Source organism: Neogemmobacter tilapiae, assembly GCF_014652215.1.
Lineage (GTDB): Bacteria > Pseudomonadota > Alphaproteobacteria > Rhodobacterales > Rhodobacteraceae > Neogemmobacter > Neogemmobacter tilapiae.
Genome location: NZ_BMYJ01000011.1, coordinates 1 through 56,087, shown reverse-complemented (window position 1 = coordinate 56,087; position 56,087 = coordinate 1). Strand labels below are relative to the sequence as shown.

Annotated in this window: 53 protein-coding genes; 28 read left to right on the top strand and 25 right to left on the bottom strand. The window is 62.7% G+C overall.

Annotated elements, in window-relative coordinates:
- Positions 1–234 precede the first annotated feature (234 nt).
- The 7 genes from IE095_RS15655 to IE095_RS15625 all read left to right on the top strand — a co-directional run bounded on the left by IE095_RS15655 (position 235) and on the right by IE095_RS15625 (position 10,886).
- Positions 235–1,593 carry a CmpA/NrtA family ABC transporter substrate-binding protein gene (locus IE095_RS15655; protein WP_189412780.1) on the top strand — a complete coding sequence of 453 codons (1,359 nt, stop codon included), beginning with the start codon at positions 235–237 and terminating at the stop codon, positions 1,591–1,593.
- A gap of 84 nt (positions 1,594–1,677) precedes the next feature.
- A complete protein-coding gene (locus tag IE095_RS15650) occupies positions 1,678–2,763 on the top strand; it encodes an ABC transporter permease (protein WP_189412778.1) in 1,086 nt (361 codons plus the stop codon).
- A gap of 4 nt (positions 2,764–2,767) precedes the next feature.
- Entirely contained in the window at positions 2,768–4,426 is a 1,659-nt protein-coding gene (locus IE095_RS15645; RefSeq protein WP_189412776.1) for an ABC transporter ATP-binding protein, read from the top strand.
- On the top strand, positions 4,426–6,858 hold the full coding sequence (nirB, locus tag IE095_RS15640) for a nitrite reductase large subunit NirB (RefSeq protein WP_189412766.1): 2,433 nt from the start codon (positions 4,426–4,428) through the stop codon (positions 6,856–6,858). The genes IE095_RS15645 and nirB overlap by 1 nt, the downstream gene beginning before the upstream one ends.
- Positions 6,855–7,199 carry a nitrite reductase small subunit NirD gene (nirD, locus tag IE095_RS15635; protein WP_373295418.1) on the top strand — a complete coding sequence of 115 codons (345 nt, stop codon included), beginning with the start codon at positions 6,855–6,857 and terminating at the stop codon, positions 7,197–7,199. The genes nirB and nirD overlap by 4 nt, the downstream gene beginning before the upstream one ends.
- A gap of 134 nt (positions 7,200–7,333) precedes the next feature.
- Complete coding sequence (locus IE095_RS15630; protein ID WP_268247729.1) at positions 7,334–9,946, top strand: nitrate reductase; 2,613 nt, start codon at positions 7,334–7,336, stop codon at positions 9,944–9,946.
- A 61-nt stretch (positions 9,947–10,007) separates the two neighbouring features.
- Positions 10,008–10,886 (top strand): 3-hydroxybutyryl-CoA dehydrogenase, encoded by an 879-nt coding sequence (locus tag IE095_RS15625; RefSeq protein ID WP_189412763.1) that lies wholly within the window; start codon positions 10,008–10,010, stop codon positions 10,884–10,886.
- 17 nt (positions 10,887–10,903) lie between these two features.
- Here the strand turns inward: IE095_RS15625 and IE095_RS15620 are convergent, their stop codons facing one another.
- The 5 genes from IE095_RS15620 to mutY form a co-directional block, all read right to left on the bottom strand.
- Entirely contained in the window at positions 10,904–12,883 is a 1,980-nt protein-coding gene (locus IE095_RS15620; protein WP_189412761.1) for a potassium transporter Kup, read from the bottom strand.
- A gap of 185 nt (positions 12,884–13,068) precedes the next feature.
- The gene (locus IE095_RS15615) at positions 13,069–14,682 is read right to left on the bottom strand and encodes a saccharopine dehydrogenase family protein (protein ID WP_189412759.1); all 1,614 of its coding nucleotides are present in this window, start codon (positions 14,680–14,682) and stop codon (positions 13,069–13,071) included.
- Entirely contained in the window at positions 14,675–15,064 is a 390-nt protein-coding gene (locus tag IE095_RS15610) for a thiol-disulfide oxidoreductase DCC family protein (RefSeq protein ID WP_189412757.1), read from the bottom strand. Before IE095_RS15610 ends, IE095_RS15615 begins: the two co-directional genes overlap by 8 nt.
- Complete coding sequence (locus tag IE095_RS15605; protein ID WP_189412756.1) at positions 15,064–16,191, bottom strand: alkane 1-monooxygenase; 1,128 nt, start codon at positions 16,189–16,191, stop codon at positions 15,064–15,066. The genes IE095_RS15610 and IE095_RS15605 overlap by 1 nt, the downstream gene beginning before the upstream one ends.
- Positions 16,166–17,248, bottom strand: coding sequence for an A/G-specific adenine glycosylase (mutY, locus tag IE095_RS15600; protein ID WP_189412753.1), 1,083 nt, complete (start codon positions 17,246–17,248; stop codon positions 16,166–16,168). The genes IE095_RS15605 and mutY overlap by 26 nt, the downstream gene beginning before the upstream one ends.
- An 82-nt stretch (positions 17,249–17,330) precedes the next feature.
- On the opposite strand from mutY, the gene IE095_RS15595 reads away from it, so the two are divergent.
- The 3 genes from IE095_RS15595 to IE095_RS15585 are packed head-to-tail and all read left to right on the top strand — an operon-like array spanning position 17,331 to position 19,619.
- Positions 17,331–17,852 carry a DUF721 domain-containing protein gene (locus IE095_RS15595; protein WP_189412751.1) on the top strand — a complete coding sequence of 174 codons (522 nt, stop codon included), beginning with the start codon at positions 17,331–17,333 and terminating at the stop codon, positions 17,850–17,852.
- 19 nt (positions 17,853–17,871) lie between these two features.
- On the top strand, positions 17,872–18,501 hold the full coding sequence (locus IE095_RS15590; protein ID WP_189412749.1) for a DsbA family protein: 630 nt from the start codon (positions 17,872–17,874) through the stop codon (positions 18,499–18,501).
- Entirely contained in the window at positions 18,498–19,619 is a 1,122-nt protein-coding gene (locus tag IE095_RS15585; RefSeq protein WP_189412747.1) for a CaiB/BaiF CoA transferase family protein, read from the top strand. Before IE095_RS15590 ends, IE095_RS15585 begins: the two co-directional genes overlap by 4 nt.
- On the opposite strand, the gene IE095_RS15580 is transcribed toward IE095_RS15585, so the two are convergent.
- The 4 genes from IE095_RS15580 to IE095_RS15565 all read right to left on the bottom strand — a co-directional run bounded on the left by IE095_RS15580 (position 19,609) and on the right by IE095_RS15565 (position 21,652).
- Positions 19,609–19,809, bottom strand: coding sequence for a Trm112 family protein (locus tag IE095_RS15580; RefSeq protein ID WP_189412745.1), 201 nt, complete (start codon positions 19,807–19,809; stop codon positions 19,609–19,611). The genes IE095_RS15585 and IE095_RS15580 overlap by 11 nt on opposite strands.
- A complete protein-coding gene (locus IE095_RS15575; protein WP_189412743.1) occupies positions 19,806–20,450 on the bottom strand; it encodes an LON peptidase substrate-binding domain-containing protein in 645 nt (214 codons plus the stop codon). The genes IE095_RS15580 and IE095_RS15575 overlap by 4 nt, the downstream gene beginning before the upstream one ends.
- Before the next feature lie 40 nt (positions 20,451–20,490).
- Positions 20,491–21,402: a thioredoxin gene (trxA, locus tag IE095_RS15570; RefSeq protein WP_189412736.1), complete on the bottom strand. Its 912-nt coding sequence runs from the start codon at positions 21,400–21,402 to the stop codon at positions 20,491–20,493.
- Between the two features lie 82 nt (positions 21,403–21,484).
- Positions 21,485–21,652 (bottom strand): DUF1674 domain-containing protein, encoded by a 168-nt coding sequence (locus IE095_RS15565; protein WP_189412735.1) that lies wholly within the window; start codon positions 21,650–21,652, stop codon positions 21,485–21,487.
- Between the two features lie 66 nt (positions 21,653–21,718).
- On the opposite strand from IE095_RS15565, the gene IE095_RS15560 reads away from it, so the two are divergent.
- The 9 genes from IE095_RS15560 (at position 21,719) to IE095_RS15520 (ending at position 33,241) form a co-directional block, all read left to right on the top strand.
- Positions 21,719–22,969: an RsmB/NOP family class I SAM-dependent RNA methyltransferase gene (locus IE095_RS15560; protein WP_189412734.1), complete on the top strand. Its 1,251-nt coding sequence runs from the start codon at positions 21,719–21,721 to the stop codon at positions 22,967–22,969.
- 73 nt (positions 22,970–23,042) lie between these two features.
- Positions 23,043–24,749, top strand: a complete 1,707-nt coding sequence (locus tag IE095_RS15555; protein WP_308428908.1) for a heparinase II/III family protein — start codon at positions 23,043–23,045, stop codon at positions 24,747–24,749.
- Between the two features lie 31 nt (positions 24,750–24,780).
- Positions 24,781–26,373, top strand: coding sequence for a bifunctional phosphoribosylaminoimidazolecarboxamide formyltransferase/IMP cyclohydrolase (gene purH / locus IE095_RS15550; RefSeq protein ID WP_189412732.1), 1,593 nt, complete (start codon positions 24,781–24,783; stop codon positions 26,371–26,373).
- A gap of 76 nt (positions 26,374–26,449) precedes the next feature.
- A complete protein-coding gene (gene lspA / locus IE095_RS15545) occupies positions 26,450–26,950 on the top strand; it encodes a signal peptidase II (RefSeq protein ID WP_189412731.1) in 501 nt (166 codons plus the stop codon).
- Between the two features lie 56 nt (positions 26,951–27,006).
- Positions 27,007–27,522, top strand: coding sequence for a DUF3035 domain-containing protein (locus tag IE095_RS15540; protein ID WP_189412730.1), 516 nt, complete (start codon positions 27,007–27,009; stop codon positions 27,520–27,522).
- Between the two features lie 81 nt (positions 27,523–27,603).
- On the top strand, positions 27,604–28,932 hold the full coding sequence (locus IE095_RS15535; protein WP_189412729.1) for a M16 family metallopeptidase: 1,329 nt from the start codon (positions 27,604–27,606) through the stop codon (positions 28,930–28,932).
- Positions 28,929–30,227, top strand: coding sequence for a M16 family metallopeptidase (locus IE095_RS15530; protein WP_189412727.1), 1,299 nt, complete (start codon positions 28,929–28,931; stop codon positions 30,225–30,227). Before IE095_RS15535 ends, IE095_RS15530 begins: the two co-directional genes overlap by 4 nt.
- 39 nt (positions 30,228–30,266) lie before the next feature.
- The gene (gene mutL / locus IE095_RS15525; RefSeq protein WP_189412725.1) at positions 30,267–32,093 is read left to right on the top strand and encodes a DNA mismatch repair endonuclease MutL; all 1,827 of its coding nucleotides are present in this window, start codon (positions 30,267–30,269) and stop codon (positions 32,091–32,093) included.
- Positions 32,090–33,241 carry a DNA recombination protein RmuC gene (locus tag IE095_RS15520; RefSeq protein ID WP_189412723.1) on the top strand — a complete coding sequence of 384 codons (1,152 nt, stop codon included), beginning with the start codon at positions 32,090–32,092 and terminating at the stop codon, positions 33,239–33,241. Before mutL ends, IE095_RS15520 begins: the two co-directional genes overlap by 4 nt.
- A 9-nt stretch (positions 33,242–33,250) precedes the next feature.
- On the opposite strand, the gene IE095_RS15515 is transcribed toward IE095_RS15520, so the two are convergent.
- The 3 genes from IE095_RS15515 to IE095_RS15505 are packed head-to-tail and all read right to left on the bottom strand — an operon-like array spanning position 33,251 to position 36,179.
- Positions 33,251–34,900, bottom strand: a complete 1,650-nt coding sequence (locus IE095_RS15515) for a S8/S53 family peptidase (protein WP_189412721.1) — start codon at positions 34,898–34,900, stop codon at positions 33,251–33,253.
- Complete coding sequence (locus IE095_RS15510) at positions 34,897–35,106, bottom strand: hypothetical protein (RefSeq protein ID WP_189412719.1); 210 nt, start codon at positions 35,104–35,106, stop codon at positions 34,897–34,899. The genes IE095_RS15515 and IE095_RS15510 overlap by 4 nt, the downstream gene beginning before the upstream one ends.
- On the bottom strand, positions 35,097–36,179 hold the full coding sequence (locus tag IE095_RS15505; protein ID WP_189412717.1) for a phosphatase PAP2 family protein: 1,083 nt from the start codon (positions 36,177–36,179) through the stop codon (positions 35,097–35,099). The genes IE095_RS15510 and IE095_RS15505 overlap by 10 nt, the downstream gene beginning before the upstream one ends.
- Positions 36,180–36,270: 91 nt before the next feature.
- On the opposite strand from IE095_RS15505, the gene IE095_RS15500 reads away from it, so the two are divergent.
- From IE095_RS15500 to IE095_RS15490, 3 genes are all read left to right on the top strand, one after another.
- Positions 36,271–37,794, top strand: a complete 1,524-nt coding sequence (locus IE095_RS15500; protein ID WP_189412715.1) for an SARP family transcriptional regulator — start codon at positions 36,271–36,273, stop codon at positions 37,792–37,794.
- Between the two features lie 265 nt (positions 37,795–38,059).
- On the top strand, positions 38,060–40,024 hold the full coding sequence (locus IE095_RS15495) for a S8 family peptidase (protein WP_189412713.1): 1,965 nt from the start codon (positions 38,060–38,062) through the stop codon (positions 40,022–40,024).
- Between the two features lie 64 nt (positions 40,025–40,088).
- Complete coding sequence (locus IE095_RS15490) at positions 40,089–41,024, top strand: MvdC/MvdD family ATP grasp protein (protein WP_189412711.1); 936 nt, start codon at positions 40,089–40,091, stop codon at positions 41,022–41,024.
- A 36-nt stretch (positions 41,025–41,060) separates the two neighbouring features.
- Here IE095_RS15490 and IE095_RS15485 read toward each other — a convergent pair whose 3' ends face one another.
- The 4 genes from IE095_RS15485 to pnp form a co-directional block, all read right to left on the bottom strand.
- The gene (locus IE095_RS15485) at positions 41,061–41,288 is read right to left on the bottom strand and encodes a DUF6525 family protein (RefSeq protein WP_189412708.1); all 228 of its coding nucleotides are present in this window, start codon (positions 41,286–41,288) and stop codon (positions 41,061–41,063) included.
- Entirely contained in the window at positions 41,285–42,481 is a 1,197-nt protein-coding gene (locus IE095_RS15480; RefSeq protein ID WP_189412706.1) for a GTP-binding protein, read from the bottom strand. Before IE095_RS15480 ends, IE095_RS15485 begins: the two co-directional genes overlap by 4 nt.
- Before the next feature lie 66 nt (positions 42,482–42,547).
- Entirely contained in the window at positions 42,548–43,138 is a 591-nt protein-coding gene (locus IE095_RS15475) for a L,D-transpeptidase (RefSeq protein ID WP_189412704.1), read from the bottom strand.
- A 140-nt stretch (positions 43,139–43,278) separates the two neighbouring features.
- Positions 43,279–45,420 carry a polyribonucleotide nucleotidyltransferase gene (gene pnp, locus IE095_RS15470; protein WP_189412702.1) on the bottom strand — a complete coding sequence of 714 codons (2,142 nt, stop codon included), beginning with the start codon at positions 45,418–45,420 and terminating at the stop codon, positions 43,279–43,281.
- A gap of 268 nt (positions 45,421–45,688) precedes the next feature.
- Here pnp and IE095_RS15465 point away from each other — a divergent pair, with 268 nt between their 5' ends.
- The 3 genes from IE095_RS15465 to IE095_RS15455 all read left to right on the top strand — a co-directional run bounded on the left by IE095_RS15465 (position 45,689) and on the right by IE095_RS15455 (position 47,230).
- Positions 45,689–46,339 (top strand): hypothetical protein, encoded by a 651-nt coding sequence (locus tag IE095_RS15465; RefSeq protein WP_189412701.1) that lies wholly within the window; start codon positions 45,689–45,691, stop codon positions 46,337–46,339.
- Positions 46,340–46,472: 133 nt separating this feature from the next.
- Positions 46,473–46,715 (top strand): type II toxin-antitoxin system ParD family antitoxin, encoded by a 243-nt coding sequence (locus IE095_RS15460; protein WP_189412699.1) that lies wholly within the window; start codon positions 46,473–46,475, stop codon positions 46,713–46,715.
- A 74-nt stretch (positions 46,716–46,789) separates the two neighbouring features.
- The gene (locus tag IE095_RS15455; protein ID WP_189412697.1) at positions 46,790–47,230 is read left to right on the top strand and encodes a DUF7832 domain-containing protein; all 441 of its coding nucleotides are present in this window, start codon (positions 46,790–46,792) and stop codon (positions 47,228–47,230) included.
- 68 nt (positions 47,231–47,298) lie between these two features.
- Here the strand turns inward: IE095_RS15455 and rpsO are convergent, their stop codons facing one another.
- The gene (gene rpsO / locus IE095_RS15450; protein ID WP_189412696.1) at positions 47,299–47,568 is read right to left on the bottom strand and encodes a 30S ribosomal protein S15; all 270 of its coding nucleotides are present in this window, start codon (positions 47,566–47,568) and stop codon (positions 47,299–47,301) included.
- Positions 47,569–47,781: 213 nt separating this feature from the next.
- Here rpsO and IE095_RS18650 point away from each other — a divergent pair, with 213 nt between their 5' ends.
- Entirely contained in the window at positions 47,782–48,819 is a 1,038-nt protein-coding gene (locus IE095_RS18650; protein ID WP_189412690.1) for a calcium-binding protein, read from the top strand.
- A 61-nt stretch (positions 48,820–48,880) separates the two neighbouring features.
- Here the strand turns inward: IE095_RS18650 and IE095_RS15440 are convergent, their stop codons facing one another.
- From IE095_RS15440 to IE095_RS15430, 3 genes are all read right to left on the bottom strand, one after another.
- A complete protein-coding gene (locus IE095_RS15440) occupies positions 48,881–49,438 on the bottom strand; it encodes a hypothetical protein (RefSeq protein ID WP_229804841.1) in 558 nt (185 codons plus the stop codon).
- Complete coding sequence (gene pheS, locus IE095_RS15435) at positions 49,438–50,511, bottom strand: phenylalanine--tRNA ligase subunit alpha (protein WP_444543287.1); 1,074 nt, start codon at positions 50,509–50,511, stop codon at positions 49,438–49,440. The genes IE095_RS15440 and pheS overlap by 1 nt, the downstream gene beginning before the upstream one ends.
- Before the next feature lie 67 nt (positions 50,512–50,578).
- Positions 50,579–51,004 (bottom strand): VOC family protein, encoded by a 426-nt coding sequence (locus IE095_RS15430; protein WP_189412684.1) that lies wholly within the window; start codon positions 51,002–51,004, stop codon positions 50,579–50,581.
- A 62-nt stretch (positions 51,005–51,066) separates the two neighbouring features.
- On the opposite strand from IE095_RS15430, the gene IE095_RS15425 reads away from it, so the two are divergent.
- The gene (locus IE095_RS15425) at positions 51,067–51,642 is read left to right on the top strand and encodes a TetR/AcrR family transcriptional regulator (RefSeq protein WP_189412683.1); all 576 of its coding nucleotides are present in this window, start codon (positions 51,067–51,069) and stop codon (positions 51,640–51,642) included.
- Here the strand turns inward: IE095_RS15425 and IE095_RS15420 are convergent.
- The 5 genes from IE095_RS15420 to pyk form a co-directional block, all read right to left on the bottom strand.
- Positions 51,597–52,595 (bottom strand): radical SAM/SPASM domain-containing protein, encoded by a 999-nt coding sequence (locus tag IE095_RS15420; protein WP_189412681.1) that lies wholly within the window; start codon positions 52,593–52,595, stop codon positions 51,597–51,599. The two genes, IE095_RS15425 and IE095_RS15420, sit on opposite strands and share 46 nt — an antisense overlap.
- Positions 52,596–52,716: 121 nt before the next feature.
- Complete coding sequence (rplT, locus tag IE095_RS15415; protein WP_189412679.1) at positions 52,717–53,079, bottom strand: 50S ribosomal protein L20; 363 nt, start codon at positions 53,077–53,079, stop codon at positions 52,717–52,719.
- A 12-nt stretch (positions 53,080–53,091) separates the two neighbouring features.
- Positions 53,092–53,292, bottom strand: coding sequence for a 50S ribosomal protein L35 (gene rpmI, locus IE095_RS15410; protein WP_189412677.1), 201 nt, complete (start codon positions 53,290–53,292; stop codon positions 53,092–53,094).
- 112 nt (positions 53,293–53,404) lie between these two features.
- Positions 53,405–53,656, bottom strand: coding sequence for a hypothetical protein (locus IE095_RS15405; RefSeq protein WP_189412675.1), 252 nt, complete (start codon positions 53,654–53,656; stop codon positions 53,405–53,407).
- Positions 53,657–53,671: 15 nt separating this feature from the next.
- On the bottom strand, positions 53,672–55,117 hold the full coding sequence (gene pyk, locus IE095_RS15400; RefSeq protein WP_189412673.1) for a pyruvate kinase: 1,446 nt from the start codon (positions 55,115–55,117) through the stop codon (positions 53,672–53,674).
- Positions 55,118–55,316: 199 nt separating this feature from the next.
- Between pyk and IE095_RS15395 the strand changes: the two genes are divergently transcribed.
- On the top strand, positions 55,317–56,033 hold the full coding sequence (locus IE095_RS15395) for an N-formylglutamate amidohydrolase (protein ID WP_189412672.1): 717 nt from the start codon (positions 55,317–55,319) through the stop codon (positions 56,031–56,033).
- Positions 56,034–56,087 lie beyond the last annotated feature (54 nt).

Genomic DNA, 56,087 nt, shown 5'->3' with positions numbered 1-56,087 from the left:
AAGCGGCACATCTTGCCGCAATGCAGCATCGCCAGTTGCAAACGGTATAAAAACCGCTGTCCCCCATTGACCGGAACCGCCGCCAAACGGCATCCTGAAAGCAAGACGAAGCAATGGCGCTTCGTTCTCCCCGAAAGTCCGGGACGACAGGCAAGGCCGCCTGACCCACGTTTCACCCCTTGGTGCAGCGCGTGTCATCGGCCTTTTTTCGCATTTTTGGACAGGAACCCACGCATGATCCGCAAGGCACTTCTACTCTCGGTCGCGCTTTTGGCCCATCCGGCCTTTGCCGAAACCCCCGGTATCGAAAAAGAAGAACTGACGCTGGGCTTCATCAAACTGACGGATATGGCCCCGCTGGCGATTGCCAAGGAAAAGGGCTTTTTCGAAGACGAAGGCCTGTATGTGACGCTGGAAGCGCAGTCGAACTGGAAGGTTCTGCTGGACCGCGTTCTAGCGGGCGAAATTGATGGCGCGCATATGCTGGCCGGGCAACCCATCGCCTCGACCATCGGTTATGGCACCAAAGGCGCGGTGGTGACGCCGTTTTCGATGGACCTGAACGGCAATGCCATCACCGTGTCGAACGCGGTCTGGGAAATCATGAAGCCGGGGCTGCAACTTGATGCGGATGGTAAACCCGTTCATCCGATTTCCGCTGCCGCCCTAAAACCCGTGATCGAGGCCTATGCCGCCGAGGGCAAGCCCTTCAATCTGGGCATGGTCTTCCCGGTTTCGACCCACAATTACGAACTGCGCTATTGGCTGGCGGCTGGCGGCATCAACCCCGGCCTTTACAGTGCCGATGATGTCTCGGGCCAGATCGGCGGCGATGTGCTGATTTCGGTGACCCCGCCGCCGCAGATGCCCGCCACGATGGAGGCTGGCACGATTGACGGCTATTCCGTGGGCGAACCTTGGAACCAGGCCGCCGTGGCCAAGGGCATCGGCGTTCCGGTGATCACCGACTATGACATCTGGAAGAACAACCCGGAAAAAGTCTTTGGCGTGACCGAGGCTTTCGCGACCGAAAACCCGAACACGACGCTGGCGATCACCAAGGCGCTGATCCGCGCGGCGATCTGGCTGGACGAAGGTGACAACGCGAACCGGGCCGAGGCGGTCGAGATCCTGTCGCGCCCGGAATATGTGGGGGCGGATGCCGCTGTTATCGCCAATTCGATGACGGGGACGTTTGAATACGAAAAAGGCGACAAGCGCGAAGCGGCGGATTTCAACGTCTTCTTCCGCTATAACGCGACCTTCCCCTATTATTCGGATGCAGTCTGGTATCTGACTCAGATGCGCCGCTGGGGGCAGATTGGCGAAGCGCAGACCGATGCTTGGTATGATGAACAAGCGAAAAAGGTCTACAAGCCCGACATCTATAAAGCCGCGGCCGAGGCCTTGATTGCCGACGGTCTGGCAACGCCCGAGATGTTCGATTTCGACGCCGATGGCTACCGCGATCCGGTCAGCGATTTCATCGACGGTGTGGCCTATGACGGTACGAAACCCAACGCTTATATCGACAGCCTGACGCTGGGCCTGAAGGGCACACAAACGGTTGTCGGTGGCGAAGTCACCAACTGAAACCTCCCATAACCCCGCGCAAAGCCAGGTAACAGACCACCTTGCGCGGGAAATCGAGCCGTCAAAGACGCAAGGACCAAGCCCATGACCGCGATTGACCCGACCCAGCTTCCGCCCGCGCAGGCCCGTGAGGCTGCCCGCACCCGGCGCTTTGCCCGGATCACCAAGATGGATGCTTGGTTCAAGGTTCTGGGCCTTCCATGGCTGACGCCGATCCTGCGTCTGGTGGCGGGCGATACCCCGCGCAGCCAGTTCAAGGATATCTGGCGCTTGCTGGGTGTGCCCTTACTGGCCATTGCGATTTTTCTGGGCGCTTGGGCTTGGGCCGCGCCCAAGGTGCAAACCTCGCTTGGGGCGATCCCCGGCCCGGCAGCAGTTTGGGAACAAGCGGTTGGTCTGCATCAGGCCGCTGCGGCGGAACGCGTGAAAGAGGCGGAATTCTACGCCAAGCAAGAAGAAAAGAACGCCGCCCTGATCGCCGAGGGTCAGTCGGACAAGGTGAAAACCCGCGCCTATACTGGTAAGCCGACCTATTATCAGCAAATCTGGACCTCGATCAAAACCGTCTTTACCGGCTTTTTGATCGCCACCGCCGTGGCCGTTCCCTTGGGCATCATCGCGGGGCTTTCGCCCACCACCAATGCGGCCATCAACCCGCTGGTGCAGATCTTCAAACCCGTCTCGCCCTTGGCTTGGCTGCCCATCGTTACCATGGTTGTCTCGGCCCTTTACGCAGGCGGTGATGACGGTGTTCCGAAATCCTTTCTGATTTCCGCCATCACCGTGACCCTGTGTTCGCTCTGGCCCACGCTGATCAACACAGCCCTTGGCGTGGCCAGCATTGACAAAGACCTGATCAGCGTCGGCCGCGTGTTGAAGCTGTCGCCCTGGGCCAAGATCACCAAACTGGTGCTTCCGTCCGCCCTGCCATTGATCTTTACCGGGCTGCGGCTTTCGCTGGGCGTGGGCTGGATGGTGCTGATTGCCGCTGAAATGCTGTCGCAGAACCCCGGCTTGGGCAAGTTCGTCTGGGACGAATTCCAGAACGGGTCCTCGGACAGTCTTGCCAAGATCATGGTCGCCGTTCTGACCATCGGGATCATCGGCTTTGCGCTGGACCGGGTGATGTTCACGCTGCAATCGCTGTTCACCTTCAGCGCGAACCGGTGACGCCATGCTGGAATTTCACAATGTCAGCAAAGGCTTTGGCGAAGGCGACGACCGGCACGAGGTTCTGCGGAACCTGAGCCTTAAGGTCGAGGATGGCGAGTTTCTGGCGATCCTGGGCTTTTCGGGCACCGGCAAGACGACGCTGATCAACCTGATGGCCGGGCTGGCCGTCCCGGACAAGGGCGAGGTTCTGTTCAAAGGCGCGCCGGTGACGGGGCCGGGGCCAGAGCGGGGGCTGGTGTTCCAATCCTATTCGCTGATGCCTTGGCTGACTGTGGCGGGAAACATCGGGCTGGCCGTCGATGCCGTCCATGGCAAGCTGTCCAAAGCCGACCGGGCCGCAAAGGTGGCGAAATACATCGCGATGGTGGGTCTTTCCCATGCTGCCGACCGTCGGCCTTCGGAACTGTCGGGCGGCATGCGCCAGCGGGTTTCTGTCGCCCGCGCCCTGGCGATGGAGCCGCAGGTTCTGCTGATGGACGAACCCTTGTCGGCCCTGGATGCGCTGACCCGCGCCAATCTGGCCGATGAGATCGAAGCGATCTGGTCGGCCGAGAAAAAGACAGTCGTTCTGATCACGAATGATGTGGACGAGGCCCTTGTTCTGGCCGACCGCATTCTGTGCCTGAACCCGGATGGAACCTTGGGTCAGGAATTCAAGGTCGGGCTGGCCCGTCCGCGCGACCGTTCGGCCCTGAACGATGACGCGGTGTTCAAGGAACTGCGCGCCGATGTGACGGCCTATCTGATGGACGTGGGGATTGCGTCCAAGCTGCCGGAAACCCGGTTGCTGCCGAACGTGACACCGCGCCATGCGCTTTTGCCAAACGCCTATGCCGAAGCGGCGAAATCGGCGACGGACGACCGCTATCTGCAATATTCGCAACTGCACAAGATTTACGACACGCCCAAAGGGCCGCTGACGGTGGTCGAGGACTTTAACCTGACCCTGAAGAAAGGCGAATTCGTCAGCCTGATCGGCCATTCGGGTTGCGGGAAATCCACCGTGCTGACGATGACGGCGGGGCTGAATTCGATCAGCAAAGGCGCGATCAAGCTGGACGGCTACCATGTGCAGGGGGCCGACCCCGAGCGCGCCGTGGTGTTCCAGTCGCCGAACCTGTTCCCATGGCTCACCGCCAAGGAAAACGTCTCTATCGGGGTGGACCGGGTTTATCCCAAAGCCAGCCGCGCCGAACGGCAGGATGTGGTGGAATATTATCTGGAGCGCGTGGGTCTGGGCGATGCGATGGACCAACAAGCCAGCGCCATGTCGAACGGGATGCGGCAGCGTGTGGGCATTGCCCGCGCCTTTGCCCTGTCGCCGAAACTGCTGCTGCTGGATGAACCCTTTGGCATGCTGGACAGCCTGACCCGCTGGGAGCTGCAAGAAGTTCTGATGGAGGTCTGGAGCCGGACCAAGGTCACAGCCGTTTGCGTGACCCATGACGTGGACGAGGCGATCTTGCTGGCCGACCGTGTGGTGATGATGACCAACGGCCCGCGCGCCACCATCGGCAAGATTACCGAAGTGAAACTGCCACGCCCCCGCACACGCAAAGCTTTGCTGGAGCACCCGGATTACTGGACCTATCGGGCCGAAATCCTGGGTTTCCTAGAAGAATACGAACACGGCGCGCACAAAAAGAAGGATGCAGCCTGATGAAACAGAACCTCGTCGTCATCGGCGCTGGCATGGCCTCGGGCCGGATGCTGGAAAACCTGCTGGACGCTGCCCCCGACGCTTTCAACGTCACCCTGTTCAACGGCGAACCGCGCGGGAATTACAACCGGCTGATGCTTTCGCCGGTGCTTTCGGGCGAAAAGACCTACGCCGAAATCATCACCCATGATGATGCTTGGTATGCCGAACGGGGCGTGAACTGCCGTTTCGGGGAACATGTGACCAAGATCGACCGGGAACGGAAGGTCGTTGTCGGCAAGAACGGCGAAGTGCCTTACGACAAGCTGGTCATCGCCACGGGTTCCGCCCCTTTCATCATTCCGGTAGCGGGCAAGGAATTGCCGGGCGTCGTGACCTACCGCGATCTGGAAGACACCAATGCGATGATCGACGTTTCGATCAAGCCGGGGGCGAATGCTGTCGTGATCGGCGGCGGTCTTCTGGGGCTTGAAGCGGCGGCGGGGATGCAGATGCGGGGGGCGAAAGTCACCGTCATCCACATCGCAGGCCATCTGATGGAACGCCAGCTTGACCCGGCAGCGGGCTATCTACTGCAAAAGGCTTTGCAGGATCGAGGGATCACGATCCACTGCAAGGGGGCGACGAAGGCTATTCTGGGCAAGGACCGCGTCGAGGCGGTGCTGTTGGAAGACGGCACCGTCTACCCGGCCGATCTGGTCTGCATGGCCGTCGGCATCCGCCCGGAAATTCGCATTGCGACCGATGCCCATCTTGAGGTGGGCCGGGGCGTCGTGGTCAACGACCAGATGCAAACCAGTGACCCGGATATCTTTGCGCTGGGCGAGTGCGTGGAACACAACAAGCAGGTGTTCGGTCTGGTCGCCCCCCTGTATGATCAGGCGAAAGTTCTGGCTGCGACCCTGCGCGCCGAACCGGCCGCCTTCCGTCCGGTGCAGACGGCGACCAAGCTGAAGGTCACAGGTTGCGATCTGTTCAGCGCGGGCGATTTTGCCGAAGGTCCGGGGCGCGAAGACATTGTTCTGCGCGATCCCGCACGCGGCCAATACAAACGCCTGATCATCGAAGGCGACAAGCTGATTGGCGCCGTGATGTATGGTGATACCGCCGATGGCAGCTGGTTCTTTGGCCTGATCAAGGACGGCACCGACATCACCGACATGCGCGAGACACTGATCTTTGGGCCTTCTTTCGCCGGGGGGGCCAAAGCGGACCCTATGGCGGCCGTTGCAGCATTGCCGCCTGAGGCGGAGATTTGCGGCTGCAACGGCGTGTGCAAAGGCAAAATCGTCGATGCGGTGCTGGGCGGGGCGAACACGCTTGATCTGGTCCGCGCCCAGACCAAGGCGAGTGCGTCCTGCGGCACCTGCACGGGGCTGGTCGAACAGGTGATGGCGGTGACGCTGGGCGGCGACTTTGTCGCCAACGCCAACCCGCCGATGTGCAAATGCACCGACCACACGCATGAAGATGTGCGCCGTCTGATCAAGGCCAAGGGTCTGAAATCCATTCCCGCCGTCATGCAGGAACTGGGCTGGAAAACGGTGGGGGGGTGCGCCTCGTGCCGTCCGGCGCTGAACTATTACCTGCTGGCCGACTGGCCATTGGATTACACCGACGACCGCCAGTCGCGTTTCGTGAACGAACGCAACCACGGCAACATCCAGAAAGACGGCACTTATTCTGTCGTCCCGCGCATGTGGGGGGGCGTCACAACCCCCGCCGAACTGCGCGCCATTGCCGATGCCGCTGACAAATACGCCGTGCCGATGGTCAAGGTGACGGGCGGCCAGCGGATCGACCTTCTGGGCGTCAAAAAAGAAGACCTTCCCGCCATCTGGTCCGATCTGAACGATGCGGGGATGGTGTCGGGCCATGCCTATTCCAAGGGCCTGCGCACGGTGAAAACCTGTGTCGGTTCGGAATTCTGCCGCTTTGGCACGCAGGACAGCACGGGTCTGGGCATCAAGCTGGAAAAGCTGCTCTGGGGTTCCTGGACACCTGCCAAGGTGAAACTGGCCGTCTCGGGTTGCCCAAGGAACTGCGCCGAGGCCACGTGCAAGGACATCGGCATCGTCTGCGTGGATAGTGGCTATGAAATCAGCGTCGCGGGGGCGGCGGGGATGGATGTGAAGGAAACCGAATTCCTGTGCAAAGTCGCAACCGAGGCCGAGGTGGAAGAGGTCGTCGCCGCCTTTGTCCAGCTTTACCGCGAAAACAGCCGCTATCTGCACCGTATCTACAAATGGGTGGCCAAGGTGGGGCTGGAATGGTGCAAGGAACAGATCGCCGATCTGGAAAACCGCCGCGCGCTTTATGACCGCTTCATGCTCAGCCAATCGGTCTATCAGGTCGATCCTTGGGCGGAACTGGCGGCGGATGCCAGGAAATGGGCCCCGATGGCCGATCTGACGCTGGAGGCCGCGGAATGAACATGATGACCGAAAACTGGATCGACATCGGCGCTTTGGACGACATCCCGCGCCAGGGCGCGCGGCTGGTGAAAACCGCGCGCGGCTGCGTGGCGGTGTTTCGCGCCGCCGATGACCATGTCTTTGCGCTGGACGACCGCTGTCCCCACAAGGGCGGCCCGCTCAGCGAGGGCATCGTGCATGGCCATTCGGTGACCTGCCCGCTGCATTCCTGGGTCTTTGACATGAACACGGGCGTGGCCCAAGGGGCCGATGTGGGCCAGGTCGGCACCTATGCCGCCCGCGTCGATCAGGGCCGCGTGTTGCTGTCCACCGCCGTTCTGGACCGGAGCGCGGCATGACCAAGCCCCCCCTCCCATCCTCCCCCACAAAGGGGGGAGGGGCCGCGTCGCGCCCTTTGTCACCTTTGCACACCGATGGAATAGGGCACCCCCCCTCCCCCCTCGTGGGGGAGGGCCGGGGAGGGGGGGAACCCATCACAACCCGCACCACCTGCCCCTATTGCGGGGTGGGTTGCGGCGTCCTGGTCCAGCGCCAAGGCGATCAGGTCAGCATCAAGGGCGACCCGGATCATCCCGCCAACTTTGGCCGCCTGTGTTCCAAAGGTTCGGCCTTGGCCGAAACCATCGGGGCCGAGGGGCGGCTTTTGCATCCCACGGTCAGCGGCATCAAAGCCGACTGGGACGAGGCCTTGGGTCTGGTCGCCCGTCGTTTCAAGGAAACCATCGCCAAACACGGGCCGGATTCAGTGGCTTTGTATGTTTCCGGCCAGCTTTTGACCGAAGATTACTATGTGGCGAACAAGCTGATGAAAGGTTTCATCGGTTCCGCCAACATTGACACCAATTCCCGGCTTTGCATGGCCTCCTCTGTTGCAGGCCACCGCCGCGCCTTTGGCACCGATACCGTGCCGGGGCTGTATGAAGACCTTGAACTTGCCGATCTGGTGGTTCTGGTCGGTTCCAACCTCGCCTGGTGTCATCCCGTCATTTACCAACGCCTTGCCGCCGCTAAGGCGGAGCGGCCCGCAATGAAGATCGTCGTTATCGACCCTCGTCGCACTGCCACCTGCGATATCGCCGACCTGCATCTGGCCCTTGCCCCCGGCGCTGATGCCGCCCTGTTCAACGCTCTTCTGGTCGCCATTGCCGACCAAGGCTTGACCGATCCCGCATTCCTGAACCATGTCACCGGCTTTGAAGCCGCTCTTGCCGCCGCCCGGCAAGACAGCGACACAGGCCTTTCCCCCGCCGATCTTGCTCGTTTCATCCAGCTTTGGACCAGCACCGAAAAGGTCGTCACCGTCTATTCCCAAGGCATCAACCAATCCGCCACCGGCAGCGACAAGGTCAATGCCATCCTCAATTGCCATCTGGCGACGGGCCGTATCGGCCAGCCCGGCATGGGGCCTTTCAGCATGACGGGTCAGCCCAACGCCATGGGCGGGCGCGAGGTGGGCGGTCTGGCCAATATGCTCGCCTGCCATCTGAACATCGAAGAACCCACCCACCGCGATGCCGTGCAGGGCTTCTGGGCCAGCCCCACCATGGCCGACAAGCCGGGGCTGAAAGCCGTCGACCTGTTCAACGCGGTTGAAGACGGTCGTATCAAGGCACTCTGGATCATGTGCACCAATCCCGTGGTGTCCATGCCCGAAGCGGATCGCGTGGCGCGCGCCATTGCAGGCTGCGATTTCGTCGTGGTCAGCGACATGATGGCCGAAACCGATACCACCCGGCTGGCGCATGTTCTGCTGCCCGCCACCGGTTGGGGCGAAAAGGACGGCACCGTCACCAATTCCGAACGCCGCATCAGCCGCCAGCGGCCCTTTCGCGCCCCGATGGGGCAGGCACGGGGCGATTGGGCGATCATCGCGGATGTGGCAAAGCGCATGGGTTTTCTGGGCTTTGACTGGACGGGCCCCGATCAGGTTTTCGCGGAATATGCCGCGCTTTCGGGCGTTGCGGGCCAGTTGGGCAGCGATTTCGACATTTCCGACTATGCCGCCACCGACCGCGCCGCATATGACGCGCTGACCCCCTTTCTCTGGCCCGCCAACCCCCGCCAGCAGGGCGGCCGCTTCTTTGCCAAGGGGCGCTTTCACACCCCTGATGCCAAGGCTCGGATGCTGGCCATTGTGCCCAAAGCCCCGCAAGGGGTGACCCAAGAACACACCTTCCGCCTGAACACGGGCCGCGTCCGCGATCACTGGCACACGATGTCGCGCACCGGGCTTTCGCCTAGGCTCTCGCAGCATATTGCCGAGCCTTTTCTGGAAATTCATCCCAAGGATGCCCAAAGCCTTGGCCTTGAACCTGCGAGCCTTGCGCATGTGTCGAACGCCCATGGCACCGCCATTCTGCGGGTTCTCGTCACCGACCGCGTCGCCCCCGGCCATCCCTTTGCCCCCATCCACTGGACAGGCGAAACCGCCCCCACGGGCCGGGTTGATGTGCTGGTGCCGTCGATCGTCGATCCCATTTCCGGTCAGCCCGACAGCAAAAGCGCCCCCGTCGCCATTCGCCCCTATGCGGCGGGCTGGTATGGTTTTGCGGTCAGCGCGACCCCATTCCGCCCCGACACGCCCTATTGGGCGCGGGCCACACTGGGCACGGGAATGCGCGCCGAACTGGCGGGGGAAACCGACCCCGAGGATTGGCAGGCCTTTGCCCGTGGCCTTTTCAACCTTGGCCCCGATGTGCAGGTTCTGGCCTATGCCGACAATCGCCGGGGGCAGCACCGTCTGGCCTTTGTCCAGAATGGCAAGCTGCTGGCCGCGCTTTTCATCGCCCGTGAACCTGTTGCCGTCGCCCGTGACTATCTGTCCGGTCTTTTGGGCCAGACGGCAGGGATGGAAACCCTTTCCGGCCAGCCGGGGGCGGACAAGCCCGACAATGGCGCTATCGTCTGTTCCTGCTTTGGTGTCGGCGTCAACACCATCGCCCGCGCTATTGTCGAGGAAGGCTGTCTGACGCTGGACGCGCTGGGTGCGGCTCTAAAAGCTGGCACCAACTGCGGTTCCTGTCGGCCCGAGCTAAAAGGCCTGATCACCCGCTTTGCCATTCCCGAACGCCAGGCCGCCGAATAGGCGCATTGCCTTTCCGCCCAAGCCCGCCCTATGCTGCCGCAGCGCGGCATAGGGGGCAATCATGGCAGAGATCAAAGCAGTGGGCGTCATCGGCGCAGGCCAGATGGGCAGCGGCATCGCCCATGTCTTTGCCATGGCGGGCTATGATGTTGTCCTGACGGACGTCAAGGCCGAGGCTTTGCAAAAGGCGGTTGAACTGATCGGCAAAAACATCGACCGACAGGTCGCCAAGGGCAGAACGACCGAGGCGGAAAAGGCCGAAGCCCTATCGCGCATCAAGACCACGACCAGCTTGGCCGATCTGGGCCAATGCGATCTGGTGATCGAGGCCGCCACCGAAAAGGAAGCGGTTAAGGTTGCGATCTTTAACGACCTTCTGCCGCATCTGAAACCGGAAACCATTCTGACGACGAACACTTCATCGATTTCCATCACCCGATTGGCCAGCGGCACCGACCGGCCCGAAAAATTCATGGGCCTGCATTTCATGAACCCGGTCCCGGTGATGCAACTGGTCGAACTGATCCGGGGCATTGCCACGGATGACGACACCTATCAAACTCTGGTCGCCGTTGTGGCCCGCCTTGGCAAAACCTCGGCCACGGCCGAGGATTTCCCGGCCTTCATCGTGAATCGCGTGCTGATCCCGATGATCAACGAAGCGGTCTATGTGCTGTTCGAAGGCGTGGGCACGGTCGAATCCATCGACGCCAGCATGAAACTGGGCGCGAACCATCCGATGGGGCCGCTGGAACTGGCCGATTTCATCGGGCTGGATACCTGCTTGGCGATTATGAACGTCCTGCACGAAGGGCTGGCCGATACGAAATACCGCCCCTGCCCCCTGCTCACGAAATATGTCGAGGCTGGCTGGCTGGGCCGCAAGACAAAACGGGGCTTTTACGACTATCGCGGCGAAAAGCCGGTGCCGACCCGTTAGGGTCGGCACGCCAAGGCCTAGACCTTCACCTGTTCGCCCATTTCCACAACCCGCACGCGGGGCAGGTGGAAATAATCGGTCGGATCTGCGGCCATGCGGGCCAGTTGGGCGTAAAGGCTGTCCAGAAAGCGCGGCAGGCCAAAATCCTTGTCTACTACAGGCCGTTTGCGCCCCAGGAAAAAGCTGGATGTCATCACGTCAAACTTCAACCCGGCCCGCCGGGCCTTGGGCAGGGCCCGCGACACGTTCGGCGTTTCCATGAAACCGAAACGCAGGGTCAGCCGGCTGAAACGTTCGTGCAGGGCCTGCCATTCCACCCTTTCCTCGGGTTCGGCCACCGGCACCCGCAGGGTTTCGACCGTCAGAAAGACGTTCTGGCTGTGGAGAACCCGGTTGTGCTTCAGATTGTGCAGCAGCGCCGAAGGCACCACCGTCGGATCCGCCGTCAGATAAAAGGCGGTGCCCGGGATCACATGCACCGAACTGCCCTGCATGGATTTCACGAAACCTTCCAGCGCCACGCTTTGCTGGTGCACCCGCGCCAGAATGAACTGCGTCCCCCGCCACCAAGCCCACATGATCAACCCGATGCAAAGCGCCAGAAACACGGGGATATAGCCGCCATCGACGATCTTGGTCAGGTTCGACGCCAGAAACGCCACCTCCAGCGCCAAAATCGGCAGCGCCATCGCCAGCGTCCAGAACAGCGACAGCCGCCCCGAACGCACCAGATAAATGATCGCCAGAATCGTGGTCACGACCATCGTCCCCGTCACCGAAATCCCATAGGCCGAGGCTAGGGCAGACGAGGTGTCAAAGGTCAGCACCAGCCAGACAACCCCCAGCAAAAGCATCCAGTTGATGCTGGCGATATAGATCTGCCCGCTTTGCCCGTGCGAGGTGTGCCGCACCGTCATGCGCGGCAGCAGCCCCAGTTGCATCGCGGCCTGCACCATCGAAAAGGCCCCGGTGATCACCGCCTGCGAGGCGATGACGGTGGCAATCGTCGCCAGCAACACAAGAAAGGGCAGCAGGCCTTCGCTGATCTGCAAAAAGAACGGATCGCTGATCGTTTCGGGCCGGGCCATGACCAAGGCCCCCTGTCCCAGATAGTTCAGCACCAGCGCCGGAAAGACCAGAAGGAACCAGGCCAGCGCAATCGGCTTGCGCCCGAAATGGCCCAGGTCGGCATAAAGCGCCTCGGCCCCCGTGACCGCCAGAAACACCGCCCCCAGCACGATGAAGGCGACCCCGCTGTGTTCGATCAGAAATTGCCCGGCCCAGATCGGGTTAAAGGCGTTCAGAACATCGGGATTGGCCGCCATGTTCCACAGGCCCAGCCCCGCCAGCGTCAGGAACCAGACCGCCGTGATCGGGCCGAAGGCCAGTGAAATGCTGGCCGTCCCGTGCTTTTGCACAAAGAACAGCGCCAACAGGATGCCCAGCGTCACCGGCACCACCCAATGTTCCAGATCGGGCAGGACAAGCCCCGCCCCCTCGACCGCCGACAGCACGGAAATGGCGGGGGTGATGATCGCATCCCCCGCAAACAGCGCCGCCCCGGCAATGCCCAGCAGCAGCACGGGGATCGACCGTTTGCCGATGGCCAGTCGCGCCAGCGTGTAAAGCGTCAGGATGCCGCCCTCGCCCTTGTTGTCCAGCCGCAGCAGGAACAAGACATATTTCAGCGTCACGATCAGGATCAGCGTCCAGATCAGCAGCGATAGGATGCCCAGCACCTCGGCCCGCACCAAGCCATCACCCGCCAAGGGCCGCACCGCTTCGCGGAAGGCATAGATCGGGCTGGTGCCGATATCGCCGTAAACCACGCCCACAGCGCCCAGCGTCAAGGCCGCCAGCCCCTGTTTGCGGACATGGCCGAAATCGGTGTCGGGCCCTTCCTTCAGAATGCCCGAAATGTCCAGCGTGTCATCCACGCCGTCGGCCCGGGCTTCCGGCCCGGACACAGGGCCCAGCGGGCCCGAAAGATCTGTCATGATTGGGTTTGCCTTTTTGCAAAGCGCAGGGGCCTTGGGGGCCAAACGGGCGCATTTGCGTGTTGAACCGTGCCTGGTTCTGGGATGCTCCACAGCGTGCCGAGCGAGTCGTCGACACGCAAAGTTTATCGCATTTTTTGCGCAGAGCAAGAAATTCTGCGATGCGGCATCGGCTGGCGAACCTTTCAGGCGGGTGTCAGCCAGCCCTGATACCGGATGATCAGCCCTGTCACAGGATGGGAAAGGGCTACGTCAAACGTGGGTCGCCCAAGGGGATCAAGGGCTTCGCGGGTGATGCTCACAGGCAGAAACCAGCGCGGCAGGGGCAGACCCAGACACCAGCCACGCACCACCGGATACTCCAGTGTTTCACCCACGACACGCAGCCCGATCTGAAAGCGCAGGGGGCCGAAACGTTCGGTCAGGCTGCAATTTGATTCGCAGCGCAGATGGGAACGAAAGCGATGCCCGCCGAAATCGCGGGTCCAAGTTTCGGTCTGTGTGCGGCGATCCATCTGCACGGCAACAGGGCCATCCTCCTGCGCCGCGGGAAAGCCCATCAAACGGGCAACAAGGCGGGCCAAAAGGCCCTTGCCCCGGCTGATCCGGGCGCGGCCCTGCCAATGGCGGCGGTCGATGACATGGTGCAGGTCTTGCAGGGCGGGGGGAAGGCGGCGGAAATCGGTGCCCAGAACGGCGGGGAAAAGCATCGTGAAAGCGCTGCTCGTGGTTTCCGTGGTGACATGCAGGCCTTGGCTGACATCGGCCAGATCGTGCAGGTGGAAACTGGCCAGCGCCGGGCGGGCCCCTTTCGGCTGATCATTCAGCCTCGGCATTAGGATACGGGCAGGCAATGTTGGCACATGCGGCCCGTCACCCGCCCCGGCGATCAGGGTCCATGTCCGCGTTTCCGCAGTGCCGTCCGGCAAAAGACCCATGACCTGCACCACCATCCCGCCCTGATCGGTGCCGAATGGGGCCAGCCGATCGGCGATCCAACGAAAGGGGCGGGCCAAGGGCGTCAGGTCTTTCATCAGGCGCAGGCGGGGCAGCCAGCCCAGCAAAGCCAGCCCACGATGCATCAGGCTCAGCTCCAGCCCGGCACGAAAGGTGACCGAGCGCGCCTTGAAATATTGCGGAAACAGCATCGTGTCGGGGGCTCCGATGACATTGGCCGGGCGCGGACCGATGCCGGTAAGGTGGAATATGCGGCGGTCAGACCAACCCGACCTCCATTCTGCCCGGCCACCTCGCCATTGATGCACCGGGCGACCCACCTGCGCCAGAATGGCGCGGATCACCGACAACCCGCGCGGCGCCCGGTTGCCGGGCATGATGGCGCTTTCGATCAGATGGATATCTGACAGACCTTCGGCGAGTTCCGCCACAGCGACCGAGGACAAGGCAGGCACCGAAGAAGCCCCCGACAAGGCCACCAACCCCTTGCTGCGCGCCAATTCATCCAAGGCCGTGATGCCCGAGGTGAAAGCAGCATCGTCCGACAGATCAAGATAATGCGCGCCCGATTGCAGCGCCGCACGGGCCAGACGATAAGGATCGGCCCTATAGGTCTGAAATGGTCCGGCAGCATCCACCACGGCCCAAACGGCCAGTGGGGCGATGTCATCGCGGTCACGGTCAAACCGTATCGGTACACCGCCCCACGCGGCGCAATGCGCCTGCGCCGCCACAAGGTCTCGTCCTGCCACCAGCACGTCGAAACCCTGCTGCACCAGCCCCCGCGCCAGAAGCCCGCCAAAGGTGCCATAGCCGCCCAGAACCAAAACCCGCTTATTCAATCAACCGCGCCTTCAGTGCACTGGACGGCAACGGGCAATCCCGCCGTCCAAAAACATAGCGGTTTCGGGCGATTCGATCATAGACCCAATTCGCCGGTCCCTTGGGCGCATAGCCCACCACCCGTGCCCAACGCCAAGGTGCGGGCAAACACGCCATTGCCGCCGCAAAGGCCGCCATCTTCTGATGCGCCACGCCATCGACAATCACGATGTTCGTCACCATCGCCACCGGGTCCAGACCATGTTCACGGTAAAGCCTTTGGCCCAGATCCGACTGCGCGGTCACAAAGCGAAAGCGCCCGGCGCGATCATGCCGCGCCATGAACCGCGCAAAGCCGGAACAAAAGATGCAAAGCCCGTCAAACACGATCAGATCGCCCATCACGCCCCCTTTGGTGGCGGGTTCGTTCCCGCATTATAGCCCGCCCAATCCGTCACATCCGGATAATGCCGCCGCCGCCATTCCCGCACCCTCGGGTTCATTCGCCGCCGCCAAAGGGGGGGCACCATCGCCAGGGCCGTCATCACCGGATAGCCATGCGGCAATTGCGGGGCTGTCGCAGGGTCATAGGTCTGCAACAGGGGAAAGCGCCGGTCGGGCTTCACATGATGGTCTGAATGCCGTTGCAGGTTGATCAGCAGCCAGTTCGTCACCCGATGATCCGCGTTCCACGAATGATGCGGGCGGACGGGTTCATACTTTCCCTCACCCAGATGGCGGCGTGTCATGCCGTAATGTTCGACATAGTTCACCAGCTCCAACTGCCAGACAGCGACCAGCGCCTGCCAAACGAACAGAGCCAGCCCCAGCCATCCGCCCAAGATCAGCGCCAGAATCAGCATCCCCCCTTGCAGCCCCAGATACAGCCAGAACGGATTGCGTCGGTCCCATGGCCCCAAACCGCGTCGCGCGAGCAGCGCCGCCTCGGCCCGAAAGGCCGACCCATGCCCCGTCCGCAGCACGCGCCAGAAAAAGCGATGGAAGCCCTCGTTATAACGCGCCGTCACAGTATCGCGGGGGGTCGCCACATGCTGATGATGCACCCGCAGATGCTCGCTGCGAAAATGGCTGTAAAGCACGCTGGCCAACAGCAGGTCGCCCAAGGCCCTTTCCCAACGCGGCCGCTGGTGCAGCAGTTCATGGGCATAGTTGATGCCGATGGTTCCGCTGACAACACCCATGCCGAAGAACAGGCCAACCGCTTCCCATCCGCGCAGACCAGAGCGCGGGACATACCATAAAAGCCATATCAGCAGAACGAACTGGACGGGCCACCAGATCAAGGTGATCAGCCGATACCAGAACAGCGCCGCCTCGGGCGTCTCCGGGTCGGCGTTTTCATGGTTCTGTGGCGTGATCAGGTCCAGAAGGGAAAACAGGCTCCAGGCCGTCAGCGGGGCCAGTACGACGGTCCAGCCCCCCAGCAAAGCCCCCAGAACGACCAAGGGTGGCAGGGTCAGCGAAAGCCAAAAGGGCAGGGCGTCAGTCAGCCGAAGGCGACGGTTCATCGTGGCCTCCTTTCACGCCAAGGTTAGCCTCAAGTTGCGCCAAGGCCAAGGCCCGCGCCTTGTCCATCAGCGTCGGAAGCGGTGTTTCGGGTGGTAGGAACTGCCCCCGCAAGGCCGGGCCCTCCACCCGCCCCACCATCACCGTCAGGCGCAAATCGATATGGGTAAAGATATGCCGCACCTCGCCCGCCTCATGCCAGTCCGCCTGCACCGGCGGCATGTCCTGCCCGAAACCATCCCAACCGTCGCCCGGAAACCCCAGCATCCCGCCCAGCAAACCCTTTGCCGGTCGCTGTTCCAGCAAAAGCCCCCCATCCGGGCGCACGACCACCCACACCCTGCCCTGCCGCACCGACTTCGCCGCTTTCCTGGCCTTGCGTGGCAGTTCTGCCGCGATCCCCTGTGCCCGCGCCGCACACAGCCCATTCACCGGGCAAATCCCGCAGGCGGGGTTGCGTGGCGTGCAGATCGTCGCCCCCAGATCCATGACCGCCTGCGCATAATCCCCCGGACGGGCCTGGGGCGTATGCCGCCCCGCCAATGTGACCAACGCCCCTTTCGCCCCCGGCAGTTCCTCCGTCACCGCATGCAGCCGTGCCATCACCCGTTCCACATTGCCATCGACCACCGCCGCCGCCCGATCAAAGGCAATCGCCGCCACCGCCGCCGCCGTATAGGCCCCCACCCCTGGCAGAGCCCGCAAGCCTGCCTCAGTATCCGGAAACTGCCCCCCGTGATCCGCCACCACCACCCGCGCACAAGCCAAAAGGTTCCGGGCACGGGCGTAATAGCCAAGACCCGCCCATTCCCCCATCACCGCCCCGTCCTCGGCCCCTGCCAGCGCCTGAACACTCGGCCAAAGTTCCGTGAACCGCCGAAAGTAACCCCGCACGGCGGCCACGGTTGTTTGCTGCAACATCACCTCGGACAACCACACACGGTAGGGATCAGGCGTCACCCCGGCCGCCCTGTCCTGCGGTGAAACCCGCCACGGCATCACCCGCGCATGAATGTCATACCAAGCCAGCAACAGCCGGGCCACTTCGTCGTCACGCATTCTTTATGCCTTGTTTCAGACCCGACACTTGGCCCACAGGCCTGCTTGTGCCAGAAATAGCGGGAAATCGGAAACAGGCCAGATGACCGACAGCGAAACCCGCCCCATCGACCCCAACCGCCGCAAGCGGGGTTTTGAGGCTGCGTCGCATCTGCTCAAGGATCGCATCGCCAAGGCCGGCGAATCGCGCGGCTTTGCCATCATGAAGCTGCTGACCCATTGGCCCGAAGTGGCGGGGGGCGACCTTGCCCCCATCACCCGCCCGGTCAAGATCAGCTATGCCCGTGACGGGATGGGCGCGACCCTTGTCCTTTTGGCCAAACCCGCCCATGCGCCGATGATCCAGATGCAGCTTCCCCGGCTGAAAGACCGCATCAACGCCGTCTATGGCTATAACGCCATCGCCCGCATCACCCTGACCCAAACCGCCCCCACCGGATTTGCCGAGGGGCAGGCCGAATTCACCCCCGCACCGAAAGTGGCGAAAACTCCCCTTTCCCCCACGGCTGAGGCCCGCGCCGTGGCCGCAGGGGTTGGCGACAGCGCCCTGCGTTCCGCATTGGAGCAACTGGCCGCCAATGTGCTAAACCGTCAGAAAACCTGAACCAAAAGAAAGCAGAACCATGAACCGCAGAACCGCCCTCGCCGCCCTGATGTGTTCGGCAGCCCTTGCCGCCGCTCCGGCATTCGCGCAGGAAACCACCACGGCTGAGGCTGCGGCCCTGCCCGAGGTCAAGGATTTCGCGATTGGCGACGAAAACGCCAAGGTCAAGATCGTCGAATATGCCAGCTTTACCTGCCCGCACTGCGCCGCCTTCCATGCGGCCGTCTTCAAGGATCTTAAGCGGGACTATATTGACACCGGCAAAGTGCATTTCACCTACCGCGAGGTCTATTTTGACAAATTTGGCCTCTGGGCCGCGATGGTGGCACGCTGTGGTGGCGATACTCGCTATTTCGGCATTGCCGATCGCTTGTTTGAAACCCAGAACGAATGGTTGGCCGGCGGCGATACCCCCGTGGCGGTCGAGAATCTGAAAAAGATCGGCCTGACCGCTGGTATGGATGAAGCGACCATCCAGGCCTGCCTCGATGATCAAAAAATGGCCGAGGCGATGGTGGCCCGCTTTCAGGAAAACATGACGGCGGATGGCGTCGAAGGCACGCCGACCCTGTTCATCAACGGTGAAAAGCATGGGAACATGGCCTATGCGGACCTGAAGGCGATCATCGACCCGCTGCTGGCGGAATGACACCGCTTGCCGACCTAAAGGTCGTCGAATTGGCGCGGATTCTGGCTGGCCCTTGGGCCGGTCAGATTCTCGCCGATCTGGGGGCTGAGGTCATCAAGGTCGAAGCACCCGAAGGCGACGATACCCGCCGCTGGGGTCCGCCCTTCATCGAAAAGGATGGCGACCGCTCGGCCGCCTATTTTCATGCGACGAACCGCGGCAAATCCTCGGTCATCGCGGATTTTCGCACGGAAAAGGGTCAGCAGATCGTGCGGGATCTGGTGGCCGATGCAGACGTGGTGATCGAGAATTTCAAGGTCGGTGGCCTTGCGAAATACGGGCTGGACTATGCCAGCCTGTCGGCCCTGAACCCCCGGCTGATCTATTGTTCGATCACGGGCTTCGGCCAGAACGGCCCTTATGCCCACCGGGCGGGCTATGATTTCATCATCCAAGGCATGGCCGGATTGATGAGCGTCACTGGCGAACCCGATGGCCAGCCGCAAAAGGTTGGCGTTGCCGTCACCGACATCTTCACCGGAATCTATGCCACCGTCGGCATTCTTGCCGCCTTGCACCAAAGGCAGACAACAGGCCGCGGCCAGCAGATCGACATGGCGCTGATGGATGTGGCCACCGGCATCATGGCCAATCAGGCCATGAATTATCTGGCAACCGGGGTGGCCCCGCAAAAACTGGGCAATGCCCATCCGAACCTTGCCCCCTATGCCGTTTTTGATTGCGCCGATGGCTGGATCATCATTGCGGTGGGCAACGACGGACAGTTCAGAAAACTGTGCGATGTGCTGGGCCTTCCCGCCTTGGCGGCCGCAGCCGACTATGCCACGAACGAGGCGCGGGTGATGAACCGTGTTTCCCTGACGGCCACCCTAACCAGCGTGACAAAGGGCTGGAAAATGGCCGAACTGCTTGCCGCTTGTGAAGCAACAGGCGTTCCAGCAGGGCCGATCAACAATCTGGCACAGGTCTTTGCCGACCCGCAGATCATGGCCCGGGGAATGCAGATTGCGCCGGGCGGTGTCCCTGGCGTCCGGCTGCCGATCCTATTTTCCGATGCCGACCTCGCGTTGGATCGCCCCGCTCCAAAATTGGGCGCTGGGCGCACCACTACGGCTTGAGCGCGCGCGCTTCGCCAACCAGCATGACCGGAATGCCGTCGCGGATGGGAAAGGCCAGACCGGCGGCTTGGGAAAGCAGTTCCTGCGCCTCGGCGTCATAGGTCAGCGGGGTGTGGGTCACGGGACAGATCAGCGCCTCAAGCATCCGGCGCTCAAACAGCGGGCGGGGGGCCGGGGTTTCGTCGGTCATTGCATCACCTCATCCTCGCCACCGCTGCGCAGGGCGAATTCCATCAGCGTCACCAGCGTTTCGCGGCGGGTGGTCAGCGAGGGCGCTTCCAAAAGCGCCTGTTTGTCTTGGGGTTCAAACGGGCAAAGCATCGACAAAGCGTTGATCAGCAGTTCGGGCTCCGCCTCTTTCAGATTGTCCCAATCGGTCGAAAGATTCATCGCCTGAAAATAGCGGGCCAGCAGGGCAAAAAAGGGTTCGCGGGCAAAGGCCGGGTCCGGCTCCACCTCGCCCCGGTCGCGGGTGAAATCGTGCCAATCCACCTTGGCGCGGCGGTAGGGCGTGAAACCTTCCACTTCGGCCTGAATGCGATAACGGCTGATCCCGGTCAGCGTCACCATATAGCGGCCATCTTCGGTTTCGGAAAAGCCGGTCAGCCGCCCGGCACAGCCAATGGCTTGCAGGCGTTTCTGGCCGCCCGGCGCTTCCCACGGCTGGATCATGCCGATCAGGCGATGCGGCGTTTTCAGCGCGTCATCCAGCATTTGTAAATAGCGCGGTTCAAAGATGTGCAGGGGCAACCGCGCCCGGGGCAGCAAAAGCGCCCCGGTCAGCGGAAAGACGGGGATGGTGTCGGGCAGGTTGTCGCTGAACTTGATCATGGTTTTGACCTAGAACGAAGTCGGCATCCGTCCATCACCGTCACGCAAAGATCATCGAGGACAGCTTGCGCCGCCCTTTCAGAACGATGGGATCCTGCGGTTTCAGCGCGTCGAAAATGGTGAAAAGCTGGGCCCTTGCGGCCCCATCGTTCCACTCGCGATGCCTGCGGAACAGGTCGAGAAGTTCATCCACCGCCTCGTCCACCTTGCCGGCCGCGTGGAGGGCCAGCGCCAGATCAAAGCGGGCCTGCGGATCGTCGGGGTTGGCGGTGACGGCGGCGCGCAGGGCATCCTCGGGGCCCGCACTCGCAGCTTGGCGGGCCAGCGCAATCTGGGCTTTGGCGGCCTCCACCTCCATTGCGGTGGCGATTTTCTTTGGTGCGGCCTCGGCGAAAGCCTCGGCCTGATCCAGATTTCCAAGCGCCAGATGGGCGCGGATCAGCCCGCCATAGGCGGCGGCGTTTTCGGGTTCTTCCTCAAGGATCGCGGCAAAGGTTTCGGCGGCATCGACGGCCGCACCTTCGGCAAGCATTTCCTCGGCAGCGGTGATCGCCTCACCCAGCCCGCCATCCCCGCCTAGGGCGGCGGTGCGGTCGACAAAGGCCTTCACCTCGGAATTGGGTAAAGCGCCCTGAAAGCCGTCAACCGGCTGGCCTTGCCAAAAGGCATAGACGGTGGGGATCGACTGGATGCGCAGTTGGGCGGCGATGCGCTGGTTCTGATCAACATCGACCTTGACCATTTTCACCCGGCCCTTGGCGGTGGTCACGGCGGATTCGAGTGCCGGGCCAAGGGTTTTGCAGGGGCCGCACCAGGGGGCCCAGAAATCAACGATCACCGGCACATCACGGCTGGCCTCGATGACATCGGCCATGAATGTGGCCTCGGTCGTGTCCTTGATCAGATCGGTGGGGGCTGCGGCTTGGGTGGGTGTGTCGCCCAGACTGAACATGATGACCTCATCGGAAAAGCGGTTGTGCCCTATATGCGTACGCCGGGCGGCAACGCCAAGGGGAAAGCGGTGGGCCGCCCTTTCAGAAATCGACGGCAAGGCCCTTCTTTTCCCAATCGCCATAGCGGACAGGTTCGGGGCCGTCGCGGCCACCGAGTTCGGTGGGCCGATCGGCGGCTTTGGCCTGACGGCGGCGTTCCTCGGCCTCGGCCAAGGCGCGCTGGGCGGCGGGGGGGAGGGGCTTGTCCATGACAATTCCTTGTGCGGCTTTGCGGCATGATATACGCGGCGCGGATTGCGGGACAAGGTGAGCGGAATGGATAAGGCGGGTTTGGGCGCGCGCGGGGCGGCATTGCATCTTTTGTGGGGTGTGTTGGTCGAGGGTCGGCCGATGCCGGAAGGCGGCTTGCCGGGGCTGTCGCCGTCCGATCAGGCGCGGGCGCGGCGGTTGGCGCTGCATGTGCTGCGCAATCTGGCGCGCTGTGATGCGGTGCTGGAGCCTTTCCTGCAAAAAGCCCCGCCGCCCGGTGTGTTGAACATCCTGCGGCTGGCGGTGGCGGAACTGGCGCTGGATGCTGGGCAGGCGCATGGGGTGGTCAGTGCGGCGGTCGATCTGGCGCGGGGCGAAAAGGGCGGGGCGGCGTTTTCGGGCCTTGTGAATGCTGTGCTGCGCAAGGTGGCGGCGAAGGGTGATGTCTTTGGCGATCTGGCGGCCCCGGTGATGGCCCCCTGGCTGCGGGGGGCGATGATCAAGACTTGGGACAAAAAGGTGGTGCAGGCGATTGAGGCGGTGCAGGCCTTGGCCCCGCCGTTGGATCTGACGCTGAAACCGGGGGTTGGGGTCGATATTCCCGAGGCGGTGGCCTTGCCGAACGGGAGCCTGCGGTTGGCGGGCTCGGTGCAGGTGTCGGCACTGCCGGGCTATGCGACGGGGGATTGGTGGGTGCAAGATGCGGCGGCGGCGATGGCCGTGCCGCTGCTGGACCCAAAGCCGGGCGAAAAGGTGCTGGACCTGTGCGCGGCGCCCGGCGGGAAGACGATGCAACTGGCGGCCACGGGCGCCGATGTGATGGCGGTGGATATGTCGCCCGCGCGGATGGCGGTGTTGGCCGAGAATTTGAAGCGGACGGGCTTGACGGCGACGCTGGTCGAGGCGGATTTGCGCAAATGGCAGCCGGATGGGTTGTTTGATGCGATTCTGCTGGATGCGCCCTGTTCGGCGACGGGGACGTTGCGGCGGCACCCGGACCTGCCCTTTGCGAAAGGGGCGGATCAGGTGAAGCCTTTGGTGGCCTTGCAGGCAGACCTGCTGGACCGGGCCTTGGCATGGCTGGCCCCCGGTGGGCGGCTGGTGTTTGTGACCTGTTCGCTTTTGCCGGAGGAGGGGGAAAAGCAATTGGCGGGGGCCTTGCGGCGACATCCGGGCCTGACGGTGGAGCGGCCTGCGATGGACTGGGTGGAAGCCAGTTGGATCACGCCCGAGGGTGGATTGCGGTTGCGGCCGGACCATTGGGCCGACAAAGGCGGGATGGACGGATTTTTCATGGCGCGTTTTCGGCGGGTCTGACATGATTTCGCCCGAGTGACCGGCCAAGAACTTGTGGCACGGCGCTATGGCGTTACCAAATCGAGGACTGAACTTGGCAGAAGGCGTTCCCAGTATCACGGTCAGGCTGGGCCATCGGATGGCCGCTTGGCGGGCCGGACGGGCGCGGGCGGTGACGGGTTTCGTCAGCCCGCCCGAGCCGCGCACGATTGGGCATGTGGGGCGGGGGCGGCAGCTTTTGGCGGGGAATTTCCGCTTTGGCGGGCAGTTGGTTACGGCGCCGGGGACCGCCTTTTGGGAGATTGCGGCCCCGGATCTGGCGTTTCAACAGGCGATGCAGGGCTTTGGCTGGCTGGATGATCTGGCGGCGGTGGGCGACAGCATGGCGCGGATCAGGGCGCAGGGCTGGGTCTGGGATTGGATCGCGGCCTATGGGCGGGGCAAGGGGCCCGGCTGGCTGCCGGAACTGACCGGGCGGCGGCTGACGCGGCTGATCAACCATTCGGCCTTTCTGTTGCAGGGGCAGGATCCGGTGGCGGTCGAGGCGTTTCTGGGCACGCTGTCGGCGCAGACGGCGTTTTTGCAAAGCCGCTGGGCCAAGGCCCCGGCGGGCCTGCCCCGGATCGAGGCGCTGACGGGGCTGTTGCAGGCGGGGCTTTCGCTGTCGGGTCTGCCGGAACCGGCGGATATGCAGAAAGCGGCGCAGACGCTGGGCCAGCAGGCGGCGGAAGTGATTGATGCGCAGGGTGGGCTGGCAAGCCGGAACCCCGAAGAACTGCTGGAAATCTTTGCGCTGCTGACTTGGGCGGCACAGGCGCTGACCGATGCGGAACAGGCGGTGGATGCGGCCCATCTGGCGGCGCTGCAACGGATTGCCCCCACGTTGCGTGCGCTGCGCCATGCCGATGGTGGGCTGGCGCGCTTTCATGGTGGGGACCGGGGGGCAGAGGGCTGGCTGGATGCGGCGCTGGCAGCCTCGGGCGTGAAACCCGCGCCAGTGGGCAAGTTGGTGATGGGCTATGCGCGGCTGCAAGGCGGGCGGACGACGGTCATCGCCGATGCGGCGACGCCCCCCGGCGGCGCACACCGCAATGTCGCCCATGCCTCGACCCTTGGATTTGAACTGACCTCGGCCAGGCGTCCGCTGATCATTTCCACGGGGTCGGGCGCGGCTTTTGGGGGGGATTGGCACAAGGTGGGGCGGGCCACGGCCTCGCATTCCGCGCTGGTGCTGGACGGGATGTCCTCGTCGCGTTTTGGCGCGGGTGAGGTGTTGTCGCACCGCGCGCAGGTGACGCTGGCGCGTCCGCTGCATTATGCGCAGGGCAACGGCATCCATATGGCGCAGGATGGATGGGCGCGCAGCCATGGGCTGATGCACAGCCGGGAACTGGTGCTGTCCAGCGACGGGCGGAGCCTGTCGGGGCAGGATGAGTTGACGGCGCTGACGCCAGCGGACCGCAAGCGGCTGGATGCGGCGCTGATCCGGCATGATGCCAAGGGCATTCCCTTTGCGCTGCATTTCCATCTGCATCCCGATGTGGCGGCGGTGATCGAACCGGCCGACGGTTCGGTGGTGATGCAATTGCGGTCGGGCGAGATCTGGCTTTTGCGCTGCGACAGCGGGCAGGTGGCGCGGCTTGCGCCTTCGGCTTTGCTGGAACCGGGGCAGAATGCGCCCCAACCCTGCCTGCAAATTGTGCTTGAAGGCTTTGTGCGGGGGACAGAGACGCGCATCGTCTGGACCTTGGCCAAGTCACAGGATACTCCGCAGGCGATTCGCGATACCGAGTCGGACTAAGCGTCCGGCGGTCACGGCAAAGGGGGACGCAATGCCGGAAACGAAGGTGCATGTGGGACGGGCGCTTTTGTCCGTATCTGACAAGACGGGGCTTCTGGATCTGGCGCGGGCTTTGGCCGGGCGGGGGGTGGAACTGGTGTCCACCGGCGGCACAGCGCAGGCGCTGCGGGCGGCGGGGCTGGCGGTGCGGGATGTGTCGGAGCTGACGGGTTTCCCGGAAATGATGGATGGGCGGGTCAAGACGCTGCATCCGAATGTGCATGGCGGATTGCTGGCGCTGCGGGATGATGACGAACATCTGGTGGCGATGGCGGCGCATGGGATTGAACCCATCGACCTGCTGGTGGTGAACCTTTATCCGTTCGAGGCGACGGTGGCGCGGGGCGGCAGCACGGCGGATTGCATCGAGAACATCGACATCGGTGGGCCTGCGATGATCCGGGCGGCGGCGAAGAACCATGCTTTTGTGGCGGTGGTGACGGACCCCTGTGATTATCAGCCCCTGATGGACGAATTGGCCGGGCTGGACGGCAGCACGACCTTGGCCTTCCGTCAGCGTTTGGCGCTGACGGCTTACAGCCGGACGGCGGCCTATGATGCCAGCGTGTCGGCTTGGATGGCGGGGGCCTTGCAGCAGAATGCACCGCGTCGGCGGGCCTTTGCGGGCAAGATCGCGCAGACGCTGCGTTACGGGGAAAACCCGCATCAGAAGGCGGCGTTCTATACGGATGGCTCGGGGCGTCAGGGCGTGGCCACGGCCAAGCAATGGCAGGGCAAGGAATTGTCCTGGAACAACATCAACGACACGGATGCCGCCTATGAACTGGTGGCCGAATTTGCGGCGAGCGAAGGCCCGGCTTGCGCGATTATCAAACATGCGAATCCCTGTGGGGTGGGCCGCGGGGCGACGCTGGCCGAGGCTTATGGGCGGGCGTTTGACTGCGACCGGACCTCGGCCTTTGGCGGGATCATTGCGCTGAACATGCCCTTGGACGGGCCGACCGCCGAGGCGATTTCGGGGATTTTTACCGAAGTGGTGATTGCGCCGGGGGCGAATGAGGATGCGAAAGCCGTCTTTGCTGCGAAAAAGAACCTGCGGCTGCTGACGACGGATGGTTTGCCTGACCCACGGGTTGGGGGGCTGTCTTTCCGGCAGGTGGCGGGGGGCTTTCTGGTGCAGGACCGCGATGTGGGCCATGTGTCACGGGGTGATCTGAAGGTCGTGACGAAACGGGCCCCGACCGCGCAAGAGCTGGAAGACCTGCTGTTTGCTTGGACGGTGGCAAAGCATGTGAAATCGAACGCGATTGTCTATGCCAAGGACGGCGCGACGGTGGGGATCGGGGCCGGTCAGATGAGCCGGATCGACAGCACGCGGACAGCGGCGCGCAAGGCGCAGGACATGGCCGAGGAATTGGGATTGGCGCAGGTGCCGACGATTGGTTCCGTGGTGGCCTCGGATGCGTTCTTTCCCTTTGCCGATGGGCTGATTGCGGCGGCCGAGGCGGGGGCGACGGCGATCATCCAGCCGGGCGGGGCGATGCGGGACGAGGATGTGATCGCCGCAGCCGATGCGGCGGGGCTGGCGATGGTGTTCACCGGCCAGCGGCATTTCCGGCACTGATCCGCCAAGGGCGCAGCACTGGCTTGCTTGCGCCTTTGGCTTTGGGCACAAGCAAGGGGCACCTGAGGAGAAACCGATGCGCCTTGTGGCCCTGACTGCGCTTGTCACGCTTTTGCTGGATCAGATCAGCAAATGGGCCGTGGTTCAGGGGTTGGACCTGATCAATCGCGGCGTGATCGAGGTCTGGCATCCGTTCCTGACCTTTCGCATGGCTTGGAACCCCGGCATCAACTTTGGCCTTTTCGCGGGGCAAACCGACCTCATGCGCTGGGTCTTGATCAGCGTGGCGCTGATCATTTCGGCCTGGGTCTGGTGGTGGATCGCGCGGGAAAAGCCGGGGCGGCTGGGCCGGTTTTCGGCGGGGCTGCTGATTGGCGGGGCGATTGGCAATGTGATCGACCGGATCATCTATGGGGCGGTGGCCGATTTTCTGAACATGGCCTGCTGCGGCATCGAGAATCCGTTTTCGTTCAATGTCGCCGACATCACCATCTTTGTGGGCGCGGTGGGCTTGGTGCTGTTCACAGGCGGAAAACCCGACCCCAAAGCCCCGAAATCACGCAACAAGACATCGTGACGCGGGCTGGGCTTTCGGCTAGGAAGAGGCGGACGGGAAGGACGAAGGTTCACATGATGGCTTTGAAACGGGGAATCGGTCTTTGGGCCACCGGGGCGCTGATGGCGCTTTCGGCCTGCTCCAATGGGGGCGAACCCCGGCTGATGAACGTCCGTTCCGCCTCGAACGGACCGGATGAATTTTCCATCGTGCCGCCGAAACCGTTGCAATTGCCGACCGATCTGGCGGCCTTGCCAACGCCCACACCGGGTGGTGCCAATCTAAGTGACGCCACGCCGAACGAGGATGCGATCATTGCGCTGGGCGGCAATCCGAATGCCGGGCCGGGGGATGCGGGGCTTTTGGCCTATGCCAGCCGCTATGGCGTGACGGGCAATATCCGGGGGATTCTGGCGACCGAAGATCTGGCCTTCCGCACAGACAATCAGGGACGGATTCTGGAGCGGCTGTTCAACGTGAACGTCTATTTCCGCGCCTATGCCGACGAGTCGCTGGATCAACATGCCGAGCTGGAACGCTGGCGTGCGGTGGGCGCGGGCAACCCCTCGGCGCCGCCTGAAAAGGAACAGTGACGCGGCATCACCTTCGCGTCACCCCGGCTTGACCCCTGCCCGCCTTGCGGTAGCTTCCCCGAAACCTTGGCGGAGAATTTGATGCGCGCCCTTTTGACTGGCCTGTTCATGGCCCTGCTTTCGCTGCCCCTGCGGGCCGAGGATGTGACGGCCTTTACGCTGAAGAACGGGCTGCAGGTGGTGGTGATCGAAGATCACCGCGCGCCGGTGGTGACGCAGATGATCTGGTACCGGGCGGGTTCGGCGGATGAAAAGGCCGGAAAGTCAGGGATCGCGCATTTTCTGGAACATCTGATGTTCAAGGGCACGGACAAGCTGGCCTCGGGCGAGTTTTCCGAGACGGTGGAACGGCAGGGGGGGGATGACAATGCCTTTACCAGCTGGGACTACACCGCCTATTTCCAAAGGGTTGCAGCGGATCGGCTGGATCAGATGATGATGATGGAGGCCAATCGGATGACGGGCCTGCAACTGCTGGAAGAAGAGGTTCTGACCGAACGGCAGGTGATTCTAGAGGAACGGAGCCAGCGGATCGACAGCGATCCGGGGGCCGTGTTGCAGGAACAGGTGCGGGCGGCGCTGTTTCAGAACCACCGCTATGGCATTCCGATCATCGGCTGGCGGCATGAGATGGAAGGTCTAAGCCAAGCGGATGCTTTGGACTGGTACAAGCTGCATTATGCGCCGAACAATGCGACGCTGGTGATTGCGGGCGATGTGACGCCGGATCAGGTGAAAGCTTTGGCCGAACAATATTACGGACCGCTGGAGCCGAACCCGGCGATCCCGGCGCGGGTGCGGGTGAAAGAACCGCCGCAGATGGCGGAGCGGCGGCTGACGCTGTCGGACAGCCGGATTTCGGAACAGTCGTTGACGCGGCAATATCTGGTTCCGGCGCGAAAGTCGGGCGATCAGAAACAAGCGGCGGCGCTGCTGTATCTGGCGGAATTGCTGGGGGGGAACCCGACGACCTCGATTCTGGCGCGGGATATGCAGTTCGGCGCGCAGCCCAAGGCGATCTGGACAAGCGCCTGGTATGGCGGGACCGAGATGGATTACGGCACCTTTGGCGTGGCCTTGTATCCGGCCCCCGGTGTGGAACTGGCCGTGGTTGAGGCGCGGCTGGATGCCTTGCTGGCGGACATCGCGGAAAAGGGTGTGGACCCTGAGGCGTTTGAACGGATCAAGACGCAGCTGCGGGCCGGTGAAATCTTTGCGCGGGACAACAGCGATGGTCTGGCGCGGATGTATGGCGAGGCGCTGACGATTGGCCTGACGCTGGAGGATATCAAGGTCTGGCCTCAGGTGCTGCAAGAGGTGACGCCCGCTGATGTGCAGGCGGCGGCGCTGCTGTTGGACCGTAAGCAATCTGTGACAGCCATGGCCCTGCCCGAGGAGAATGCCGAATGATGTTGCGTGTCTTTGCGGCGCTGATGCTGCTGGCCCTGCCGCTGCGGGCGGAAATTGCCATTCAGGACGTGACCTCACCCAGCGGCATCAAGGCCTGGCTGGTGGAGGATCATACGAACCCCTTCATGTCGCTAGAGATTCGCTTTCGCGGCGGCACCTCGCTGGATGATCCGGCGAAACGGGGGGCGGTCAATCTGATGACCGGGTTGATCGAGGAAGGCGCGGGCGATCTGGATGCACAGGGCTTTGCCAATGCGCGGGATGGGTTGGCGGCCAGTCTGGAATTCCGGCCCTATGGGGATGCGATTGGCGTGTCGATGCGGGCGCTGACGGAAAACCGCGATCAGGTGGTGGACCTTTTGAATCTGGCGCTGACCCAGCCGCGCTTTGATCAGGATGCGGTGGATCGGGTGCGGGGGCAGGTGCTGACCGGCCTTGCGGCGGATGCGAAAGACCCCGGCACGATTGCGGCGCACCGCTTTGATGCCGATGCCTTTGGCAGCCATCCCTATGCGACCAGCGGTGATGGGACGGTGGAATCGGTCAACGCTCTGACGCGCGACGATGTGGTGGCGGCGTGGAAAGCGGCCCTAGCGCAGGACCGGGTTTATGTGGCCGCCGTGGGGGATATTTCGCCCGAAGAATTGGGCGCGCTGATCGACAAGGTTCTGGCGGGCCTGCCTGCAACGGGGGCGCCTTTGCCCGCGCGGGCGGAATATGCGCTGAAGGGCGGGGTGACGGTGGTGGATTATCCGTCGCCGCAATCGGTGATTCAGTTCGGGCATCAGGGCATCCGGCGCGATGATCCGGATTTCTTTGCCGCCTATCTGCTGAACGAAATTCTGGGTGGCGGGCGCTTCGGGTCGCGTCTGATGACGGAAGTGCGGGAAAAGCGGGGGCTGACCTATGGGGTGGGCACAGCGTTGGTGCCCTTGGACCATGCGGAACTGTATCTCGGCAGCCTTTCGACCGAGAATTCCAAGGTGGGGCAGGTGATTGATCTGCTGCGTTCGGAATGGGCGCGGTTGGCCAAGGATGGGGTCACCGAGGCGGAATTGGCCGATGCGAAAACCTATCTGACGGGCAGCTATCCGCTGCGGTTTGACAGCAACGCGGCGATTGCGAATATTCTGGTGGGGATGCAGATGGAAGATCTGCCGATCGACTATGCCAGCACGCGGAACGCCAAGATCGAGGCGGTGACCTTGGCCGATATGGCGCGGGTGGCGGCGCGGATTTTGCATCCGGATGATCTGCATTTCGTGGTGGTGGGTCAGCCGGAAGGGTTGAACTGACCTTTCCCGAATCTGCGCGGCTATGCTATGGATAGGGGCATGAACGCGCCCAGCCCCCATATCTCTGCCGAACGGCCCGTTATTCGCCAGTTGGACGAGGCGGCGATCAACCGCATTGCGGCGGGTGAGGTGGTGGAACGGCCTGCCTCTGCCGTGAAAGAGTTGGTGGAAAACGCGCTGGACGCGGGGGCGCGGCGGGTGACGGTGGACTATGCCGAGGGTGGCAAGGTTCTGATCCGGGTGACGGACGATGGCTGCGGGATGACGGGGGATGACTTGCCCCTTGCGGTGACGCGGCACGCGACCAGCAAGATCGACGGGTCGGATTTGCTGAACATCCACTCCTTTGGTTTCCGGGGCGAGGCGCTGCCTTCGCTGGGGGCGGTGGGTCGGCTGACGATCCAAAGCCGTGTGGCGGGGCAGGATGCGGCCGCGATCACGGTGGATGGCGGGCGGGTTGGCCCGGTGCGGCCCGTGGGCCTGTCGGGGGGCACGGTCGTGGAACTGCGCGATCTGTTCCATGCCACGCCCGCGCGGTTGAAATTCATGCGGTCCGACCGGGCCGAGGCGCAGGCGATGGCCGAGGTGGTGCGGCGGCTGGCTTTGGCGGAACCCGGCGTGGGCTTTACCCTGCGCGATGTGTCGGGTGGCGACGAGCGGGTGATTTTCCGGGCCGAGGCGGAGCAGGGCGATCTGTTCGATGCGCTGCGGGGCCGGGTGGCGCGGGTCATCGGGGCGGATTTCGCCGACAATGCGGTGGCGATTGACGCGGAACATGATGGGGTGCGGCTGACGGGTTATGCGGGCCTGCCGACCTATTCGCGGGGGACGTCCGTCGCGCAATATCTGTTCGTGAACGGGCGGCCGGTGCAGGACAAGCAGCTGATCGGGGCCTTGCGGGCGGCCTATATGGATGTGCTGTCGCGTGATCGGCATCCGGCGGCGGTGTTGTTTGTGACCGTTGATCCGACGCGGGTGGATGTGAACGTGCATCCCGCGAAATCCGAGGTGCGGTTCCGTGAACCGGGGGCGGTGCGGGGGCTGATCGTGACGGCGTTGCGCCATGCTTTGGCCGGGGCGGGGCATCGGGCGTCCAGCACGGTGGGGGCGGAAACCTTGGCTCAGATGCGGGCGGAGCCTGTAGGGCCGCGCGTCTATCAGATGGACCGACCCAGTCAAAATTGGCCCAGTCAGCCGACATTCGCCCGCGTGCAGGAATGGCAAGCGCCCATGGGCTTTGCCGAAGCGCCCGCCGCGCGGATTGAAGCGCCTGTTGAAACGGCAGCGGGTTATCTGGGCGCAGCGCGGGCGCAGTTGCACGAGAATTACATCATCGCGCAAACGGCGGATGGCTTTGTGATCGTCGATCAGCATGCCGCCCACGAACGGCTGGTTTATGAACGTCTGAAGGCGCAGCGGGATGGGGCGGGCATCGCCCGTCAGGCGCTGCTGATCCCGGAAATCATCGACCTGTCGCCCGACGATTGCGCCCGTCTGCTGGAAGCGGCCCCCGATCTGGCCCGCGTGGGGCTGGTGATCGAGGCGTTCGGGGGATCGGCGGTCGCCGTGCAGGAAACCCCGGCCATTCTGGGACAGGTCAATGCGCAGGCGCTGATCCGCGATATTCTGGACGATCTGGCCGACCTTGGGCAAAGCCAGCGGGTGCAGGCGAAAATGGATGCGGTTCTCAGCCGGATGTCCTGCCATGGGTCGATCCGTTCCGGGCGGCAGATGCGGGGGGACGAGATGAACGCGCTTTTGCGCGAGATGGAGGCGACGCCCCTATCGGGCCAGTGCAACCACGGGCGGCCGACCTATGTTGAACTGAAACTGGCCGACATTGAACGGCTGTTCGGGCGGCGATGATCCAGATTGGTCCCTATGCCTTTCGTTGGGATGATCCCCTGACCTTGGCCATTGCCGGGGCCTCGGCGCTGGTGCTGCTGTTTCTGGTGCTGATCCTGCGGGCGGCGGGGCGTTCGGCGACGGCGACGGAGCCGTTGACGCAGCAGATGGGGCAACTCGCTTGGCGGGTTCAGGCGCTGGCGGATGGGCAGGAACGGTTGGCGGGGGGGCTGAACCATGTGGGCGAGGCGCAGGCCCACAGCCAAAGTGCCATGCTGCAACTGATGGAGCGGCGTTTGGCCGAGGTTCAGGCGGCGATGACGGAAAACCTGCAAAGCACCTCGGTCCGCACGGCGCGCAGTTTGGGCGATTTGCAGCAGCGGCTGGAAACCATCGACAAGGCGCAGGCGAATATTGAAAAGCTTTCGGGGAATGTGTTGTCCTTGCAGGACATCCTTTCGAACAAGCAGACGCGCGGGGCCTTTGGGGAAATCCAACTGCATGACATCGTGCAAAAGGCTTTGCCCAGCGATGCCTATGCCATGCAAGCGACGCTTTCGAATGGGAAACGGGCGGATTGCCTGATCCATCTGCCAAACCCACCCGGCCCCATCGTCATCGACGCGAAATTCCCGCTGGAAGCGTACGAGGCGCTGCGGGTGGCGAAAACCGAAGGCGCGCTGCGCGAGGCGGCGGCGGCAATGCGGGTGGCGGTGAAGGGGCATATCAAGGCGATTGCCGACAAGTATATCCTTGAAGGCGAAACGGCGGATGGGGCGTTGATGTTCCTGCCGTCCGAAGCGGTTTACGCGGAACTGCACGCGAATTTCCCGGAACTGGTGCGCGAGGGTTTCGCGGCCAAGGTCTGGATCGTGTCGCCAACGACCTGCATGGCGACGCTGCACACGATGCGGGCGGTGCTGAAGGATGCGCGGATGCGGGAACAGGCGGGGGCGATCCGGGCGACCCTGCGGATGCTGCACCGCGATGTGGAGCTGGTGGTGGAACGGGTGGACAAGCTGAACACCCATTTCAATCAGGCCAAGGCCGATCTGGACGGGATCGGAACGGCAGCGGAACGGGCGGGCAAACGCGCGGCGCGGTTGGACAATTTCGACTTTGAAGAGGTGGAGCAGGTCAGCCTGATCGCGCCGAAAGCGGCGGAATAGGCCCGGCTGTTACAAGCCACATCGCCAAGGCAAATCGGCCGGTCGGCCCAAGTCAGGGCAATCGCCCGGCCCCACAGCGGCGACAATGGCAGCACGGTCGGGCAGGGGGCGGCCTTGAGCCAATTCGCCCGCCAGCCAGCGCGTGACTTGCGGCGCCGACAGGCTGGTGCCCGACAGTCTTTGGCGCACCCCGGCGCGCATGCCGGGCAGGATCAGGCCGCGCACCGAAAGGGCGGCATCGGCGGGGGCGGTGACATCGCCGGCCATTCCGTCCTCCAAAAGGCCGGTATAGGGCGCAAGGCTGGCGTCGGCCAATGTGGCCCCGACGCGGATCTGGTGCGGACCCCCAACATAACTGCTGGAGGTGCCGTTGCGGCGAATTTTGGCGGGGTTGGTGCTATCGTCACCCGGCCAATGGCCATCGTCCTGCCGGGCAGCATAGGCGGGGTCAATCAGCCGCGACTGGCGGCCCCTTGGGCCAAAGCCGGACAGGCTGTCATCGCGCAAGACGATCAGTTCAAACGGCCCCGGCCCGGTGGGGGCGATCCGCCATGGCCCCGGCGGGGCACTGGTCTGGCCGGGCGCGTCGGGCAGGGTGGGGGGCAGGATCAGCGTCAGGCAGGGCCGGGGGGCAAGGCGCCCCATGGCGCGGTTTTGCAGCGTCAGGCGCGCGAGTTCGCGGCCCTGATCATCCTTGATCCGGCCCATGCCACCACCCGCGGGCAGGTCAACGGCTAGGCTTTGGCCATCGGGCTGGGTCAGCGTCACGGGCAGGCCCGGCCCCATGCCCCAGATTTCCAGCGCCGAAGGCGTGCGGTCATCCGGCGGCAGGTGCCAAAGGATATCCTGCCCCTGTTCCAGCACGGCGCGGCCCCGGTCTTGCCGGGAATTGCCGGTGGGCAGCACGAAATGCACGGGGCCAAGATCTGGCTCGGCGGATTGGGAAATGGCGTTTTGCAGGCGCGAGATGAGCGATGACCCATCCCGCCCCCCGGCGGTGATGCCCAAGGACAGGTTCACCACCAAGGGCGGGCGGATGGTGCGGCCTGCGGCTTGCGACATGTCGCGGGCCAGCGCGCGGGCACGGGCGATGACAAAGACGACGGCGGCCTGAATGAACAGCGCCGACAGACTGCCCGAAGTGTCGGCCACCCCGAAATCGGGCAGGGAAACAGCGATCAGCGGATGGTTCAGGGAACGGGGGTCTTCGGGTGCAAAACCAGCGGCCAGCGCCGCGACGCCCGCCCCATGGCTGGCGGAACGCAAAAGGCCGTGGCCCCTTGCAGGGTCCATCAGGCCAAGGGCGCGGTAAAGGGTATCCTCATCGCGGCCCAGTGCATCGATCATCGGGCCACGAAGCTCCTGCCCAAAGGCGATGTCGGGGCGGCGGTCGCAGGCGGGCGCGTCTTGCAGCCAAATCGCTGCCATGCGGCTGTGACCATCCGGCGCACGGAACAGGCGATGGGCAAAGGGGATGGCGTGGTCGATCATCGCGATGATGGCGCAATGATCCGGGTCAGGCGGCATCGCACCGGGCGAGAGAAAGCCCTGTTCCGGCGCGGGGGGCAGATGGGGCGTGATCAGGGCATCCGGCGGGGCCAGACGCGGCAGCGCCTGGAGCACCTGATCGAACAGCGCAAAGGATTCATGTGCGATCATGGGCCGAAGGCCGCGATGATCAGCGCCTCCAGCGCCGCGCGGCGGCTGTCGGCGGGGTCGGCATCGCTGGGCGGCTGGCGGCTGATTTGCCAGACGGGGCTGGGTTGTGGGCCGGGTGGGTGCAGCAGGTAATGCGCCAAAGGCCAGCCTTCGTCACCCAGACTGTCCATTTCACCCGATGCTGCGGGAACGAAGGTCAGCCCCATCTTTTGCCCCATTCCTCGGCCCCGCGTTTCCAGACGGTGGCCAGCAGCGGGCCTTTGCTGACGTTGCGGGGGGGCAGGGCGGTGATGGCGGTGGCATCACCCAGAACCGTCAGCAGGCGGGGCAGGTGGAAATCGCGGCTGGCCCCCGCTGCGGTTTCGCCCCAGCGGGTGGCTTCGAAGCCCAGCCCTTGGACCGGTGCGCCTTTGGCGCGGGCGGCGATCCAGCGGCCTAGGCTGATGCCCAGAACCGCGCCGCTGGCGCTGTCGCCGGGAAAGTGAACCCCAGCCACGGTGCGGTTGACGGCGATGCGGGCGGCCATGCGGTAAAGCGGGTTGGTGGTATCGAGGCCCGGCCCTTGGGTCAAAAGGTCCAGCATGGTGGCCAAGGCAAAGGCCTGCGTGGCATGGCCCGAGGGATAGCTGGAATGGGCCGGGCAGGGGATCATCGGCTGGATTTGATCCGACAGGACATGCGGCCGGGCCGCGCCGAAATGCAGCTTGATCCGCTGGACGGCGGCGGTGGCCAGTTCGCCCGTCAGCGCCGCCAAGGTGCCGATGGCGGGGGTCCAAAGGCCACCCAAGGGCAGGACGCTGGCAAAGAAAGGGTCAAGCGTGGCGGATTGCGCGTCAATCTCGGCCAATCTTTCGCCGCGCAGATCGGCGTAGCCTGCAACAAGTTTCGCCTCATCTACGAAATCCTGTGGGCTGGGGCGACCCAAGCGCGCCAGCGGGTGCAGACTGCCACCGATGCGCAGCGAAAGGCTGGCGCTGTCGGGGCCTTGGGACTGGACGGCCAGAACCTCTTGGCATTCAAAGATCAGCGAGGACAGGACGAAATTCGGCTCGATCCGTTTCAGCCTGTCTGCGGCGGGCAGGGCTGGGGCGGTGGGCAAAAGGGGCGCGATCGGCCCGCCATCGGCGATGCCTTCGCGCGCTTGCAGCAAAGCGACGCCCAGTGCAGCACCCGAAGCCCCGCCCCCATGGGCATTGTGCGCGTTATGTGCATTATGGGCGTTGTGCGCGTTATGAGCGTTGTGCGCATTATGCGCGTTGTGGGCGTTTGACAGCGCCATCGCGATGATCCCTGCTGAAAACGGCAAAATAGATTGATTCGTTGTCACATATGTTAACAGCTTTGGACCCGCCGATAATCCGGGATCGTCGATGAGCCTTGTTCTACGCCTGATCGGCCCCATCCGCCTGATGGCTGGGGGGGACCAAGACATCACCCCGCGCGGGGCCAAGGCGCGGGCGGTGCTGGTGCTTTTGGCGATGGCGCCGGGCCGGCGCATGGCGCGGGTGGCCTTGCAGGACAAGCTTTACAGCGAAAGCCCCGGTGAACAGGGGGCGGCGGCGCTGCGGCAATTGTTGCGCGATCTGCGACTGGCCTTGGCGGGCCATGCGGGGGTTCTGGAAAGCGGGCCGGGCTGGCTGGCGCTTTCGGGGGCGGTGCAGGTTGATCTTTCGCCGGGTGCAAGTGCGGGGCGGCCTGCGGAATTTGCCGAAGGGCTGGATGTGGCGGACCCCGAATTTGACGACTGGCTGCGCGATCTGCGCCTGTCGCTGGAGGATGCGGGTCCGGCGCCGCCCTCGCCTCGCCTGCCGGTTCTGGCGGTGTTTGAGCCGGAAGGGGCGGATGATCAGGCGCGGCTTTTGGGGGCGATGCTGGTGCATGAGGCCAGCGCCAAGGCGGCGGAACTGATCCCGTCGGATATGATCCCCGGCGCGATGTTGCAGGGGCGGCCTCGGGGGCAGTCGGTGCATGCGATCTGTCTGGGGTCGGGCGATCAGGCGATCATCATGGTGATGCTGCGCGATCTGGCAACGGGTCAGCAAATCATGACGCAGCGCCATGCGCTGCCGCGCAAGGGTTCGGGGCCTGCCCTGCGGCAGGCCTTGGCGACGCTGACCTACGCCATCGTGCAGGCGGCTTTGCGCTTTGCCGCACCGGATCAGCCGATCTTTCCGCTGGCGGACCTGTTCAGCTTTACCCGCCAGCGGTTGATCCGGGCGGATGAGCGGCTGGAGCGCGCGCCCGAGATTGGCGAGGGGGCGCTGGGCCTGTCGATGCGAGCCTATCTGCGCTACACGCTGATCTTGGAACGGCAGACGCATGACCCCGAGGCGCGTTTGGCCGAGGCCGAGGGGTTCCTCCATCGGGCGCGGGCCTTGGCCCCCGGCGATGCGACGGTCCTGTCCTTGTCGGCGCTGCTGCGGTCGTGGAAACGCGATGTGGCGGGGGCGCTGGATCTGTCCCGGCTGGCCCTGCGGCTGTGCCCGGACAGCGATCTGGCGCGGCATGTTTTGTCACAGGCGCTGACCGATGCCGGGCGCGACCGCGAGGCTTTGGCGATGGCGTTGAGGGCGGGCACCGGGCCGATGGCGCTGATCGGGCAGGCGACCTGGCTTTTGCGGCGGATGGTCAGCCAGATGCGGCTGGGCCAGTTGGATCACGCCGAGGAATCGGCGGCGGCGGCGCTGGCCCATGCACCAGACAACCGCCCCTCCTTGCGGTTTCTGGCCGCCCTGCGCTATCGGCGTGGGGATGAGGCGGGGACAGTCGATGCGCTGTCGCGCCTGCGGGCGTTGGAGCCGGACTTTACGCTCGACCTGATGGCCAGCCCGGACTATCCGGTCACGACCCTGCGGCGGATGGGGCTGCTGGATGTAACCCGTTCAGGGCTTTAGGCGGCAATTCGTGTGGTGAAGCCAATTTTCTGTTCCGCCCGGCTGGTCAGTAGCGTGACGTCATTCGGGGTTGCGCCATAAATCAAGGAGAGCAGACGTCGTTGCTCCCCCCCGCGGCGGACACGGCCCTCTCCGCCCAAGACGATCTATCCCCACCTCACGCCCTGCCTCACACACCACCTCACGCTGACCTCACGCGGCTTGGGTCAGAACTCCTTTGTGGATCGGATGGCTGATTCGATCCGGGCAGCAGAGGAGAGAGACCATGGCGAACAAATATGAAAACGCGCCGCGCGATCCAAAGGGCCGGATCAGCGTGCTGATGGAAATGCGGGCCGATCCCGGCCAGTCGGTCAGCCTGGGGCATGGCATGGCGGCGGGGCTCGCGGGTGGCTTGGAACTGGACGCCGAATTCGCGCCGGTGCCGATGTCGGGCGGGGGTGAGGGACTGTCGGGCGCACCCGCCAGTTTCATCCTGCGCGGGACAGTGGCGAATGAGGAAGACCTGCGGCGGCTGGAGGCTGACCCCAAGGTTCTGCGCGTCTGGAAAGACACGCCGATTGAGCCTTTTGCGAAAAAGCCTGCCAAAGCGGACAATGGGGCGATGTCGCCCAAGCCTGCGCTGGAAGACAGCGGCGCGATGGCGGCCTGCCCGATTGGCACCTGCGATTGCAACCCGAACCTGTCGCGCGGCACGATGGCCGATGTGGCGCGTTATCTGGGGGTCGATCAGATCTGGGCGGCGGGATTCCGTGGCGCAGGTATGGTGGTCGGCGTTTTGGACAGCGGCATCACCGCCCAAGGCCGCCCGGTCAAAGCGGGCGAAACCACCGACCGTATCGCACGGGTCATCGGCGGCTGGCCGGTGGCCGATTGGGGCACGGAATCGGGCCGCTGGGGCAACCACGGCAATATGTGCGCCACCGATGTTCTGGGCATGGCCCCCGAGGCGCAACTTCTGGACCTGCGGATTGCGGGGCCGGGGGGATCGCCCTCGACCATCTCGCGTGCGTTGCAGGCGTTTCAGTTTGCGATTGACCGGTTCCGGGTGAATGGCACGCCGCAGGTTCTGACCAATTCCTGGGGGATTTTTCAGGAAAGCTGGGATGCCAGCTATGCCCGCGACCCGAACCATCCGTTCACGCGCAAAGTGGTCGAGGCGGTGGATCTGGGGATCATCGTCCTGTTCGCGGCGGGCAACTGCGGCGACACCTGCCCCGATGGGCGCTGTGGGCCCGATGTGGGCACTGGGCGTTCCATCTGGGGGGCGAATGGCCATGAAAAGGTGATGACGGTGGGGGCCGTGAATATCCACGAACAATTCGTGGGCTATTCCAGCCGGGGGCCCGCGGCCCTGTCGCCGAACAAGCCGGATTTCTGTTCGGTCACGCATTTCCGGGGCTATTTCGATCCCGACAGCGGAACCTCGGCGGCGACGCCGATCCTCGCAGGGGTTTGCGCGCTGCTGAAACAAGCGAAACCCGCGCGCACGCCGGGGCAGATGAAGGCCGATCTGATTGCCAGCTGCAAGGACATCGGGGCCGCTGGGTTCGATGTGCATTCGGGCCATGGCATCGTGCGGGCGAAAGGGGCTTATGACCGGATGATGCGGCCGATCAAGCCGCCGATCTTTGACACGACGCCGGTGCGCGATCTGGTGCAGACGCGCCCCTGGCTGGATGATCCGCGGACCGTGGTGGCGCTGGATGATCCGCGGACCGTGGTGGCCTTGGACGATCCGCGCACGCCCATTGCGCTGGATGTGGTGCAGACGCGCCCCGTGCTGGATCAGATGGGCACGCGGGTGGTGCTGGATCAGGGTGGCACGCCGGTGGTGGTCGATCAGCTGGGCACACCGATCATCGCCGACACGGCGGGCACGCCTGTTGTGCTGGACCGGGGCGGCACCCCCATTGTGCTAGACAATCCCGGCACCCCGCCGGGGATTGATCAGGGCGGCACGCCAATTTCCGAAGGCATCGACTGGCCCCCGCGCGAATGGCGGCCCGAGCTGCCGGGGCAGGGGGAACAGCCCTTTGTGCTGTCCACCGGGCATTACGCCCCTGATTGGCGGACCTTTGACGACATGGTGGGGGGGCAGACCCCGGCCATGGATCCGCTCAATGAACTGGTTTCCCGCATTGATGCCGCGCAGGCCGTGCTGGACCATCTTGTCGCGCAATATCAGGCTTTGGCGGGGCAAGACCCCGGCCATTTCTCCCGGGCCTGAGGCGTGACGTGCGGGCGGTGGTCTGTCCCCTTGGCCACCGCCTGCCTTTGTTGTGGAGGTTTCGATGATCCTGATCCTGTCGCATCCCGATGATATCCATGCCCGCGCCGTCGCCAGCCATCTGGTGACGGGCGGCATTGCCTTTGAAATTCTGGACCTGTCGCAATTTCCCCATGCGGCGCAATTGGTCATGGCCTATGGTCCCAAGGGCACGGGCCTGCACTGGCAGGCGGGCGGGCAAAGGATTGATCTGGGGCGGGTGCGGGCCGCTTGGTGGCGCAGGCCGCAGCCGTTTCAGTTTGAACAGGGGCTGCAATCGGCCGATTTCGCGCGGTCGGAATGTGATGAGGTCTTTGCCGGGCTCTGGCAGGCGATCCCGGCGCAATGGATGAACCCGCCGGTGCAGGATCTGGCAGGCAGCCGGAAAAGCTGGCAACTGGCCTTGGCGAATGATCTGGGGCTGGCCCCGCCCGAAACCCTGTTGACCAACAGCCCCGATCAGGCGCGGGATTTTGTCACGCGGGTGGGGGATGTGATCTATAAACCCTTTGCCGCGAGCCTGCGGTATTGGCGGGAAACGCGGCGCTTTGGGGCGGCGGAAATGCAGAACATCGACCAATTGCGCCATGCGCCGACGATTTTGCAGGAACGCATTGCGGGGCAGGACATCCGGGTGACGGTGGTGGGCGACCGCATTTTCGCCGCCGAGATTGACGCGAGCCAAGGCAACTACGCCGATGATTTTCGGATGAATCAGGATGTGCGGATCAGCGCGATTGATCTGCCGACCGGCTTGCAGGATGCGATCAGGGCGCTGATGGGGCGGATGGGGCTGGTCTATGGCGCGCTGGATTTCCGGCGGGATCAGGTGACGGGCGAATACCGGTTTCTAGAGATCAACCCGGCGGGGCAGTGGTTGTTTGTCGAGGAACAGACGGGCCAACCCATCGCGCGGGCCGTGGCGGATCAATTGATGAAAATGGCGCGCAGCCGGTCCTAAAGCCGAAAAGGCACAGGGCCAGGGGGCAAAGGGCCGCTAGGCCCGCCGCAAAGTCTCGGCTTCGGCCCGCGCCAATCGGGCCAAGGCCGTCGCCTCGCAGCCGGTTTCCCCCAGCGCCCTGTCCCAGATCCGTTGCGCCGAACCCGCACTCCACGGCAAGGCCGCCTCATGCAGCCAACGCCGCAATGCGGGCGGCAGCCGGTCAAACTCCGCCATCGGGTCCACGCGCCGCCAGCGGGCCTTGGAACTGCGCAGGTTCTTCATGCCACCCGCCGCCATGACGGGAACGGGTCTGCCAGATCGGCCCACTGCCCCGGCACAAAATCCGCCTCGGGCAACAGCGCCGCATCCAGCGCCGCGATCAGCCCCGCCTGATCCATCCCCACCCCGATGAACACAATCTCTTGCCGACGGTCGCCCCAAGGCTCCACCCATTTCCCCGCCATTTCGGCCAAGGCTTCCGGCTGCGATGGCCATCTTTCGCGCGGCACACTCGCCCACCAACCGCCCAGGGGCGTCACCGAAGACACCGCCCCCGCCAGCGAAAATTCCGCCACCCAGTTTGGCCGTGTCGCCAGCCAGAAATGCCCCTTCGCCCGGATCACCCCCGGTAAATCCCCGTTCAAAAGCGCGTGGACCTTTGCCGGATCAAACGGCCGCCGCGCCCGATAGACGAACGAAGAAATCCCATATTCCTCGGTTTCCGGCACATGGTCGGCAAAGCCATACAATTCCTTTGCCCACATCGGGTTCAAATGCGCCCGGTCAAAATCGAATAGCCCCGTATCCAGAATCTCCCCCGCATTGACCCGCGCCTGATCCGTCTCAATCAACCGCGCCTCGGGGTTCAGCGCCTTGATGATCTGCCGCGCCGCCATCGCCTTCTCCGGCCCCGCATCGCCGATCTTGTTCAGCACCACCACATCCGCGAACTCGATCTGTTCCGTCAGCAGATTGACCAAGGTTCGCTGATCATTCTCCAGCGCCTCGCCCCTGTCGGCCAGAAAGTCATGGCTCGAAAAATCCCGCAGCAGGTTGATCGCATCCACCACCGTCACCATCGTATCCAGCCGCGCCACATCCGACAGGCTCGCCCCGTCTTCGTCTCGGAAATCAAAGGTCGCTGCCACCGGCAAGGGCTCGGCAATCCCCGTCGATTCGATCAGCAGATAGTCAAACCGCCCTTCCCCCGCCAAACCCCGCACCTGCTCCAGCAAATCCTCCCGCAGGGTGCAGCAGATGCAGCCATTCGTCATTTCGACCAGCTTTTCCTCCGAACGCGAAAGGCTTGTCCCCTCTCGCACCAGATCGGCATCGATGTTCACCTCGCTCATATCGTTCACGATCACCGCCACCCGGCGACCATCCCGATTGTTCAGCACATGGTTCAAAAGCGTGGTCTTTCCCGCCCCCAGAAAGCCGGAAAGGACGGTGACAGGCAGGCGAGGATCATGCATTCGGGCTTCCCTTGGCTATGTGCCAAGGGGGTTTATATGTTACGATATAACATTGCAAGTAGCTTGCTAAATCTCGTCCGGCGTAAAGTCGAACAAAGTCACCCGTGTGCCCATCGGCACGAAGGAATACAGTTCCTCGACATGCGCATTCACCATCCGCACGCAGCCCGCCGAAACCCGGCTGCCGATGGTGTCCGGCGCATTCGTCCCGTGAATCCGCAACCGGCTGTCGCCCCCGCCGCTGTAAAGATACAGCGCCCGACTGCCCAACGGGTTGCCCGGCGCACCGCCCGCAATGCCCCGCCGATAGGGTGCGTAAAGTTCAGGATGCCGCCGGATCATGTTGGCGGTCGGCGTCCAAGACGGGTTTTCCCGCTTGTCTCCCACCCGGAACACGCCGGGCCGATATTCCCCATCACGCGCAATCCCGATGTAGTATTTCCGCGCCTTGCGCCCCGGCAGGGTCCAGAACAGCGCATAGATGTTCGGATCAACGAGAATCTCATTTGCAGGCCATTCGTCCCGCAGCTTTACCGTCCGCGGCTCAATATTCTTGGGAATCTTGAAATCCTGCCCAAAGGCCGGCATCGCCGTCACAACCCCCGCCGCCCCCAAAGCCGCCAGAAAAGCCCGGCGCGAAAACTGATGATCCAACATACGACATCCCCCATGCATCGGGCGTAGAACATTCCCACTGTGCCAAAGGTTCCCGGCGGGGCCAATCACCTTTTGGCGAGGCGAAACAAAGAAAGCCCCGGCGTTTCCACCGGGGCTTTGTCATTCCGTCAAAAGAACCCTCAGCCCTCGGCCGATTCTTCTTTCTTCTCAACGATCTCCAGGCCGGTTTCCTGATCGACCATCCGCATCCCCAAGCGAACCTTGCCGCGCTCGTCAAAGCCCAGAAGTTTCACTTTCACTTCCTGGCCTTCCTTCAGCAGCTCGTTCGGGTGGTTCAGCCGCTTGTTCGCGATTTGCGACACATGCACCAGACCGTCCCGCTTGCCGAAGAAGTTCACGAAAGCCCCGAAATCGACCAGCTTCACCACTTTCCCGGTGTAGATCTGCCCTTCTTCCGGCTCGGCCACGATCGACCAAATCATGTCATAGGCCTTCTTGATCGCCGCCGCATCGTTCGACGCAATCTTGATCTGCCCATCATCATTGATGTCGACCTTCGCACCCGACACTTCCACGATCTCGCGGATCACTTTCCCGCCCGAGCCGATCACTTCCCGGATTTTATCCGTCGGGATCTGCATCGTTTCGATCTTCGGCGCGTATTCACTGAACCCTTGCGGGGCCGACAGTGCCTTGTTCATTTCGCCCAAGATATGCAGACGCCCATCCTTGGCCTGTGCCAGCGCCTGTTCCATGATTTCCGGGGTGATCCCGGCAATCTTGATGTCCATTTGCAGGCTGGTGATGCCGTTGGCCGTCCCGGCGACTTTAAAGTCCATGTCGCCCAGGTGATCTTCATCGCCCAGAATGTCGGTCAGAACCGCCCAGCGACCATCGTCCTCCAAGATCAGACCCATCGCCACACCGGCCACCGGCGCTTTCAACGGCACACCCGCATCCATCATCGACAGCGACCCGCCGCAGACCGAAGCCATCGACGACGACCCGTTCGATTCGGTGATCTCGCTCACCACCCGGATGGTATAGGGGAAGTCGGTCGGTGCCGGCAGAACCGCCTGCAACGCCCGCCATGCGAGTTTCCCGTGGCCGATTTCCCGACGCCCCGGCGAACCCACGCGGCCCACTTCGCCCACCGAATAGGGCGGGAAGTTGTAGTGCAGCAGGAAATTCGAACGATAGTTGCCGTTCAGCGCGTCGATGATCTGCTCATCTTCGCCCGTCCCCAGCGTCGTCACCACCAGCCCTTGGGTTTCCCCACGGGTGAACAGCGCCGAACCATGGGCCCGCGGCAGCACGCCGGTTTCGCCCACAATCGGACGCACCGTTTTCGTGTCGCGCCCGTCGATCCGTGCGCCACCATTGATGATGTCGCCCCGCAGAACCGAGGCTTCCAACTGCTTGATCGCCGGATACAGGTTCGCATCCGCCTGATCTTCTTCGCTCATCGCCGCCTTGATCGCGTCGACAGCCGCTTCAATCGCGGTCGTCCGTTCCTGCTTGTCACGGATCGCAAAGGCCGCGCGCATCTGCGCCTCACCGGCCGCTTTCACCTTGGCAAACAGCGCCGAGAAATCGGGTGGGCTGAAATCGAACGGCTCTTTCGCGCTGTGTTCGGCAAAGTCGATGATCAGGTCGATCACCGGCTGCATCTGCGCATGGCCGAATTTCACAGCGCCCAGCATTTCGGCCTCGGTCAGCTCATAGGCTTCCGATTCCACCATCATCACGGCGTCTTTCGTGCCCGCAATGACCAGATCCAGACGCTGTTCCGGGTTCATCCGCAGTTGCGTCATGTCGTCCATCGACGGGTTCAGCAGGTATTCCCCGTTCTTGAACCCCACGCGCGCCGCGCCAATCGGCCCCATGAAGGGCACGCCCGACACGGTCAAAGCGGCCGAAACCGCGATCATCGCCACGATATCCGGGTCATTCACCAGATCGCAGGACAGAACCGTCGCCATCACCAGCACTTCGTTGCGGAAGCCTTCGACGAACAGCGGGCGGCAGGGCCGGTCAATCAGACGGCTCGTCAGCGTTTCTTTTTCGCTCGGCCGAGCCTCGCGTTTGAAAAAGCCGCCCGGAATTTTCCCAGCGGCATAGTATTTCTCTTGATAGTGCACGGTCAGCGGGAAAAAGTCCTGACCCGGCTTTGCGGCTTTCGCAAAGGTCACGTTGGCCATGACCGAGGTTTCCCCCAGCGTTGCGATCACCGAACCATCGGCCTGACGCGCAACTTTACCCGTTTCCAGCGTCAGCGTTTCATCGCCCCACTGGATGGATTTCTTCGTCACATTGAACATAAATCATTTCCTCTAGGGCCGGTCCCCTGACCGTTGCCCCAAACATCTGGCGGCCCCATTGCCGCCGCCCCCAATCCTGATGCACGGGCCCGAGGGTAGGGCCTCACGTCGCAGATGGCGGGGGCCATACAGGAAAAAGGGGCGTTTGGGAAGGGGGCCGAGGATCGCAGTTGCCGCGAGACATGCGCATCGATAGTCTCAACCACAGTTTGAGTGCTCGGAGATCAACATGCGTCACCTTCGAATTCTGTTGGCTATATTCTTGTCGTTGGCTCCGGCAGCACAGGCCGGCACACCTGTTGATGAGGAAGTGATTTGCCCGGTCGGGAAAAAGAAATTCACGATTACGGGAACAATGTCTTGTTCGGGCTCGGGAACAACGATGTCCCTGCGTCGGATCACAAGCTGCGACTTCGTGACGGAATTGCCAGTTTGCCCCGACAACGGATTGCCTGTGTACCGTGAATTCGACGCTGCCGAAATCAAACAGCTGAAAGCCTTTCTAAAGACTGACGCATATCAGACGCTCTTGTTGCAATCCGACTATTATCGGGCCTTTGCAATCGAACAGCAACTGAAGGGGGCAGGCACGTCTGAAACCTATTGGTTGCTTCAACGTGGCCTCTGGCATGACTATGACAAGATGGTTGTCGCCCCGGGCTTCTATGACCTTTTCCTGCAAGAAGCCACTTTGGAAAAAGATCGCATTTCGAAAGATGATAAACCTTACATGGTCGCCTCTGTGGCCTATCAGTTTGGGCTGGCCGGAAACAACACAATCGCGAAAGCATGGTTGAAAGAAGCCAAGTCGCTTTCCGATGGTTCAGACTTCATCGAGAAATATATCAAAGCTGTCTCAGGCTGCTTGGGCAAAATGTCGAAAGATCGCTGCCACCCCGAAGCCGAATTTACGCCCTGACGCCATTTCCCGTCTGTGCAGGTTTCGGCGGGATCAAGGCGCATTGTGAAGGTCACTCCGGCTCAAGTTTCGTCAAGTCGAACTGTCGCAGCGCATTCTTGACAAACTTTGCCATCCCCTCGATCCTTCCCGCATGGCAACCATAAACATTTCCCTCCCCGACCAGATGAAAGCCTGGGTCGAGGCGCAAACTCTTGACGGGCGCTACAGCAATGTCAGCGACTACATGCGCGACCTGATCCGCAAGGATCAGGAACGGCGGCAGGCTATCGCGGAAATTCAGGCGCTTGTCGACGAATCCATCGCCTCAGGCCCTGCCGAGCCTTTCGACATGCAGGACTTACGTGTAGAAAGGCATACAAAAGCGATCAAGTAGGCAGCTCATAGCTCTTCATGAAACACTGGATCGTTTCTTGTCGTAGGCCATAGGCAAAACAGCGGAGTGTTATTTTGAAGTATGATGACGCAAGTTGGCACTATGGCGGACAATTTCCAAAAGAATCCCCCATCGAATATGGCGGCACCCATATCGCGCTTTTCATGAAGTGGTGTTTCGCAAAGGGCTGGGCCGGAGAGTTCCATCTGGCAGAGCAGCCTGAAGACGTGCAGCGCGTGAACCAAGGCGAAATGTCTGCGACCGAATTCTTGTTCAAACATTGTGACGGAAAATTCGGCGACGAAGACTTAAACGAAGAAGGGAACCATTTCGCTTCTGAATATTACACGGACCATTATCTACAAGACTATTCGAACTTTGCTGCGGGCATGGCCTACACGCGCCCGGAAGCGGACCATGACTTTGCGAAACTAACGGCGATGATCGACCAAAAATTTGCTGCTTTTGCACGACAGAATGGCAATTCCTCCAAGCCTTTCTGGAAATTCTGGTAGGCCCCCCCCCAAACGCAAAACGCCCGCGCCTTCCGGCACGGGCGTTCCGCAATCCCAAAGGACAGCGCTTAGCGGCGCAGGCCCAGACGGCCGATCAGGGCGGTGTAACGGCCCTCATCCTTGCCCTTCAGATAGTCCAGCAGCTTGCGGCGCTGGGCGACCATCATCAGCAGGCCACGACGCGAATGGTTGTCTTTCTTGTGACCCTTGAAATGCTCGGTCAGGGTCGCAATCCGCGACGACAGGATCGCCACCTGAACTTCGGGCGAACCGGTGTCGCCTTCTTTCGTGGCATATTCCTTGATCAGGCGGGCTTTTTCTTCAACAGTGATCGACATCGGATTTCTCCTAGGTTGAATGTGACGGCACAAGCCGGGATGTCGTCCAGCAAGGCCCTTGACCGCCATGACAGCGGATGGCGGCCTATAGGGCAGAATCGGCCCAAAGGAAAGCCGGATTTCCATCGCGCATTTGAATCAAACGCGCCCCGGCTTAGCCTTTGCTAAGATTTGCCCGCCAAACTGCCCCAAAGACCAGCAAAGGGGTGGGTCATGTTCGGCATTCTGGGGCTTTTCGGTCTGGTCATGGGCGGCCTTCTGTTCGACGCCCTTCTGGGGCAGGAGGAGCCTGAGGATGAGGAGGACATTGAAGACACGCCTCATCCTGCCATGGCCGAACAACAAAATGGCGATCTTCTGGACGATCCAACCGACGATCTGGCCGCCAAGGGCGCCGAAACCCCCGCCGACGCGGAACGCCCCGACGCGGAACACCCCGACGCCGACCCCGATTCCAGCGACCGCCCGGTGATCCTGGAACCCGGCCAAACCCTACAAGGCAGCGCCCTCGACGACCTCCTGCAAGGCGGCGGCGGCAACGACCAACTGTCCGGCAACGAAGGCGATGATCAACTGCGCGGACAGGACGGCGACGACAGCATCACCGGCGACGACGGCAATGATCAACTCGATGGTGGCAACGGAAACGACCATATCGGTGGCGGCGCAGGCCAGGACAATCTGACCGGTGGCCAAGGCGACGACACCCTTTCAGGCGACACGGGCGACGACCGGCTTTCGGGCGCGGCTGGCCACGACCAACTGGACGGGGGCCAAGGCCATGACAGCCTAACGGGCGGCGAAGGCCACGACAGCCTGTGGGGCGACGCCGGCGAGGATGAGCTTCTGGGCGACAGCGGCGACGATTCCCTTTCCGGCGGCGCGGGCAACGACACTGTTGAGGGCGGCAGCGGCCATGACACGCTTTCCGGCGACGAAGGTGACGATTTCCTCAACGGCGGCATGGGCGACGATCTTCTGCTGCTCGGCCCGGGCGATTATGGCGACGGCGGCGAAGGCGGCGATACCTATATCCTCCACCCCGGCCCCACCGCCATCCATGTGCAAGACTATGACCCCACCGCCGACCAGATCGTCGTCCGCTACATCGGCGACCATCCCCCAGAACTGGGCCTTACCCATGATCAGGACACCGGCGATGCCAGCCTTTCGCTGAACGGCCAGCCCCTCGCCATCATCCACCGCGCCGCCGCCTTGGAGCTGTCCGATATCGAGTTGCGCCCGGTTTAGGTGTTTAAATTTTGACTATTTATAATTTCATAAAGCACCACCGAATGAAATCATGGAGAAATTAAAAAACAAGTGAAATAATAGCGTAAATAGTTCCAACCACGCCCGCAAAAAATAAGTAAATTGCGAAAGAATTGAACAATTTTCCAAATTGCCGTTGAGCAACAAATTCTACCTGTTTGCTCACGACATCAGCGCAGTTGACTGAAAGTATGTTGGGATTGGATGTGTCTATATCTACAGTATCAACAATGATCAGCTCGCCGGGCGCAAGAAAAGGGACAGATATAGAAAAATGATCCCCGATAACAAGAGAAGTTCTATGTTCCCTTGGTGGCCAAATATTGTAGCTTGTAGGGGGTGAACTAAAGAAAATCTCTATCGTGTTTGCGCCCTTCTTTCCCACATTTTGAACAAAGAATTTTTGCGTCGAAACATGAACGGGACTATCTTCATCAATATTGAAATTGTGATAATTTACACTTGTTCTTCCCCATATAATCTTTACTCTAGGCTTAAATAACCAGAATATCAATGCTGTCGCTAGCGATAAGATAATCGAATAAAGAAAGTTGTGAGCCGGACCAAGTAATTCCCACGCCTTATGAATTTCTTCCATCACCCCCGCAGCCCCCGCGCCAAATCCGGCATGTCCAGCGCCGCAAAGCCGTAATGCCGCAGCCAACGCAGATCTGCCTCAAAGAAGGCCCGCAGGTCGGGAATCCCGTATTTCAGCATCGCAATCCGGTCGATCCCCATGCCAAAGGCAAAGCCCTGCCATTCGTCCGGGTTCACCCCTGCCGCCGCCAGAACCTTCGGATGCACCATCCCCGACCCAAGGATTTCCATCCATTTGTCGCCTTGGCCCAGCTTGATCTGCCCGTTCTGCACCGAATAGCGGATGTCCACCTCGGCCGAGGGTTCCGTGAACGGGAAATGCGATGCCCGGAACCGCAGCTCCACCTCGTCCACCTCAAAGAACGCCCGGCAGAATTCCTCCAGGCACCATTTCAGGTTTGCCATCGTCACATTCCGGTCAATCGCCAGACCTTCGACCTGATGGAACATCGGCGTATGCGTCTGGTCCATATCCATCCGGTACACCCGCCCCGGTGCAATCACCCGGATCGGCGCCCCCTGCGCCTGCAACGCCCGGATCTGCACCGGGCTGGTATGCGTCCGCAGCACATGCGGCGGACGGTCGTCGCCTTCCGCCCGATGCATGAAAAACGTGTCATGCTCCTGCCGCGCCGGATGCTCCGGCGGAATGTTCAGCGCATCGAAATTGAACCAGTCGCTTTCGATCTGCGGCCCTTCGGCCACCGAAAACCCCATATCCGCAAAGATCGCCGTCAGCTCATCCATCACCTGAGAAACCGGATGGATCGTCCCCGCAGGCCTAGGCCGCCCCGGCAGCGTCACATCTAGCCATTCGCTTTTCAGCCGCGCGTCCAGCGCCGCATCCGCAAGCCCCGCCTTCCGCCCCCGCAGCGCCGCGTCAATCTCGTCCCGCAGCACGTTCAACGAGGCCCCTGCCGCCTTGCGCGCCTCAGGCTCCATCTTGCCCAGCCCGCCCATCAGCGCACTGATCTCGCCCTTTTTCCCTAGCGCCGACAGCCGTACCTCTTCCAAGGCCGCCTCGTCGCTCGCCCCCGCAATGGCAGCGATGAATTTGTTGCGCAGCGTGTCCAGCCCGTCCATTCCGGCCTCCGATGAAATCGCGTCGGTGCTAGCCGCGCGGGGGCCGGAATGCAAGCTGTCAGCTTGGCCGCGCACGTTCCACATACTGCGCGGCAAAATCCGCGTCTGGTGCAATCGGGCGGATCACGTCGATCAGCACCCCATTCGGATCGTTGGTGATGAAATGCCTTTGCCCAAAAGCCTCGTCCCGCAGCGTCAACAGGATCGGCAGCCCCGCGCCTTGCAGCCGCGCATATTCCGCGTCCACATCCTCCACCTCGAAATTCAGCAAAAGCCCCGCCACCCGCCCGCGCCCCACCACGGGAATCGTCGCATGATCCCCATCCAGAATCGCCAGATTGACCCCTGCATCCTGCTGGGATTGCAGATGCACATACCAATCCGCTGTGAACAGCGCCGCAAAGCCGAAATGCCGCATCCAGAAATCCGCTGTGCCCGGCACATCCTTTGTCATGATCACGGGATAGAAACTGCTTATCTGCATGGCTTTTCCTTTCCAGCAATAATTGATACACTGTGTATGTAAGTAACATACAGGCTGAATGTATGCAAGACGATTCGAGACGCTCCAACAAGGACCGCAGCGCCGCCATGCGGCAGGCGTTGATCAATGCCGGGCGGCATCTGTTCACCGAAAAAGGCTTTGCGGCCACCGGAACGCCCGACATCGTCGCGGCGGCTGGGGTGACGCGCGGCGCGCTTTACCACCATTTCGCCGACAAAGAGGCGCTGTTCGCCGCCACTGTCCGGGCCGAGGCCGAAGCCGTCGCCAAGGCGGTGCGCAGCGCCGAATTGCCTGCCGATCCACTACAGGCGCTTAAGGCCGGGGGGCAGGTCTGGCTAGACGCCATGCAGGCACCGGGGCGCGCAAGGTTGCTGCTGGTCGATGGCCCCGCAGTGCTGGGCCGTGCGGCGATGGATGCACTGGATGCCGAAACCGGCGGCCAGACGCTGGCCGAGGGGTTGGCCGCCCTGCGCCCCGATGAATCGGTCCGTGAACTGGCCGCGCTGTTGTCCGCCGCCTTTGACCGGGCGGCCTTGGCCATCGTCGCAGGCGAAAAGCCCGAACCTTGGCTTCATGCGCTGGAGGGGCTGATCGACAATCTGTCTGCGGCGGCCTGAGCGGCCTCCACCGGCTGCACATACTGCCGATAGGCCCGCAGCATCTGCCCCCGCCAATTCGGATGGTTCAGCAGCAAAGGCGCCGAACAGGTCGCGCAAGGCCCGGTCTTTTCCCGGTCATGGATCAGCCCCCGCCGCCAGGCCGCTGCCTTGGCCCCGAAAAAGATGTCAAAAATCGAACCCGCCTGCCCCAGATTGCCCACCACATGCTTGGCATGTTCCGGCCGGTCGCTGCGGATATGACAGCAGGGCACCACATTGCCGCTAAAGCCCATATGGAAATGCGAAAACACAAAGTTGCAGGGCTCGGTCCGCGGCTTTTCCGGCGAAAGGTCCGGCAGCAGCCCGCCCCGGTCATTGCCATGCTGCGTGAAATCAATCGCCCGCGTCTCGATTTCCATCCGCGGGTGGTCAAACCGCGCAATAATGATCTCACCCGCCCGCAGCGTCTTGAACCGCACCCGCAGGCCGGTGCGATGCGCCACCTCGGCAATTCGGTCCAGCACATAAACATCGGTGTAACGATCCCCCTGCTTCAGATGGATCGACACATGCATATAATCCAACCCCGCCTCGGCCAGTTCATCGACATAGGCAGGCGTCAGATAATCGCCATTGGTATAGATCATAATCCGTGCATGGGGCAGTGCCACCCGCGCCTCGGCGATCCTTTCCAGAATGGCCCGATCAAACAAAGGCTCGTTATAGCTGTTCAGGATGAAATTGTGCTTGAATCCCACCTCGGCCAGATCGCCCAGCAGCCGGTCATAAACCCCCTGCTTCATTCGCACATTCGACCCCAGACGGTCGCCCACCACATTCGGGCAATAATCGCAGCGCCGGTTGCAATAGGAATGCGTCTCCACCTCCACCCGCGTCACCGTATGCGCGAAAATCTCGCGCTGGCGGGCCTTGTCGGTCAGGGGCCGATACATTTCCGGGCCGATATACATGGCAAACCTGCTGGAACTGGAACACTTTGCCAGCTTTGCCCGGATCGCCTGTTCAGGCAAGCCGCCAAAAGCAAAAGGCCCCGCGTCGCCGCAGGGCCTTTTGTTTATCGTGATCGACAGATCAGGCCAAAGCGGCCCGTGCCTGCGAGGCGATGGCGTTGAACGCCTCCGGCTCATGCACGGCCAGATCGGCCAGAACCTTGCGGTCCACTTCGATCCCGGCTTTCGCCAGGCCGTTGATGAAACGCGAATAGGTCAGTTCAGCATCAAACAACCGCACCGCTGCGTTGATCCGCTGGATCCACAGGGCGCGGAAGTTGCGCTTGCGGGTCTTGCGGTCGCGGGTGGCGTATTGGTTGGCCTTGTCGACGGCCTGCGTGGCCGTGCGGAAGTTGCGCGAACGGGCGCTGTAATAGCCCGAAGCGGCCTTGATCACCTTGCGGTGACGAGCGTGCGTGACGACGCCGGATTTAACGCGGGACATAGGCTGCTCTCCTTACCGGTCGTAGGGCATGTATTTTTTGACGATTTTCGCGTCGCTATCGCTCAGGATCATGGTTCCCGCCGAATCGCGGACGAATTTCGCCGTGCGCTTGATCATGCCGTGGCGTTTGCCGGCGGGGCCAGCTTTCACCCGACCGGTGGCCGTGAAGCTGAAACGCTTCTTCGCCGCCGACTTGGTCTTCATCTTGGGCATTTCCATCTCCGTGGTTTGAAAGTGCGACTCGGCATGCCACGTCGGCCGGTCACACAGTTATCAGAAGCGTGCCCTATAGGCGGGCTTGGATTGGGACGCAAGGCCCCCTCGCCTAGAATATCTCGCCCAAGACCCGGAAAAAGACATTCGGCACATCATCCCAGGCGTAACCCTGCGGGCTTGTCCTTGCCGCGTAAAACGTCAGCCCCAGCCCCAGAATGATCAGAACCGCCCCCATCCGGGGCGGGTCCATCGACGAATAGGCCTGCAACAGCGAAGGGATCGACAGGACAATCAACAACAGTCCCGCCACCAGCAGATAATCGGCATTCACCTTGCGTTCCCCCAGCTTGGCCAGCGTCAACCGCTGGCGGCCAGCTTATTCAGGGTCGCCGCGCGAAATCAACCGTTCATCGCAGGGCGCCACACGCAGGATATTCGTCGTCCCCTGCACGTTGAATGGCACACCCGCCGTCAGCACGATCTGATCCGCCTCGCCCGCGAAACCCTCGGCCTTCGCCGCCCGCACCGCCGAAATCACCGCCCCCTTGAACCGCGTCTGCGGTTCCGAGATCACGCAATGGGTCCCCCAGGTCAGGCACATCCGCCGCGCGCTTTCCACCAGCGGCGTCAGCGCAATGATCGGCACCCGCGGCCGTTCCCGCGCCACCAAGCTGACGGTCGTGCCCGTCTGCGAGAAGCAGGCAATCGCCTTGATATCCGCCGTTTCCGCAATTTCCCGCGCTGCCACCACGATCCCGTCAGCCACCGTCTTGCGCGTCGCCGAACGGCTTGCCTCGATGATCTGCCGATAGGTCGCGTCGTTTTCCACGCTTTGCGCCACGTTGTGCATCGTCGTCACGGCTTCAATCGGATAGGCCCCCGCCGCCGATTCCGCCGACAGCATCACCGCATCCGCACCTTCATAGATCGCCGTCGCCACGTCCGACACTTCCGCCCGCGTCGGCACCGGGCTTTCGATCATCGATTCCAGCATCTGCGTCGCCACGATCACCGGTTTGGCCGCCGCCCGCGCCCCGCGCACCAATTGCTTCTGGATCGGCGGCACCGAATAGACCGGCAGTTCCACCCCCAGATCGCCCCGCGCCACCATGATCCCGTCGCTGACCGCCAGGATCGCGTCATAGGCCTTCACTGCCGCCGGCTTTTCGATCTTCGACAGAATAGCCGCCCGACCCTTGGCCAGTTCCCGCGCCTCAAGCACGTCCTCCGGCCGCTGCACGAAAGACAGTGCCAGCCAGTCCACGCCCAATTCGCAGACGAATTCCAGATCTTTCCGGTCCTTGTCCGACAGCGCCGCCAAGGGCAGCACCACATCCGGCACGTTCACGCCCTTGCGGTTCGAAATCGCCCCACCCACCGTCACCGTGCAATCGGCAAAATCCTTACCGCATTTTTCTACTTTCAGCCGGATCTTCCCGTCGTTCACCAGCAGCGAAGACCCCGGCTCCAGCGCGGCGAAAATTTCCGGATGCGGCAGTTGCACCCGGTTCACATCGCCCGGTGCCGCGTCCAGATCCATCCGGAAAGCCGCCCCTTCGACCAGCTCCACCGGCCCATCGGCAAAGGTGCCCACCCGCAGCTTTGGCCCTTGCAGGTCGGCCAGAATCGCGATCGGCCGCCCGGTTTCCTTTTCCACTTGGCGGATGATCTCGTGCCGCGCACGAATATCCTCATGCCCGCCATGGCTCATATTCAGGCGGAACACATCGGCCCCGGCCAGAAACAAGTCCCGGATCATGTCATAGCTGCTCGAAGCCGGGCCCAGCGTGGCCACGATTTTCACATTGCGAAGGCGTCTCATCGTTGCCTGTCCCTTCGGATTTCCAATTTGGCGCGCTTATGCCGGATAACCCATGCCGGGGCAACGGGGCGTATCTGATAGCGCAAACAAAAGACATTCTAGGCCCCGATCTGCCCAAAAGAAAGGCAAAACCCGGGCGGGGGCTTGGACAAGGCCCGGGCCGCTGGATAGAAGGCCATGAACAATGAAGGTTTGGTGAATGTCAGAGGCCTATCGTATCGAAGGCGCGGATCGTCCCGGCCCATGGCTGATCACCTGCGACCATGCCACCAACCGCGTCCCTGAATGGGTCAACGGCGGCGATCTTGGCATCGCGCCCGAAGACATGGCCCGCCACATCGCCTTTGATCCCGGTGCCGCTGGCGTCACCTTGGCCTTGGCCCAACACCTAGACTCACCCGCCATCCTGTCGGATTTTTCCCGCCTCGTCATCGACGCCAACCGGGCCGAGGATGATCCGACCCTTGTCATGCGCCTTTATGACGGCACCATCATCCCCGCCAACCGCCACATCACGCCCCAGCAGATCAAAGAACGACTGAACCGCCTCCACCGCCCCTATCACGCGGCACTGGAAGACATGGCCAAGGGCCGCACCATCGTCGCCATCCATTCCTTCACCCCCTGCCTGCGCGCCCGCGCCCCAAGGCCTTGGCACATCGGCATCCTGCATTCGCATCTGGACAGCGGCTTTTCCCGCGCCCTGATCGCGCGCCTGCGTCAGGAACCCGACCTCATCGTCGGCGACAACGAACCCTACAACGGCCACCTGCCCGGCGATTCTATCGACCGCCACGCCTTGGCCAAGGGCAGACAGAACACGCTGATCGAGCTGCGGAACGACCTGATCCAAACCGCCGAACAGCAAGCGGCATGGGCGGAACGGCTGGCGGGGATGCTGTCAGATATCGAGTAGCAACCGTGTTCAGATTGCGGTGGGGGTCCATTTTGATCCTCGTTTGAGGACTGT

Excerpts from the sequence above, each read along its gene's own strand:
- lspA (WP_189412731.1), top strand. The coding sequence starts at position 26,450 with ATGCGCCTTGTGGCCCTGACTGCGCTTGTCACGCTTTTGCTGGATCAG.
- IE095_RS15565 (WP_189412735.1), bottom strand. The coding sequence starts at position 21,652 with ATGGACAAGCCCCTCCCCCCCGCCGCCCAGCGCGCCTTGGCCGAGGCC.
- IE095_RS15515 (WP_189412721.1), bottom strand. The coding sequence starts at position 34,900 with ATGATCGCACATGAATCCTTTGCGCTGTTCGATCAGGTGCTCCAGGCG.
- IE095_RS15585 (WP_189412747.1), top strand. The coding sequence starts at position 18,498 with ATGACACCGCTTGCCGACCTAAAGGTCGTCGAATTGGCGCGGATTCTG.
- IE095_RS15595 (WP_189412751.1), top strand. The coding sequence starts at position 17,331 with ATGACCGACAGCGAAACCCGCCCCATCGACCCCAACCGCCGCAAGCGG.
- IE095_RS15505 (WP_189412717.1), bottom strand. The coding sequence starts at position 36,179 with ATGGCGCTGTCAAACGCCCACAACGCGCATAATGCGCACAACGCTCAT.
- IE095_RS15430 (WP_189412684.1), bottom strand. The coding sequence starts at position 51,004 with ATGCAGATAAGCAGTTTCTATCCCGTGATCATGACAAAGGATGTGCCG.
- IE095_RS15425 (WP_189412683.1), top strand. The coding sequence starts at position 51,067 with ATGCAAGACGATTCGAGACGCTCCAACAAGGACCGCAGCGCCGCCATG.
- pyk (WP_189412673.1), bottom strand. The coding sequence starts at position 55,117 with ATGAGACGCCTTCGCAATGTGAAAATCGTGGCCACGCTGGGCCCGGCT.
- IE095_RS15460 (WP_189412699.1), top strand. The coding sequence starts at position 46,473 with ATGGCAACCATAAACATTTCCCTCCCCGACCAGATGAAAGCCTGGGTC.
- pnp (WP_189412702.1), bottom strand. The coding sequence starts at position 45,420 with ATGTTCAATGTGACGAAGAAATCCATCCAGTGGGGCGATGAAACGCTG.
- rplT (WP_189412679.1), bottom strand. The coding sequence starts at position 53,079 with ATGTCCCGCGTTAAATCCGGCGTCGTCACGCACGCTCGTCACCGCAAG.
- IE095_RS15540 (WP_189412730.1), top strand. The coding sequence starts at position 27,007 with ATGGCTTTGAAACGGGGAATCGGTCTTTGGGCCACCGGGGCGCTGATG.
- IE095_RS15655 (WP_189412780.1), top strand. The coding sequence starts at position 235 with ATGATCCGCAAGGCACTTCTACTCTCGGTCGCGCTTTTGGCCCATCCG.
- IE095_RS15605 (WP_189412756.1), bottom strand. The coding sequence starts at position 16,191 with ATGAACCGTCGCCTTCGGCTGACTGACGCCCTGCCCTTTTGGCTTTCG.
- IE095_RS15420 (WP_189412681.1), bottom strand. The coding sequence starts at position 52,595 with ATGTATATCGGCCCGGAAATGTATCGGCCCCTGACCGACAAGGCCCGC.
- IE095_RS15580 (WP_189412745.1), bottom strand. The coding sequence starts at position 19,809 with ATGACCGACGAAACCCCGGCCCCCCGCCCGCTGTTTGAGCGCCGGATG.
- IE095_RS18650 (WP_189412690.1), top strand. The coding sequence starts at position 47,782 with ATGTTCGGCATTCTGGGGCTTTTCGGTCTGGTCATGGGCGGCCTTCTG.
- IE095_RS15650 (WP_189412778.1), top strand. The coding sequence starts at position 1,678 with ATGACCGCGATTGACCCGACCCAGCTTCCGCCCGCGCAGGCCCGTGAG.
- IE095_RS15490 (WP_189412711.1), top strand. The coding sequence starts at position 40,089 with ATGATCCTGATCCTGTCGCATCCCGATGATATCCATGCCCGCGCCGTC.
- IE095_RS15500 (WP_189412715.1), top strand. The coding sequence starts at position 36,271 with ATGAGCCTTGTTCTACGCCTGATCGGCCCCATCCGCCTGATGGCTGGG.
- IE095_RS15530 (WP_189412727.1), top strand. The coding sequence starts at position 28,929 with ATGATGTTGCGTGTCTTTGCGGCGCTGATGCTGCTGGCCCTGCCGCTG.
- IE095_RS15535 (WP_189412729.1), top strand. The coding sequence starts at position 27,604 with ATGCGCGCCCTTTTGACTGGCCTGTTCATGGCCCTGCTTTCGCTGCCC.
- mutY (WP_189412753.1), bottom strand. The coding sequence starts at position 17,248 with ATGCGTGACGACGAAGTGGCCCGGCTGTTGCTGGCTTGGTATGACATT.
- IE095_RS15495 (WP_189412713.1), top strand. The coding sequence starts at position 38,060 with ATGGCGAACAAATATGAAAACGCGCCGCGCGATCCAAAGGGCCGGATC.
- IE095_RS15475 (WP_189412704.1), bottom strand. The coding sequence starts at position 43,138 with ATGTTGGATCATCAGTTTTCGCGCCGGGCTTTTCTGGCGGCTTTGGGG.
- IE095_RS15575 (WP_189412743.1), bottom strand. The coding sequence starts at position 20,450 with ATGATCAAGTTCAGCGACAACCTGCCCGACACCATCCCCGTCTTTCCG.
- IE095_RS15560 (WP_189412734.1), top strand. The coding sequence starts at position 21,719 with ATGGATAAGGCGGGTTTGGGCGCGCGCGGGGCGGCATTGCATCTTTTG.
- nirB (WP_189412766.1), top strand. The coding sequence starts at position 4,426 with ATGAAACAGAACCTCGTCGTCATCGGCGCTGGCATGGCCTCGGGCCGG.
- rpsO (WP_189412696.1), bottom strand. The coding sequence starts at position 47,568 with ATGTCGATCACTGTTGAAGAAAAAGCCCGCCTGATCAAGGAATATGCC.
- IE095_RS15590 (WP_189412749.1), top strand. The coding sequence starts at position 17,872 with ATGAACCGCAGAACCGCCCTCGCCGCCCTGATGTGTTCGGCAGCCCTT.
- nirD (WP_373295418.1), top strand. The coding sequence starts at position 6,855 with ATGAACATGATGACCGAAAACTGGATCGACATCGGCGCTTTGGACGAC.
- IE095_RS15520 (WP_189412723.1), top strand. The coding sequence starts at position 32,090 with ATGATCCAGATTGGTCCCTATGCCTTTCGTTGGGATGATCCCCTGACC.
- mutL (WP_189412725.1), top strand. The coding sequence starts at position 30,267 with ATGAACGCGCCCAGCCCCCATATCTCTGCCGAACGGCCCGTTATTCGC.
- IE095_RS15480 (WP_189412706.1), bottom strand. The coding sequence starts at position 42,481 with ATGCATGATCCTCGCCTGCCTGTCACCGTCCTTTCCGGCTTTCTGGGG.
- IE095_RS15610 (WP_189412757.1), bottom strand. The coding sequence starts at position 15,064 with ATGGGCGATCTGATCGTGTTTGACGGGCTTTGCATCTTTTGTTCCGGC.
- IE095_RS15510 (WP_189412719.1), bottom strand. The coding sequence starts at position 35,106 with ATGGGGCTGACCTTCGTTCCCGCAGCATCGGGTGAAATGGACAGTCTG.
- IE095_RS15440 (WP_229804841.1), bottom strand. The coding sequence starts at position 49,438 with ATGGAAGAAATTCATAAGGCGTGGGAATTACTTGGTCCGGCTCACAAC.
- trxA (WP_189412736.1), bottom strand. The coding sequence starts at position 21,402 with ATGTTCAGTCTGGGCGACACACCCACCCAAGCCGCAGCCCCCACCGAT.
- rpmI (WP_189412677.1), bottom strand. The coding sequence starts at position 53,292 with ATGCCCAAGATGAAGACCAAGTCGGCGGCGAAGAAGCGTTTCAGCTTC.
- IE095_RS15485 (WP_189412708.1), bottom strand. The coding sequence starts at position 41,288 with ATGAAGAACCTGCGCAGTTCCAAGGCCCGCTGGCGGCGCGTGGACCCG.
- IE095_RS15625 (WP_189412763.1), top strand. The coding sequence starts at position 10,008 with ATGGCAGAGATCAAAGCAGTGGGCGTCATCGGCGCAGGCCAGATGGGC.
- IE095_RS15645 (WP_189412776.1), top strand. The coding sequence starts at position 2,768 with ATGCTGGAATTTCACAATGTCAGCAAAGGCTTTGGCGAAGGCGACGAC.
- IE095_RS15395 (WP_189412672.1), top strand. The coding sequence starts at position 55,317 with ATGTCAGAGGCCTATCGTATCGAAGGCGCGGATCGTCCCGGCCCATGG.
- purH (WP_189412732.1), top strand. The coding sequence starts at position 24,781 with ATGCCGGAAACGAAGGTGCATGTGGGACGGGCGCTTTTGTCCGTATCT.
- IE095_RS15620 (WP_189412761.1), bottom strand. The coding sequence starts at position 12,883 with ATGACAGATCTTTCGGGCCCGCTGGGCCCTGTGTCCGGGCCGGAAGCC.